This is a genomic window from Nocardioides sp. LHD-245 (assembly GCF_030929495.1).
Classification (GTDB): domain Bacteria; phylum Actinomycetota; class Actinomycetes; order Propionibacteriales; family Nocardioidaceae; genus Nocardioides.
Genome location: NZ_JAVFWN010000005.1, coordinates 283,995 through 339,836, shown reverse-complemented (window position 1 = coordinate 339,836; position 55,842 = coordinate 283,995). Strand labels below are relative to the sequence as shown.

Sequence of the window (55,842 nt, the reverse complement as noted above, 5' to 3'; positions counted from 1 at the left end):
AGGGTCCATGGCCAAGCTCTACGACACCAGCGATACTGACCCCGTCGCCGCCATCGAGAGCAGCGACGTGTAGGCACCGAGGATCACCTCAAAGCCCACCACCCCGCGGGGCTCTGTCCGCGTGGACGTCCCCGTCCGCCTCAGTTAGGTCTGCCAGGTCGTCGATCGCCGGGCGATGTCGTAGACAGCATCGACCTCGCGCGGCGACAAACGATGCGGCTGGGACAGCAGGTAGTGACTGATCCGACGGCGCATTACGACGACGACAGCGCCGTCCTCGGGTTGAGCCCGGACCTTGAAGCCCTTCCGGGCTCCCATCACCGCGATCACACCGGCCGCGGTCACCGGCAAGCCGGCATGTTCGGTAAGGAGTCGCGCGGCCCGTCGCGCCTCGTGCCGGCTGTTGCGGATGTAGGGCACTCGCTGCCCGTTGACCATGAAGGTGTCGCCTCCCACCCAGATCGATGCGTCCGGAAGGTGCTTCGCGTTGACGGTGAAGACCCCGGGCGGGCCGACCACGACGTGGTCGATGTCCGAGCCGCGCTCGCCCACGCGTACGGCGTGCAGGACCCGCCACGCCGGTCCGAGGGCCAGGAGCCGGGCGGCGACAGCCTCCTCACCGTCGGCACCGACCCGCCACGAGCGCTCCTCGGTGCGGGCGCCGACGAGCCGTGAGAGGACATGCTTGAACGTGCCTTGGGCCTCGCGCTCCGCCATCGCGCGCTCCCGTGCGGCGGCTCCTGCTCGGTTCGCGCTGATGTCGTGCCAGGTCGGTGGAGCAGGGGCGGCCGGCATCGTTGTGGCCGGCTGCGGTGCTGCAGCATCGGCAGGTTCGACAGATCGTCCGAGTGGTAACGACCCGTCTTCACGTCGTAGTAGCCAAGCGCCGTCCCGCCCGGCGTCTCGGCGTACAGCCGCTCGTGGCCGTACCTGGCCCACCGTCGCGCGATCCAGTCAGTCACCGTTGCCTCCCTGCCCCTCGCTGGAGCGTGCCACTACGGCCGTGGGAGCGGAGACGAATCAGCAAAGTCGCTGACCGTTGTCTGCTGCCGCTCGCCGCTGACCTCTCCGACGTCAGAGATCCACGCGGACGTCACCGCGCTCTGGAAATGCCGAACGGGCTACGTCGATGCGCGAAGGTAGCGGCGATGACGGCTTGTTGGCGGAGCTGTCGCGCTGACGCGACCCATGGTCACCAGTTTCCGCAGGATCGGTCGAAGCGCGTTCGGTGACTTCCCGAGGACGGCCGCCAGTTCGTTGACATCAAGCGGGCGGGAGTCGTCAAGCGCGTTCAGAACCTCCCGCTCGGACGGGCGCAGCGCAGGCTCAAGACTCCAGAGCTCGTACTCCTCATTGCCGATCTCTCGTAGTAGCCCCACATTGACGAGCTCCGTCAGAAGCTCTCGGGCATCGTCGGAGTCGATCCGGAGATCGGCTCGGACCCGGGAGACGGAAACCGTCCCCTCCCTCCTGGCCATCAGCAGCGCCGCATCCTCGAGCGCGCTGAGCTGCCGGTCAGTGAGATCGCGAAGCCAGCTCCTCAGCGCTGGGATCTCCGCCCCGTGCCGGCGGAGTTCCACGGTGACCTGGTCGGCGCTCGCCCGGAACCGCGGCCGGTCCAGAGCGTGGGCCTCCATCTCGTGGATCATCAACTTGACCCCGCCGCCCTGGCCTTCGACCGTCAGTCCTGCTCCGCTCGGAAACGGCACGCTCTGCAGGAGTTGCATCAGAGTCTGGTTGCGACACCTCGATGTGCCGTCATCCAAGTTCTCCAAGGTCTTGCCGCCCCATAGACCGCCCGGGTTGGTGACGACGACACGGTCGGGGAAGACGTCGACAGTCACGGGCTGGCCGCGGAACAGCTCGTGGTACTCGCGATGAACCACGGCGTTGGCGATCGCTTCACGCAGCACCTCCCGCGGGATCTCGAGGTGGTTCTCTCGTGCGGTGCCCTCGACAACGGAGTACGTCCGCAAGTTGCGAGCCACGGCCTGCACTGCTTGGTCGATCGCCTCGGGAAGTGGCCCCTCGCAAGAGACGCGGTCGAGGAACCGAACCTTGGCCCCCGGCATCGACTTCTCGTTGGTGGGGTGCACCGTCACGTCGATCAGGAGCCGGGGGAGGAACTGTTGAGGATAGATTCCGGCAACGACCAGCCCGGCAAGCCTGACGACGCCGTCCTTGGTCGTGGCGTTCAGGCGAGCGAGCTGAGCAGTCCGGTCCTCCGCGCCTCGAAGAGCCTTGGATTCCCGCTTCAGGTCGATGAGCCTTTCAACGAGCACTGGGTCGAGGTCGGTGATTTCCGCCTCCGGGATCGGCGTGCGGTCCGACTCCTGGGGAGTGAGTGCGCGTTGCATCTCGAAGAGCTCGGTCGTCGACAGCTTGATGTCCTTGTCGTCGACTCGCTTGTAGCTGCCCCCCTGGACCCCCTTGGCCCTGACGTAGCAAGGCTTGGTCCCCAGGTCGTTCTCGGCGATCGAGATGAGCAGCACGGGGGCGCCATCGACCAGGTGCCGCTCCAGGTCATAGGACGGTGGCATTGCCAGCCGACCATCGCTGCCGCCATCGCCGATGCCTTCGACGAACTGGTCGCGAACGCGGTCCAGATTGAATCCTCTGGCCGGGACGAACCCGTCGGCTTCGTCGAGCCCGAGCAGCAGGTAGCCGCCGTGCGTGTTGGCGAAGGCGCTGACCGTGTCCCAGACGTTGGCGCCCAGGCCTCCGCCGCATGCCTTGACCTCGACTTCGGCATCGTCGGTCGCCTGCCTGCGGAGACGCGCCACCACGGATTCGAGCTTCCCCGATTCCAACCGTCGTCTCCCTTCAGGGCGCACCTACAGCATCACTAGCTTGCTCACTGTACCTCAATCGCGCATCACTGTAGTTCAGTGAGTGTCAGTGACCCTCACTGTGCTTGACTGTCCGCCGTGGTTGAAAAGACCGACATCCAGCACCTCGTGAAGCAGCTGATGGCAGGCGCCACGCCCGAGGAGGGCAAGGCGCTCCTCGACGCGCTGATGAGCGGCCAGGTCACCAGCATCTTCGAGAAGCTCGAGCCCGCCGAACGGCCGGATCTCCTCCCGGTGCCGGAGCGACCGCGCGGGTTCCGGGTCCGGCTCGACCTGCACGGCGCCAAGCCGCCCATCTGGCGTCGCCTGGAGCTTCCCGGCGACCTGACGCTGCCACGTGTGCACATCGCGATCCAGGCCGCGATGGGGTGGTACGACTCGCATCTCCACCGTTTCCGCACCGGCAACGACCCCCGTTCGGCGAGCTTCGCGACCGAGTTCGACCTCGACGAGGGCGACGACGGAATGCCCGAGGCCGACGTACGCCTCGACCAGATCCTCGCCGAGAAGGGCGACCAGCTCTGGTACGAGTACGACTTCGGCGACGGGTGGGACCACAAGCTCGTCGTCGAGGCGGTCCTCGCCGACCCGCCCGCGACGGTGCGATGCACCGCCGGGCGGATGGCCTGTCCACCGGAGGACTGTGGCGGGATCTGGGGCTACGACGAGATCGCCGCCTGGGTGCGTAGCGGATACGACGACGCCCTCCTCCCGCAGTCGTTCGAGGACCCCGAGCACGGGCGGGACTGGCTGCCCCTCGACTGGCACCCCGACCACTTCGACCTCGACGAGATCAACGCTGCGCTCGAGGTGGCGGGTGCTGAACCGGTCGCTGTCACCGGGGAACTGGCCGAGTTGGCCGACCAGATGGAACGGCGTGGAGTCCAAGTGTTGAGAGAGGTCCTGGGACGCCCGATCTCCCACGCGCCCGTGGATCTCAGCGATGGCTCGGCGGCTCGCCTCACCGAGACCTATCGGACCTTCCTCGACATCGTTGACGACGGCGTTGCGCTCACCGCGGCCGGTTACCTCCGACCGGCGGTGGTGGAGGATATCGCCACCCGGACGGGCATCGCCGAGTGGTGGATCGGCAAGGCCAACCGCGAGGACATGACCCATCCCGTCGCCAAGATCCGCAGCACCGCGCGGGCCCTCGGCTTGGTCAGCGTGCGCAAGGGCCAGCTCACGCCGACCGCGGCCGCTCGACGCTGTGCGAGTGATCCGCAGGCGTTGCTCGCCTACATCGTGGGTCGCCTGCCGCTCGGCACTAAGGACTTCGAGCGCCAGGCTGGGTGGATGGTCCTGGCGGTGGCAGGCAGCGGGACCCCGGTCGACCACTGGCGCGACGAAACCTCGGAGCTGCTCCATGCCTTGGGGTGGAGCCATGGCCGTGACCGGTTCACCCCGCCACCGTCGATGAGCCCGACCTTCCAGGTCCTCGAGCAGTTGGCCGGCGCGTCCCGCGCCCGGTGGGGCGAGGTCAAGGGCACGGACTTCGCCGTCGCCGCGGCGGCACGGGCGGCGATTCAGCGGACCTGACTGTCGTCGAGGTCAGGGGAGCTGGGCTTCCGGGTTGTCCCTGCAGAACCGCTGGGCGTTGTCGTCGTCGACCAGCCCCTCGTCGGCCAGCCAACGCACGGCCCGCGCTCCCGCACGGCTGTCGCTGAAGGTGCGCCACGCCGACACCAGGTCGGGGTGACGTTGATGGAGCTCGTTCCCGAAGCGCCGGAAGGCGCCCTTGCCCTGAAGCGTCCGACTGAGGCGCTCGCCCGCCCTACGGTCGCTGATCCCTCGGCGAAGTCGACCATGTCCTGGTGCCAGACATACGACGGCAGCGGGTCGATGAGGACCAAGTGGTCCAGCTCGTCGATGTCGACAGAGTTCTCGCCGTCGATGCCGCAGTCGCTGGTCCAGAACAGAATCTCCCCACTATGCGGATCGATCAGCCACCGGTGGTCGTAGCCGGTCTGGTCGGCCAGGGCCGAGGCCAACCCCTCGATGTTGACGGCGTTCAGGTCAACCATCTTGGCAGCGTAGGCCGGTCGAAGCTCGCCGCCCAAGGGGTGCGGTTGGAAAGGCGACTGCCCCAAAGGCGGCGGAAAGGGCTAGGTCGGTGCTGACACCCGTAGGTGCAGCGAACCCCTTGGTCGCCGAGCACCAATCTGGTTCCTGGTCGTTTGCAGGGGCGAGGAGTGGGATGGTCCGCTGACATAGCGCTGCTCGAGTCCGTACCCCAGTCGCGAACCTCCACGACTAGCAGCCGCGGAACGCGGCTGGCGCAGTAGCCAGGCACATCAGAGGGAACATCTGCGAACCGGATGCCTAGACGTTAAGGTCAACAGGTACGCGAGAGGGGAAACATATGACTGCGTCAGAACTCGAGCAGGTAGAGACCGAAGCTTCAGCGCCAGCACCTCGACTCCCGCCGCTGGTGAGGAGTCTTGAGGTCGTAGAACTTTTTGGTCGGTACTCGTACAGGGTTCTCGTCCCCGAGGGTGCCCGAACCGACCGACTGGTTCTTTTCTACGGCGATAACGGCAAGGGCAAAACGACAATCCTTCGTTTGCTTTGGCACCTGCTGTCGCCGGCCGCCGACCGTCATCATCGATCTAGAATCGCAAAGATTCCGTTCAAGAATTTCCTGGTGCACCTGGAGGATGGCTCGAGCATCGAGGCTAGTCGGCCGGCCCCCGTCGCAGGCCCGTACTCCATCGTCGTTCGGGATCGATCGGGGCAGGCAATTTCGCACGGCGAATGGCCTACTTCAAAAGGAGCGCTGAGCGATTGGGATCTGGATACTCTTCGCGCTAATCTTTCTCATTTGCCGAAGGAATTGAAAGATGAGGCTGAAAGATCAGCGTCGCGTTTGGTTTACCTCGAAATGCTAGCAAATCTTGGCGCTCGGCCTTATTTCTTGGCTGACGATCGAAACATCTACAACGATGATCTTGACGAGACCGCCAAGGAACGCCGATTGCGGGAGCATGCCCACTGGACCCGCACGGAGCAGAGTGCCGAGGGTGTTGAGAACAGCAATGTCGCTGCCGAACTGCAGATGTCGATCTCACGTGCCAACGAGATCTTGCGGCAGATGACAATCGGCGGAACCCAAAGCGGGTCGGCCAACGCCAACGCTGTCTATCTTGATGTGATCACCAGATTGGCTGCTGTGCAGCCGGAAATGGGTCCCCAGCCGTACGTGTTGGACTCGTTGAAGGCTCGAATAATCGAACTCGGCGAACGCAGCCGGCCGTATGAGGAGTTGCGGCTTGTTCCCGAATTTCCTGACCGCCGCTTCTATGACACCCTCGAATTGCTTGCCGACGAAAACGCTGGCATTGCCGAAGAGGTGCTTGTCCCCTATCTCTCTACGATCGACGCACGCCTCGACGCACTTGAGGATGCTCAGTCTCTGATTTCGACGTTCTTGACGGAGACTAACGGCTTCTTGAATGACAAACAAATGGCGTTCTCGCCGCGGACCGGATTGCAGATTCTCACGGCTGATGATCGGCTAATGCCCTTGCAACTTTCCTCTGGAGAGCGGCAACTCGTGCTCTTGCTCTGCAACGCGCTTCTCGCGCGTCAGGGGTCAAGATTGTTCCTCATTGACGAGCCGGAGCTCAGTCTGAATGTGAAATGGCAACGACGCATCGTCGATTCCCTCCTTAAGGTGACGAACGATGCGCCTGTGCAGTTCTTTATTGCCACTCATTCGATCGAGTTGCTCTCTAGTTACAAGGCGAACGTCGTAAGACTGGAATCCCTTTGAGTAGTTCGGACGACGGGGATCGGTACTCGGTCGAAGCGTTGCTGGCTTTATACGAGTATGAACCCGAGTTGCGTGACGTCTACGTTGAAGGACCAACGGACGTTGGGTTTATTCGATGGTTTCTCGATGAGCGTGCCGTAGGGCCCGTGGGCGTATTTTCAGTTAGCGATCGCGTCCTAGTCGGTCGTGAACTCCTGGAGCAGTTGAGTTTGACGAGCGGCGAAAAGCAACGGGTGCAGGCGCTGGCAATTATGGCGCATCGCACATTAGCGCCCGGGCAGCGCGCGGTGACGTGTATCGTTGACGCCGATCTTGACCATCTTATCGGACCTCTAATTATCGAGCGTAGCTGTCTGATTACGACGGAAGTCCCTTCGCTGGAAAGTTACGTACTTGCAGAGCAGCCGATGCGTCGGCTTCTTAACCGAGGCCTCCATATCGGGGAATCCGCAAGCGCTGAGTCGGTGATCGACGCAATAGTTCCGACTCTGCGGGCGGCAGTGGCAGCTCGCGCTGCTCTGCACGCGTTCGGGATCGGTTGTATCGACGATGTGACGAAGGCCTGTGATGCTGTAAAGGGCGACGTCCCTTTGGTCATCAAGGAGGTTGTCACTCGTTCGATAGCGAAAATTAGAGTAGCCGAGCGGCCGGTACCTATTGATGTGATTGTCAATTGGGCTATTGACCTCGCCATGGTGGCGGAGAATGAACGTCAAGATGGCCGCGGCCATGACATTGCCCCGATAATGGTCAAGCATCTCGGTCTGAAAGGTGGCTTAGCGAATCGCGAGGCTATAGAGGCCGTCATGAGATCCAGTGTCGAAGTCTCGGACCTCCTCGGCTGCCGGACTTTCACCGAACTCGAGAAGCGTTTGACCGCGTAGTGGGCCCTTCGCGGTCTTATCTGGACGTATTCCCTCGCTTTTTGGTTGCTGCCTACATGCCGACCTTGGTCAATATGGGCGCCCCCGGTACGCAACTGGCGTGCGTCCTAGTGGGCGAAAGGAAGCGGCAGCTCTCTGGTGGTGTCAGCGGACGGGCTTGGCGCCGCGGCTCGATCGATCACGTCCAGGCGCAGACCTGCGGTGATCAGTCGTCGTCCGACGGTTCGAGCGATGCCGGCAGACACCGGCGCGCGAGGCGCTCCTGCGCGTCGCGGACGATCTCGCTGAGCTTCGCCTCCAACTCGGGCTTGGGCGGCAGAACGGGCCAGTACTCGGCGACAGCAATGCCGTCCTTGTGCATCTCCAGGAGCTCGACCTGCTCGCGGCTGACCTCCGTGCACAGGATCAGCCCGAGCGGAGCCTCTTCGCCAGCTTGACGTTCGTAACGATCGAGCCACTTGAGGTACAAGTCCATCTGACCCTTGTAGCTCGGCTTGAACCTCCCGATCTTCAGCTCGACGGCCATCAGGCGGCGGAGGGGGCGGCTGAAGAACAGGAGGTCCAGGGAGAAGTCGTCGCCGTCGATGGTCATCCGCTTCTGGCTGGCGATGAAGGCGAAACCCTGGCCGACCTCGAGCAGCAATGCCTGGACGTCGCGGAGAATCGCGGCCTCAAGGTCCTTCTCGAGGTAGCTGTCGTGGAGGCCGAGGGTGTCGAGGATCAGCGGGTCACGGAAGGTGTCGCGTGGGACTGCTGAGCCTTCGGGGATCTGCGAGTTGGCGATCTCGCGGCGCTCGTACGCCTTGCGCGCGATCGCGGCCCGCAGCTCTCGGACGCTTAGGTGCTTGGACGCGGCCTCATCGGCGTAGAAGGCCCGGGCCTCGTCTGAGCTGAGCGCGAGGAGCTCACGGAGGTGCGACCAGCTCAATTGCTGGGCGAGGGCAGCGACCTCGTCATGGTCTGGGAAGGCTCGCGCGAGCGCGACCCATGCGGACGACGTTGGTGCGATCGAAGCCTCGTCCGAACCGAGCCTTCAATTGGTGCGACAGTGTCGCAACAATCTGCTGGCCGTACTCCGCGCGGCTGTTGCGGAGGGTGTTGACGAGGATCGCACGCCCCACGAGCCAGTAGGTCATGGTGAGGGTGGCGTTGACCCGCATGGCCGCCGTACGCCGCCCTTCCTCGACGATCTGGACCAGATCGTCGAGCAGACCAGCCTCGTCGTCCGGTATGTCGTCTGTCGGAATGAGTTCGGTCATGACGCTCCTCCGGTCGGGCGATTGGTGCGACAGCGGGGCACCAATCTGCCTGGAGCCCCCGACACGGGGTTCACTCCGGTTGCCGTGAGTCGCGCCAGGCGTCGTACGACTGGCCGATCTTCTCGGCCAGCAGCCGGTCGCGGTCCAAGGTGGCGTGCTGGTAGATCGCATCGCGGCCTCGGGATGCGTGGCCGGCGCGGGCCTGGGGCTCCGCCGCGGTGGCGCCGTGTTGGCCAGCCATGGTCAGGGCCGTGAGGCGGAGGTGGTGGATCGTGAGGTCAGGCCGTCCGGCCTTCTCGTGAGTCGGGCGGCAGCGGTCCATGAGGTAGCGGGCGCTCATGTGGTCGGTGCGATCGCCCGGGAAGAGCAGGCGTCTCGGACCCGGCGCGGCGTGCTGGAGGAGATGTCCCTGCAGGGTTGATCGACCCCGCATCGGGTACGGCAGCCACGGACTCTTGCGGCCGAGCCCGGACGTCACCGGAGAATCTCCTGCGCGTCGGGGTGGACGTGAGGCCACAGAAGAGGCAGTGTCGGAGGGTGCTCCGGTTCTGCCGGGCACATCTCGGAAGACCCTCATCTCGGAAGGTTGTGAAGTGAAGAGAGCACTGACGATCGTGGCGTCGGTAGTAACGGCAGCAGCTGTGCTGGTGCCAGGGGGGAGCAGCAGCGCCGCGCCGCAGGCTCCGCAGGTCACGCAGGCCAAGCCCGCGTCGTACACACCGCCGGCGCCCGTGTGGGGCGCCTGCACCAACCAGCGTCTGATCGACGCGGGTGCGCAGTGCGCGATGCTCGAGGTCCCCCTCGACTACGACAAGCCCAAGGGCAAGAAGATCCAGATCGCCGTCAGCCGGGTGCTGCACACCAACCCGGACTACAAGGGCATGATCGCGGGCAACCCGGGCGGTCCCGGTGGGTCCGGTCTCGGCATGGCCCGCCTCGGCGCGGCGATCCCCAACGGTGTCGGCGCCAAGTACGACTGGTACGGCTTCGACCCGCGCGGTGTCGGCAGCAGTCAGCCGTCGCTGAGCTGCAACCCGAACTACCCGGGTGCGGGCTACGACCGGCCCAACTACGTGCCGACGAAGAAGAAGGACCTCAAGTGGTGGCAGCGGGTGACCAAGAAGTACGCCAAGGCGTGCTCGAAGTCCGACGCGAAGCGCCTCCTCAAGCACATCCACACCACCGACGTCGCCCAGGACCTCGAGAGCCTGCGCAAGGCCGTCGGTGCGCCGAAGCTCAACTACTACGGCTTCTCCTACGGCACCTACCTCGGGCAGGTCTACGCGACGATGTTCCCGAAGAAGGTCGGGCGGTTCGTGTGGGACGGCGTGCTCAACGCCGACCGGGCCTTCTACGAGTCCAACGTCGACCAGAACATCGCGTTCGACAAGAACATCCGCACGTACTTCAAGTGGCTCGCCCAGAACGACGCCGTCTACGGCCTCGGCACCAGCGGCAAGGCGATCCGCAAGGGCTACTACAAGCTGCTCAAGCGGCTCGACAAGCAGCCCGCCGCGGAGGGCAGGCTCGGACCCGACGAGCTCGGTGACGTGCTGCTCAGCGCCGGCTACTACGTCTACGACTGGAACACCATCGGCCTCGCGTACGCGAAGTTCGTCAAGACGGGCGACGGTGCGGACCTGATCGCGATGTACGCCGAGCCCGGCGACGACAACGGCTTCGCCGTCTACAACGCGGTGCAGTGCACCGACGCGAAGTGGCCGGACTGGAAGCAGACAGAGGCCGACGCCTGGCGCGTGCACAAGAAGCACCCGTTCCTGACGTGGGGCAACACCTGGTACAACGCGCCCTGCCTCAACTGGCCGGCCAAGTCCCAGCAGGCCTTCGACGTCAGCGGCAAGAAGGTGAAGTCGCCGATCCTGATGATCGCCGAGACCAAGGACGCCGCCACGGTGTTCTCCGGTGCGGTGGCCACGCGGAAGGCGTTCCCGAGCTCGTTCCTCATCGAGGGCAAGGGCGGTACGACGCACTCCGGCTCGCTGTCCGGCATCGCCTGCACCGACGACCTGGTGGCGAGCTACCTCGACACCGGGGTGCTCCCGAAGCGCAGCAAGAAGAAGCGCAGCGACCTCAAGTGCGACCCGGTCCCGCCGCCGGCGGCGAGCGCGTCGGCCCGGGGCACCGGTCCGCTGACGGTCGACGACCGGATGCCGGCCGACTTGCGCAGGCTGCTCGTCGAGGCGCAGTCCTCGGGTCGCTGATCCGCAGGGAGAGAAGTCACGAGTCACCGGGGTGATCCCCACCCACGAGCGGGCGTCGGCGTTCTCGCCGGCGCCCGCTCGCATCTGGCGACGGGCCCGCCGGAGGCATGGCAAGATTCGGCGCGTGAGCGGCATGGGGCGGATCGGCGGGATGGTGGCTGCCGTCATCATCGTCACCGGGCTCGCCGGCTGCAGCGGCGATCCGGACCCGGTCAAGCAGCAGGTGCCGGAGCCCGAGACCGCCGTCGCCGAGTACGACGCCTCCAAGGAGCCCTCCGCCGCGGTGCTGGCCCTCGTGCCCGCCACGGCCACGACGCTCGCGGTCACCGACTTCGACCAGCTCCGCCTGGTGCTCGGCTTCTCGACGCTCGACGGGGCCACGCCCGCTCCGGAGCGGGAGCGATTCTGGCGGCGGATCCGGCGCACCGCCGCCCTCTCCGAGGGGCTGTTGCGCCCGGTCGACCAGCGGCTGCGCAACCAGTTCGGCATCAGCCAGGACGACGTCGCCTGGGAGGCCAGCTGGTCCGGTGCGGACGGCGCCGGCGGCGGCTGGGTCCTCGCGTTCCACGACGACAAGGCGATGGCCGCGGTGCACCGGGCGGTCGAGGCCGGCGTCGGCCCGCTCGCGGGAGCGGTCGTCGACGACGCCCGCCGGCTGGTCACCTCGACGGCACCCCCCGCGCCGGCGGCGGCCTGGGGCGCCGACCCCGAGCTGGTCGCGCTGACGGGGAGCGAGGCCGTGTCGACGTACGTCGAGCGCGGCTGCACGCCCTTCGCCACGGTCTTCGGCGCCGGCATGGAGGAGCAGCTCGCCGCGGCGCCCGCCGCCGCGTTGCACGGGCTCGACGAGCTCGAGGCCTGGTCGGTGGCGCTGGGCACCGAGCTGGTGACGGTGCAGCTCGGCAAGGCGCGCAGCGACGCCTTCGACCGGGTCCGGCTGGCCGAGGTGATGCCGCCGACCGACCCGGAGTTCGGGCTGGTCATGAGCAGGGGCGTCGCGGATCCGTCGAGCGGGCGGCTGGGCTACACCCTGGCCGATCCGCCGGCCGCGGCCCGGCTGGTCCGCGAGCGGCGGCTGCCGTTCACGGTCTGCCCGAGCTGAGCGCGTCGTACTGCGCCCGGTCGTGGGCGCAGATGATCGTGACCTCGTCGCGCTGGTCGCGGGCCAGGTCCTGGAGCCGCTCGAGGTTGGCCACCCGCTGCCGGTTGTCGACGGCCATCAGCCGCTGGAACGCGGCCAGTGAGGCCGGGCAGGTCGGCGGATCGTCCAGCTGACCGCCGTGGAAGAAGGCGTCGCCCGCGTGGAGCAGCCACCGCCCGTCGTCGCGGCGTACGGCGACCCCGGCGTGGCCGCGGGTGTGGCCGTGCAGCGGGACGATCACGACGTCGTCGGCGAGCGCGGTGACCGAGGCGAACCCGAACCAGTCGTCGCCGCCCTCCTGGTGCAGCGACCACTGCGGGTCGTGCGCCCACTGGCCCGCGACGTAGCGGGCCTTCTCACGCAGCGACGGGCGCGTGGCCGCGGCGTGCTCCGTGGCGTGGACGTGCACCCGGGCGTTCGGGAAGTCGCCGATGCCGCCGGCGTGGTCGAGGTCGAGGTGGGTGAGCAGGATGTCGGTGACGTCGGCCGGGTCGTGGCCGCGCGCTTTCACCTGCGCCAGCGCGGTCTCGCCCGGGTCGAGGTCGGGGCGCACGGTGGTGAGGAACGGGCGGCCGAGGCGCTTGCGGTCGGCGAGGTCGCCGGTGCCGAAGCCGGTGTCGACGAGCGCGAGACCGTCGGCGCGCTCGAGGAGCAGCACGTGGGCGACCATGGTGGGAGCGAGCGGCGGCCGCATGGTCGCGCAGTTCAGGTGGTGGATCCGCACGGGCGTCAGCCTGTCACAGCGCGAGGTCGTGGAGCCGCTGAACAGTCGGGGAGGTCGGCACCGTGCTCGGGTCGGGTGCGGTGCCGAACAGCCGGTCCGCCGTCCCCGCGGTGGTGACGGTGAACCAGTAGTGCTCGCTCTTGTAGTGGTGCAGCCGGTGGTTGCGCCAGACCCTGCGGTACCACGTGGACCTCGGCCGGTAGTCGCTGTGCAGCAGGTAGTGGGTCCACTCGTAGCCGGACTTGATGGCGTAGACCGCCACCAGCAGCGTGAACATCGCGCCGGTGGTCGGGGTGACCAGCCAGGCCAGCAGGGTCCAGGTGGGCGCGAGCCACAGCTGCGCCTGCCACGGGATGAAGACGAGCGGGATCGCGCGGGGGTCGGCGTGGTGGGCGCGGTGCTTGCGCGCCAGGAGCGGGTCGAGGGTGACCGGCCCGACCCGGCGGGGCTTCCAGTGCAGGATGAACACGTGGACCACCCACTCCACGACCGGCAGGATCGCGACCAGTCCGAGCGGGACCGCCAGCTCCCACCAGCTGCCCGGGCCGGACAGCAGCCGTCCGGTGACCGCGGCGGCCAGACAGGCCGTCAGCAGGTAGGGGCTCGGGTGGCGCCAGAACGCGGCGAACACCTCGGCCAGTGACTGGTTGGTACGACGCCCGGCGGCCCGGTCGCCGACGTACTTGTCGAGGCGGGCCTCGTCGTCGGCGAGCCGGCGCTGCGCGTGCGCCTCGCGGGGACTCATCGGTCCTCCCCCATCGCGGCGAAGGCACCGAGCAGGGTGTCGGCGGTGGGCGTGAGCACCCGGGTCGCGGCGGCGCGGGCGGTCGGGGCGTCGCCGGCGCGGACCGCTGCGGTGAGCAGCCGGTAGGGCTCGACCTGGCCGATCTCACCGGCGAGCAGCGTCGCCAGGGCGGGCAGCGCCGGCTCGTAGGCGCCGCGCAGGCTGTTGAACATCAGCCGGAACACCATCGAGTCAGCGCCGTCGACGAGCAGGTCCCAGTAGTCGAGGGCGAGCACCTGCCAGTCGACCGCGTCGGTCGTGGTGGCCATCGTGTCGATCACGGCGTCCAGCCCGGCGGCGAGGGTCGGCCCGCCCCGCTCGGCGGCCAGGGCGGCGATCCCGGGGCCGACCTCGGCCCGGGCCTCGATCACGCTACGGCCGATCGCGGTGTCGAGGGTGCCGCCGCGGACGAGCAGCCGCGGCAGCAGGTCGAGACCGGCGGCACGGCGGAAGTCGCGGACCAGGGTGGCGCCGCCGTGGCGGACCTCCACCAGCCCGGTCTGCGCGATCCGTTGCAGTGCCTCGCGCACGGCCGGCCGGGAGATGCCGAGCACCTCCGCCAGCCGGCGCTCGCTGGGCAGCGGCTCGCCGGCCGCGAGCTCGCCGTCGACGACGTCGTCGAGGAGCTGGTCGAAGACCTGGTCGGAGACGGAGCGGCGGGTCACGGGACGCAGGGCCATGGGCGTCACCGTAGGCCGAGCCGGTCAGGTGGTCAAGTGGTCATACCAGTTCGTCTTGCTGGCGGGAGTCCTTCGCTGCCGCGCTGCCTGTGGGGTGTGCAGCCCGGCAGCGAAGGTGGTGCGGAGAGTCCCGCCCCCTGCAGGTCGCCCTCCCCCCAGCGGCGACCCGGACCGGCCGCCGTCGTGGTGGGGACCCGTGGCGACCGGTACAGAGGAGACACCCCCGGCCCGGCGTCCTTACGCGGTCGCGACACCGATTTTTCGGGCCGGTGGCGAGGGTGCCCGGACAGGCCCGGCGAAAGTGACGCGCGCGCGGGCAGCGACCCGGGCGCCCGGACGTCGAGCCGGATCCGGGCCCGCACCGGACCGTCGAGGTGTCGCCTCGTAGGCTGCTGGTGTGGTCCGGTGGTGGAGCGTGCGGCTGTGGGGTGCCCACCTGCTCGGCCTCCTCTGCGTCGGGATCGCCGTCGGCATGGGCGGGTGGCAGTACGACGCCTACCAGGCCCGCCGCGCCGCCGAACGGGTCGACCTCACCCAGGCCGACCCGGTGCCGATCGGCGACGTGATCCGTCCCGACGACCCGTTCCCGACCGCCGGACTCGGCCGCCCGGTCGACGTCCGCGGCACCTTCCTGCCCGAGGGCACCGTCCTGGTGTCCGGCCGCGCGAGTGCGGCCGGAGCCGAGGGCGGCTGGCTGGTCACGCCGATCACGGTCGGTGACCCGGCCGCTCCCGCCGTACCGGTCGTGCGGGGCTGGGTGCCCGACGGCACCGACCTCGCCACCCTGCCCGCGCCGCCGGTCGGCGAGGTCGACCTCCGCGGCTGGCTGCAGCCGCCGGAGGGCAGCGGCCAGGTCGACGACGACCCGAGCGACGACGTCCTGCCGGAGCTGCGCATCGCCGACCTCGTGCAGCGCGTCGACCAGGATCTCTACGGCGCCTACGTCATCGCCGAGGAGCCGCCCGCCGGCGACGCGGCCGCCGGCGTCGACGGCGCGACCCTCGACCAGCTCCCGGAGGCCAGCCGGTTCACCGGGCTGCGCAACCTCCTGTACGCCATCGAGTGGTGGGTCTTCGCGGCGTTCGCGGCCTTCCTGTGGTTCCGCTACGTGCGCGACGCCACGTCCGAGCGGGCCGTCGAGGAGGCCGCTGCCGAGGACGACGAGGACGTCGTCGTACCCTCGGAGCCGTGACCAAGCTCTTCACCGTCTACCGCGTGCTCGCGCTCGTCGTCGGCGTGCTCCTGCTCGTCGGCACCGTCGGCTCGGTGTTGAAGTACCTGCTCGAGGACGGCACCACGCTGCAGCGGTTCGGTGACGACCTCACCCCGATCTGGCTGATCCACGGCTGGATCTACATCATCTACGTCGTCGTCGCCTTCCTCCTGACGCAGAAGGCGCGCTGGACGATCCCCCAGCTGCTGCTGATGCTCGTCGCGGGCCTGATCCCCGGCCTGATCTTCTGGGTCGAGCGCCGGGTCGCCCAGCGGCTGCGCGAGGACAACCCGGAGCTCGCGAACAGCTGACGTCGTGCGGACGATCGGACGGGGCGAAGAGCTCGAGCGGCTGCGTACGGCGCTCGCCCGGTCCGAATGTCACGTCCTCCTGATCGCCGGTGAGGGTGGCGTCGGCAAGACCCACCTGCTCGACGTCCTCGCCGACGACGCCGATGCGGTGCGGGCCTACGGAACCGCCGCCATGGCGGGGGTTCCGCTCAGCGCCATGGCCCACCTGGTCGGGCCGTCGTCGGCCGCGTTGACGGCGATGGTCGCGGACGTCGTCCGGGCCGTTCCGGCCGGCGGGGTGCTCGCGGTCGATGACCTCGACCAGTGCGACGACGTCTCCCTCGGGGTCGCCCTGCGGGTGGCCCGCGACCACGGCCGCACCCTGGTGGCGACGGTGCGGACCCGCGACGGAGAACTGCCTCCGACGATCCGGGCGTTCGCCCACGATCTCGGGACGGAGCTCGTCACGCTCCCCGCCTTCACCCGTGAGGACACCGAGCGGTTCGTCCAGGAGCTGCTGGGTGACGTCGTCGACGCCGGGATCGTCCAGGAGGTCTGGAGTCGCACGGGAGGCAACGCGCTGTTCATCGCGCAGGTCATCGGGGAGGCGCGGCACGCCGGGACGCTGCACCACTCGTCGGCGGGCTGGGTTGCCCACGGCAGTCTGAGCGTGCCGGTGAGGCTGCGGCAGGCGCTGCTGGCGCGGCTCGAGGGCGAGGCTGACGAGGTCCGCGAGGCGGCGGGGTTCGTCGCCGCCGTGGGCCGGATGACACTCGAGGAGGTGGAGGGATCGGCGAGGTCGGCCGACATCGACCGGCTGCTCGACATCGGCGTCCTCGTCTGGGACGGACCCGTCCTGCGCTTCGTCCACCCGCTCTTCGCCGAGGTCGTCTGGGACGGCACCTCGCCTCTGGTGCGGCGCCGACTGCTGCGCGAGCAGCTCGCCCTGGCCAGGTCGATGCCGACGCCCGACGTCGTCCGGATCGCCGTCCTGGGGCTGGACGCGGGTGAGCCGACCGAGGCCACCTGGCTGCTCGCCGCCGCCCGGTTGGCGAACGCCGGAGGCTCGGCGGAGACGGCCCGCCGGCTGGCTCGCGCCGCCGTCGACCTCGGCACCGGAGATGTGGCGGGCCTGGCGGCGCTCGTGCTGGCGGCGGCCCTGAGCGAGCTGGGCCGCTCCGCCGAGGCGGTGGTGACACTCGAGCAGACCCTGGCCCGCATCGAGCCCGGTCCGCTGGCGATCGCCTTGGCCGTCACGGCGCACAAGCTGATCGTGTGGGGCACCTTCGATCTCGCCGCGGCCGCCGCTGCACTGCGCGCGGAGGCGCGACGGTATCCGCCCGGCGCTCCGATGGTGCGCGAGGCCTTCGCCATCGCCGAGGCGGACAGCCGGGTCTACGCCGTCGAGGTCCATCGGGCGCAGGTCCTCCTCGACGGCATCGACCTCGCCGCCCTGCCCCCGGCGCTGCGCACGCTCCACTCGACCACCCGCGCGCACGTACTGACCCATCTCGGCCGCACGGGCGAGGCCCTGGACCTGGCGGCGCACACGCTGCAGGCCGAGCTGGACCATCCCGAGGAGGTCGTGCCCGGCACCCGCGACCGACTGCTGACGATCGCCAGCCACGCCGCGCGGGAGCACGGCCGCTACGACCTGGCCGTCGAGTACGCCGAGCGTTCGCACGACGGAGCGTTGCGCGACGGCATCGTGGTCGGCCGAGCCTGGGGAGCGGTGGTCGCGTCCGCCGCCTGGGCGCAGATCGGTGATCTGGACGCCGCGGTCATGTGGGCGCGGCGGGCGCTCGTCGCCGCGACCGCCTGCGCCATGGTCGATGCCGAACGCCTGGCGATCGCCGTCCTCATGGTCGCGACCGGCAGCCGGGGCCGGGCGGTGCCCGCCGAGCTGCTGGCCCGGCTCGCCGAGCTCCCGACCGGGGTCGGGTTCCTGCGGCACATGATGCCCATCGCCCACGCCTGGGCCGAGTACGGCGCCGGGCGCCTCGAGCGCGCCAGGACGGTGCTGCGCACGGGTTCCGACGATGCCCGCGCCGCGGACGCCCGGATCACCGAGGCCTGGATCCTGCACGAGAGGGTCCGGCTGGGCGACCGGGCGGGGGTGGCCATGCGGATGGCCGCCCTCGAGCTCGACTCGCCTCTCGCGGAGGCGCGCCTCCGCCTCGTCACCGCACTGGACCGGCACGACGGAGTCGGCGTCCTCGCCGCGGCGGACGCCTTCCTCGAGCTCGGTGCCGTCCTCGCGGCAGCCGAGGCGGCGGCGGAGGGTGCCCGGCTGCTGACGGGTCGTGCCGCGGCCGCCGCGCGGCGCCGGGCCCACGAGCTGGCCGCCAGGATCGGGCAGCCCCCGACGCCGATGCTGGTCGGTCTCCCCGAGGATCCGCTGAGTCCGCGCGAGCGGACGGTGGCCGAGCTCGCCGCGGACGGAGCCTCGAACGCCGAGATCGCCGACCGGCTCCACCTGTCGGTCCGGACCGTCGAGAACCACCTGAGCCGCGTGTACGCCAAGCTCGGGGTCTCCTCGCGAGCCGGCCTGACGGCGGTGCTCGGCGTACCCGACCGCGGTTGACCCGAGCGCGACCGACCGCAATTGAGTGGTCACCACTCATGTCGGGGGTGTCGTCGCGTTCCTAGCCTCCGTGAGACCGGACGGTCCCGTCCGGATCACGCGCGCCCCGCTCGGGCGGGGTCTCGGAAGGAAGCAGAGATCATGACCGTCCTTCGCAGGCTCCTCGCACCCGGCGTCGTGCTGGCCGCGGTACTGGCCCTCGCCCTGGCCGGCGGCTCCTACGCCGCCGGCAAGATCACCGGCAAGCAGATCGCCAAGAACGCGATCACGTCCAAGCACGTCAAGGACGGCAGCCTGGCCGCCGCCGACCTGTCGCCCGCGGCGCTGGCCGCGCTCAAGAGCGGTTCCGGCGAGAAGGGTGCCAACGGTGCGCCCGGCGTGCCGGGTCCGCAGGGCAGCACCGGACCCCAGGGCGCGACCGGCCCGCAGGGTGTGCCAGGCCCGCAGGGCACGACCGGTCCCCAGGGTCCGCAGGGTTCGCAGGGTGCGACCGGGGCCACCGGGGCCCAGGGACCGGCCGGAGTCCTCGGCCTGCAGAAGGTCGAGAAAGGCTTCCCCAGCGGCATCCTCGGCGGTGGCGGGGAGGCGACGCTCTTCGTCGCGTGTCCCGCGGGCAAGGTGTTGATCGACTGGGCGTTGAAGACGGGGACCAACATCGACGACCTGGTGGCGGTGGCCAAGTACGAGGAGAACGGATTCGGGATGCCCGACGAGGTCGGCGTCCGGGTCCGCAACGACGGGCCAGGGCCCAGCCAGCCGACCGTCGTCGTGCTCTGCGTGACTCAGAACTGAGGCGCGGTCCGCGCTCAGCCCCGCGGCTCCTCCGGGAGCGGATCGGTCAGCGGGTCCGGCGACGGCGGCGGGGGGACCTGCTCCGGCGCCGGATCCGGCGGTCGACGACGACCCGAGCGACGACGTCCTCCCGGAGCTGCGCATCGCCGACCTCGTGCAGCGCGTCGACCGGGATCTCTACGGCGCCTACGTCATCGCGGAGGAGCCGCTGGTCGCCGACGCTGCGGCCGGCCTGGACGGCAGCGGGACGGGACGTCCGACTCATCCCGGACGTGAGTCAGGACCTCCCGGGGGGAGTCGCGCACGTCGACCGAAGCCGCAGATGGCCGCGATCGCGACCACCCACACGGCCGCATTGAGCAGCGAGGCCACGACGAACCCGCGCTCGGTCGGGGTCGGACCGCCGCTGGCCAAGGTCAGTACGGTGACCACGAGCGCGCTGCCGACGGCGAAGCCGAAGTAGCGCAGCACCTGGTTGAAGGCGAGCGCGCTACTGGTCTCGGCGACGGGCACGACCCGGACCAGCAGGACCGGCAGCGTCGCGAAGGTGCCGCCACTGCCGAGCCCGGCCACGACCATCGCGACGACGGCATGCCATATCCGATCGTGCCGGAACGCGAGGAACACCGTGGAGATCAGGTAGATCGCGCAGCCGAACGGAAGCACCCTGGCCGGATCGACGTACCGGCCGACCAGCAGGGACACGCGGCTGCCGAGCACGCTCATCACGGAGTACGGCACCAGTAGCAGTCCCGCGACCAGCACCGACGAGCCCAGGCCCCAGCCCTCCGCGGTCCGCGTCTGCACCAGCACCATGAGCAGGGTCAGGCCCATGTACATCCCTGCGCCCGCGAGGAGGCCGGCGATGTTGGGGCCGGCAGCGGCGGTCGTGAACGCGAGGCGGAGGTCCACCAGTGGGTTGGCGCGAGCCAGGGAGACGCGAACCCAGAGGGCGACGGCCGCCGAGCCGGTGGCGAGCAGCGTGATTGTTCGAGGATCGTCCCAGCCCCAGCTCGTCGTCCGGCTCACTCCCAGCAGGAGCGCGACGGTGCCGGCGCCGAGCAGGAGTGCGTCCGTGACATTCACCGGTGCCGGCGCTGCGAACGGCGCGGGCGGCACATACCGCGCTGACAGCATCAGCGTCAGGAGGCTGATGATCGTCCCGAACCAGAATGCCGCCGCGAGGCCGCCGACCTGCGCGACCAGCGCGGCCAACGGATAGCCCACCCCGGCTCCGGCGACCATGCCGACGGACAAGACAGCCATCACGGAGCTCACCCGCTCGGGCGGGAACACGTCGCGGGCGACCGCCATGGCCAGCGGAGCCATCGCCATGCCGATGCCCTGTGCGGCTCGGCCGGCGATCAGGACAGGAAGCCCGAGTGCCGAGATCTCGATCGCGAGCGCGCTGAGGACGGTGCCGGCGATGACCACACCGAGACCCGTCACGATCATCGTGCGCCGACGATGCGCGACGGCGTACCGCCCGATCAGCGGAGTGCTCACCGCGGCGGCGATCATGGTCGCGGTCAGCGTCCACTGGGCCGAGGTGAGCGGGACGTCGAGCTCGCGGGCGATCCTGGGGACCAGCGAGGCGCCGAGGCTGCTGACGATCCCGCCGACCGTGGTCAGTAGGAGCAGCGTGGGGAGGAGCTTCGGCGGTGGCAACCGTCAGCGGTTCGCATAGCCCAGACGAGCCGAGATCGCCTGGGTACGCTCGAGCAGTATCTGCGCCAACTCCTCCACCCGGGGGTGGATCCGGTCGCCCGGGCCGCACACGCTGATGACGGCCACCGGTTTGGATTCGAAGTCGAGCAGGGGAGCGGCCACTGCTCCCGAGCCCTGCTGTCGTTCGCCGAAGGAGAAGGCGTAGCCACGCTCGCGGACGTCGCGAAGCTCCTGGAGCAGCTCGTCGCGGTCGACCTTCGTCTGCTCGGTCAGCTGGACGAGGTCGACGCTGTCGAGGTAGTCCTCCTGCTCCTCGCGCGGCAGGAAGGCCAGGAACGCCTTGCCCGAACTGCCCGCGTGCAGGGGGAAGCGGTCGCCGACCTGCACCGACATGATCACCAGCCGCTTGGGGGTGACCTGGTCGAGGTAGACGCGGTGGTATCCATGGCGGATCGACAGCGTGGACGTCTCGTCGGTGGTGGCGCTGAGCTCTCGCAGCGTGTCGCGGGTGAGGTCCCGGACGTCGACTCGCTGGCTGTACGTGCTGCCCATCACGAGCCAGGAGGGCCCGAGGTTGTAGCGCCGGGACGTCGGATCCAGCTCGAGGAAGTCGCGTCCGCACAGCGTCGTGACGATCCGGTGCACCACCGCCTTGGGCAGGTCCAGCTCCCGGGAGATCTCGGTGATCCCCAGGCTCGTCGTGTTCGGGCGGGCGAAGAGCATCAGTACGTCGAGTGCGCGCTCGAGCCCCTCGAGGGTTCGGCTCCCGCGCGCGGGAGCGGTGGCTCCCTTCGGAGGCGGGTCGGCGGTGGGCGGCACGGCAGGTCCTTGCTCGGGGGCGGGCGGGTGTCGGGGCACGGCGGTCGTCGTGCGGCCGCCAGCCTACGAAGGACGTGACCTCGCTCGGTGACGGATCGACAACTTTGACAGTGGCGACCACCGAATCCTAGTGTTGCGGAGAGCGAAATGTCGATCCTCTGACCGAAACAGGCTCGCGTGCAGGTCAGTCCTCGTCCGCTCATCATCCACCGGACGCGCTCCCGGGAGGCAGCTGCGTGACACGTACCGAATCTCCGGCGATGCGGCCCTTCGACCTACGGACCACGCGCCTGCGCAATCGGGTCGTGTTCCCGGGACACACGACGAACTTTGGGGTCGACTCCCTGCCGACGCAGCGCCACCGCGACTATCTCTCCCGCCGCGCCCGAGGAGGCGCCGCGATGGTCATCACGGAAGCCGTCCGGGTCCACCCGACCAGCGCCGGCCGGGACAGCACGCTCGGTTCCTACCATCCCGACGTGGTGCCGACCTTCGCCGCGCTCGCCGATGCGGTCCACGGCGAGGGCGCCACCCTTCTCGCCCAGTTGATGCACGCCGGGCGACAGGCCGCCGGTGACAGCGAGCGCACGGCAGCCTGGTCGGCCTCGGCCGTGCCGTGGACGTACGGCGGTCCGGTTCCTCACGTGATGACGGTCCAGGACATCGCCGTGGTCACCGAGTCCTTTCGGACTGCCGCTCGTCGGATGGCCGAGGCCGGGCTCGACGGAGTCGAGATCCACCTCGGACACGGGCACCTGCTCCAGCAGTTCCTCTCGCCGGCCACCAACCGGCGCGATGACGGCTACGGCGGCGCCCTCGAGCGCCGGATGCGGCTGACCCGCGAGGTGTTGGCCGCCGTCAGCTCGCAGCTGCCGGACTCGATGCTGCTCGGCGTCCGGATCAGTGCCCACGAGTTCCTGCCCGGAGGGTTGGAGCCCGACGACGTCGTGGAGATCGTCGACCGGCTGCGCGCGGACTTCCGCATCGACCTGCTCCACGTCAGCCATTCGGCGTACGTGGGGCAGCCGTCGTTGAGCACCCAGATCGCCGACATGAGCCATGGTCCCGCGCCCTACCGGGAGTTCCCGCGCCGGTTCAAGCAGGCGTTTCCTGAGATCCCCGTGGTCGCCGTGTGCCGTATCGACGACCTCACGATCGCCGACGACCTCCTCGAGGCCGGTGACGCCGACCTGGTGGCACTCGCCCGAGCTCAGATCGCCGACCCCGATCTGGTTCGCAAGACCGCCGGAGGCCGGGCCGACGAGGTGCGCCGCTGCCTGGCGTGCAACCAGGCCTGTATCGGCCGCATCGAGCACAACCTTCCGCTGTCGTGCGTCGCGAATCCGGCTGCCGGCCAGGAGCGGATCGATCTCGAGCTGCGCGAGCGAGCCCGGGGCGAGCGACGATCCGTCCTCATCGTCGGTGCTGGTCCCGCCGGTCTCCAGGCGGCGGTCACCGCCGCCCGGGCCGGCGCCCGCACGGTACTCATCGAGGCACGCGACGACGTCGGAGGTCAGCTCGGCAGTGCTCGGACCCTCGCGGGTCGCGAGCGGCTGGGCGTGCTCGTGGACGACCTGTACGACGAAGCGAGGCGTCGAGGCGTCGACATCCGGCTCGGGGTGGAGCTCGCCGGAGCCGGCCCGGCGGCCGCGGACGGCCCTGACCCGCGCGACTTCGATCACGTCGTGCTTGCGACCGGTGCGACCTCGCGCCGCCGGCCGTTGACCGGCGTCACGAAGCACGGTGTCGACGTCCTGGACGGCGAGACCGCCGCCGCGGCGCTCGGCGCCGGGGAGTGGTCCGGCCGCCGGCGCCGCGTCGCGGTCGTCGACGACGAGGGATCCTGGATCGCCGCCGGCCTGGTCGAGGCCCTCGGCCGCGACGGGCATCGCGTCCACCTCGTCGCGCCGGCGCCGCAGCTCTTCGGTCGGGTGACGCTCTACAGCCGGGTCGGCCTCCTCGGCCGGTTGGAGGCGCTGCCCGTCTCCAGCCACCTCGCCCGCCGGCCCGTGTCGGTCACCGCCGGCGGCCTCGTCCTGGTTGACGCCGTGGGCGGGAGCGGGTCGGTGGAGGTGCTGAGCGACGTCGACCTGGTCATCGACCTGCCCGCGAGGGAGGCACGCACCGGCGTGCGGGTGGCGCTCGAGGAGTCCGGGCTCGGGCCGCGCGTGCTGGTCGTCGGCGACGCCCTCGCGCCCCGCTCCCTGGTCGAAGCCACCTACGAGGCCCACCGTGCCGTCCTGCACGCCTTGGCCGCCGCGACGCCGTCGCCCCCTGCCCCTTCCCCTGTCCGATGACGCCCCGACCGACCGCGAGGAGCCCGCGATGCCCGACATCTCACCCGACGACCCGATCCGGCTCGATGGGCTGGTGGCCCTCGTCACCGGCGCCAGTGGCGGCATCGGTGACCGCGCCGCCCGGCTGCTCGCCGAGCGCGGCGCGCGCGTCGCCCTCGCCGACCGCGATGCCGACGTGCTGGCGGAGGCCGGGTTCGACGCCGCCAGCTCGGTGCACCGGCTCGACCTGGTCGCGGACGGTGCCCCGGACCGCGTGGTGAGTGAGGTACTCGCCCGGCACGGTCGTCTCGACGTACTGATCAACAGCGCGGGGGTCAACGCCCGCTCCGCACCTGCGGTGACCTCGCGCGAGGAATGGGCCCGCGTGCTGGAGGTCAACCTCTCCGGGACGTTCCGGATGATCCAGGCGGCGTACGACGCCTTGCGGGCCTCACCCGCCGCGGCCGTCGTCAGCCTCACCTCCACGGCGGCTGCGGTCGCCGTACCTCAGAACGCGGCCTATTCGACCTCGAAGGCCGGCCTGGTGCACCTCACCCGGGTGCTCGCCTCGGAGTGGGCGGCCGACGGGATCCGGCTCAACACGGTGGCCCCGACGATCGTGGCCACCGCCATGACCGCGGCCGTCCGCGAGGACCCTGTCTACATGGCCGAGAAGCTCGCCTCGATCCCGCTCGGACGCATGGCCAGCGTCGACGACGTCGCCCAGGCGATCGCGTTCCTGGCCTCGCCCGCCGCCGGGATGGTGACCGGTCAGACGCTGTTCGTCGACGGCGGTGTCACGACCCGTTGAGGGGAGCTGCCGATCGGCGGGATCGGCCCGTGGTTCGGGGCCGTCCCGTTACGTCTGTGTAAGAACTCGCGCCGAGGGTCTTGACGGCGGCCAGGAAAACGGGGTTCAGTGTGAACCCGTAAGAGGAACGCTGTTTCGTTCGGCGGAACAAACTCTCGGGCTACACAGAGGAGAAGACATTGAGACGTGGACTGAGGAGTCGCGTCGGTCGTGTGGCGGCCGGGCTGTCGCTGGCGCTCGTCGTTGCCGGATGCTCCGCATCGAACCCGGGCGACAACGAGTCCAACGGCGGTGACGACACCCTGATCGTGGCCGCGGTGAACGTGCCGGGCGGGTTCGACGGCGACGTGATCACCCCCGGGACGCAGCACACGGTCACGCAGATGTACGAGCCGCTCGTGGGCTACGGGGTCAAGGACGCCGGCGACGGCGCCCGCGAGGTCGACGCCACGGTCATCGAGCCGCGCCTGGCGGAGTCCTGGGAGTTCGCCGAGGACGAGCTGAGCGTCGTCTTCAAGCTGCGCGAGGGCGTCGAGAGCAACTGGGGCAACGAGCTCACCGCGGAGGACGTCAAGTGGAGCTGGGACAAGTCCAAGGACCAGGGCCGCACCGGCGCCTTCATCGGTGAGGTCTCCAACGTCGAGAGCCTCGAGGTCGTCAGCAAGTACGAGGTGAAGTTCAACCTCACCGATCCGAGCCCGATCCTGCTGCGCGCACTCACCCTCTACACCCCGTCGATCTACGACTCGACGAAGATGAAGGAGAACGCCACGAACGAGGACCCGTGGGCCCTCGAGTGGATCAAGACCAACAGCGCGGGCTTCGGCCCGTACTACGTGGACGAGGTCAAGTCGGGCAGCGAGGCCGTCTTCAAGGCCAACCCGAACTACTACGGCGACGAGCCGCACTTCACGACCGTCGTCTACCGCTCCGTCCCGGACGCCTCGACGCGCGTGCAGCTGCTGCAGGCCGGCTCCGTGGATTGGATCGAGGAGCTCACCTTCCAGCAGCTCAACGAGCTGGAGGAGAGCGACGGCGTCAAGGTGCAGTCGGTGGCGGGGAACTTCCAGGCGCGCGCCCTGATGAACCCCAACTACGAGCCGTTCAAGGACAAGCGGGTGCGCCAGGCGATCAACCTCGCCACACCGCACGAGCAGATCCTGAACAACGTCTTCGCCGGGCGTGCCCAGCAGAGCCGTGGCCCGCTGGTCTCCACGGTCCCCTGCTACGACGACAGCCTGTGGGCCTACGAGACCGACGTCGACAAGGCGAAGGCGCTGCTCGCGGAGGCCGGGCACCCTGATGGCATCGACATCACGCTCGAGTACTCCGGCCTCAACTGGTGGGAGGAGCCGCTCGGGATCCAGCTCAAGGACGGGCTCGCGAAGGCCGGCATCCGGGTCGACCTCAAGCGCATCCCCGACGCCGACATGACGGCGCGCGCCGCGATCACCGAGCGCGATCTGCCGTTCTTCACCTTCTACGAGCAGTCGATCGTCCTGGACCCGGGCTACAGCATGCTGCTGACCTCGACGCCTGATGGCTCGGCCGACCGTAACGCCTACGACAATCCCGAGCTGACCAAGCTGATCCAGCAGGCCAACGTCATCACCGACGAGGAGCAGCGCTGCGACCTGATCAAGCAGGCCCAGAGGATCCACCTCGAGGACGCCTCGTGGATCTACTCGGCCGAGATCGGTGGCCACGAGGCCATGGGCGAGGACATCGAGGGCTGGGTCTGGCACCCGGACAACCACGAGCGCTGGGCCGACCTCAGCCGCTGACCACGCCGCTGCGGCGGACCCTGGTGGAGGGGCCGCGGACCGACGACACGTCGGTCCGCGGCACCCCACCGGATGCACGACAACTTCTCGAAAGCTCCTGAAAGGTGGCAGAGGACGTGGGCAAGGGACTTGGCCGCTACCTGCTCTATCGGATCCTGTTGCTGATCCCGCTGCTGTTCGGCGTCTCGATCCTGACCTTCCTGCTCGTCCGGCTCGGCGACTCGAGCCCGGCGGTCATGGTGGCGGGACCGACGGCGACGTTGGAGCAGATCGAGGACATCGAGGCCGAGATGGGACTGGACCGCTCCCTCCCGGAGCAGTACTGGACGTGGCTGACCAACGCGGCGCAGGGCGACTTGGGCACGTCGTGGATGTCGAACCGGCCCGTCACCGAGGAGCTGTGGGAGAAGCTGCCCATCACTCTGGAGCTGATCGGCTTCGGAATCGTGGGGGCCATCATCTTCGGTGTCATCATCGGTATCGCCTCGGCCGTGCGTCAACGCGGCCTGGTCGACCAGGTGCTGCGCATCGTCACCCTGGCCGGCGTGTCGATCCCCATCTTCTGGGGCGCTCTGCTGATGATCGCCTTCTTCTTCACCGTACTCGGCTGGGCGCCTGCCCCGCTGGGCCGGGTCGAACGCGGGCTCGAGCTGCCGCCGCACATCACCGGCATGCTGGTCTTCGACAGCCTCGTCAGCGGCTACTACGCCACGGCCATGTCGGCGCTGGCGCACATCGCGCTGCCCGCGCTGACCATCACCTTGATCACCGGAGCGACCATCGCCAAGCAGGCACGGGCCGCCATGGTCGAGACGCTCGGCAGCCCGGCCGTGCGCTACGCCCGAGCCTGCGGCATGTCCGAGCGGGGTGTCGTCTGGCTCGCGTTCCGCAACGCGCTGCCCGATCTGATCGGGTTCTTCGGGATCACCTTCAGCCTGGCCCTGGGCGGAGCCGCGATCTCGGAGCTCATCTTCTCCTGGGGTGGTCTCGGACAGCTCGGGCTCGAGGCCATCACCAACGCCGACTTCGCCGTCGTGCAGGGCTTCATCCTGGTCATGGGCCTCCTGACCGCTGCCATCTACCTGATCGCGGACCTGCTGGTCGCCGCGATCGACCCGAGGGTGAAGCTGCAATGAGCACTCCGCCGAACGACAAGGCCGCAGCCTCGGCCCGCCCGATGCCGGACGCCGGGACACCTCCCGCGCACGTCGACCACGACCGGCCCGGCCGCCCGAAGGCGGCAGCGCGCGGACTGTGGCGGTTCATGACGTCCAGCATGGCGGCCTTCACCGGCACCACGATCGTGCTCGCGTTCGTCGTGGTGGGCGCGCTCGCCGACGTACTCGTGCGCACCGACCCGCTCCAGGTCTTCGGCAGCGACCTTCTCCACCCGCCCAGTGCGGAGCACTGGTTCGGCACCGACGGCAACGGCATGGACGTCTTCGCACGCACCATCCACGCGATCCAGATCGACCTGGTCATCTCAGTGACGGCCGTGGCGATCTCGATCGTCGTGGGCGTCGCGCTCGGCCTGGTCGCCGGCTACCGCGGCGGCTGGTTCGAGATGGTGCTGCTGCGGGTGATGGACGTCCTCCAGGCGTTCCCCGCACTGATCCTCGCCCTGGCCGTCGTCGCCGCGTCCCAGGAGTCGATCGCAGCGGTCATCTTCGTGATCGCGCTGCTCGACATCCCGGTGTTCATCCGGATGACGCGCGGCCAGGTGCTCAGCCTGCGCGACGCGATGTATGTCGAGGCGGCTCGAGCGACCGGCAACAAGCCCTGGCGCATCATGTGGCGTCACATCATGCCCAACACGCTGCCGCCGCTGATCATCCAGACGGCCGTCCGGCTGGCCTGGTCAGTGATGATCGTGTCCTCGCTGGCCTTCGTCGGCGTCGGCATCCAGGTGCCGACGCCCGAGTGGGGCGCGATGATCCGCCACGGCTCGGCGTACGTCACCTCCGGGCAGTGGTGGCCCTCGGTCTTCCCCGGCCTCGCCCTGATGCTGCTCGTGCTCGGCTTCAACCTCCTGGCGGATGCCATCCAGGATCACCTCGACCCGAGGAAGGACTGAGAGTCGTGGCCCTTCTCTCCATCAAGGATCTCCGGGTCCACATCGACACCCCGAACGGGACGGCTCACGCCCTCAACGGCGTGAGCATCGAGGTCGGAGAGCACGAGATCGTCGGACTCATCGGCGAGACGGGCGCGGGCAAGTCGCTGACCGCCTGGTCGGTGCTGGGACTCCTCGGTCCGCGCGCCCGCGTCGTCGACGGCACTGCGTCGTTCGAGGGCGTGGACCTGCTGACCATGCCCGAGCGCCGGCGCCGACGCATCCGCGGCAAGGACCTCGCCGTCATCGTGCAGAACCCGCGCGGTGCCCTCGACCCGCTGCGCTCGGTGGGCCGCCAGATCGCCATGACCAACCGCCGGCACCGCGGGACCGGCAGGGCGACGGCCAAGCAGAACGCGATCCAGGCTCTTCGCGACGTCGGGATCTCCGACCCCGCGCGCCGGGCCAAGGCCTTCGCCCACCAACTCAGCGGCGGCATGGCACAGCGCGTGCTGATCGCGCTCGCCATGATCAACGAGCCCAAGCTGATCATCGCCGACGAGCCCACCACCGGCCTCGACCTGACGGTGCAGGCGCAGATCCTCGACCTGCTGCGTGCCCGGGTCGACGCCACCGGCTCGGCCGTCCTCCTGATCACGCACGACCTCGGCGTCGTGGCGAACTACTGCGACCGGGTCGCGGTGATGTTCGCCGGGCGGATCGTGGAGGAGGGCACGGTGGCCCAGATCTTCGGCAATCCGCGCCACCCCTACACCCGGTCACTGGTGGCCGCCAGCCGCGAGACGCTCGACGAGGAGGTCTCCGACGAGGCCGACCGCTCCGAGCCGCCGAACCTGGTCGACCTCCCCGCCGGCTGCCACTTCCGGCCGCGCTGCCCGTTCGCCGTGGACGCGTGCGCGACGCCGGTGCCGCTGGTGGACGTGGGTGGCGGGCACCGCGCCCTGTGCCACTTCCCCGAGGAGCTTCGCAAGCAGCAACGTAACGACCTCGACCGCGCGGAGGTCGGCGGAGGAGTGGGTTCATGAGCGAGCACATCGAGGCGCGGGGCGTCGTCAAGTCCTTCTCCGTACGGGGATCGCGCTCCCTCGTCAAGGCGGTCAACGGCGTCGACATCGTCATCCCCCGTGGGAGGACGCTCGGCCTGGTCGGGGAGAGCGGCTCGGGCAAGAGCACCGTCGGTCGCTGCCTGCTGCGTCTGTTGGAGCCCACCGCCGGCGCGATCCGCCACGGTGGGGAGGACATCCTCGCGATGAGGCCCGAAGCGCTGCGCCGTCACCGGGCGCGGGCCGCGATGGTCTTCCAGGACCCCTACGAGTCGCTCAATCCGCGGATGCGCATCCGGTCGCTCGTCGAGGAGCCGCTGATGCTCCACACCGACCTCGGCGCGTCCGGCCGACGGCGCCGGGCGGGAGAGCTGATGCGAATGGTCCGCCTCGAGGAGTTCCACCTCGACCGCTACCCTCACGAGCTCAGCGGCGGCCAGCTGCAGCGCATCGGCATCGCTCGCGCACTGGCGACCGAGCCGGAGTTCCTGGTCCTCGACGAGCCCACGTCCTCGCTCGACCTCAGCGTCCGCGCCGGCGTGCTCCGGCTGCTCAAGCGACTGCAGCGTGAGCATCAGATCACGTTCCTCTTCATCTCCCACGACCTCACGACCGTGGCCGCGATGTCCGACGAAGTGGCCGTGATGTATCTCGGCACGGTGATCGAGCGGGGCCCGGCCGCCGAGGTCCTCGGCAACCCCCAGCACCCGTACTCCCAGGCGCTCCTTTCCGCCGCCTTGTCGGTCGACCCGGGCGAGCGCCGTACCCGACACGTCCTGGAGGGCGAGACGCCGAGCCCGGTCGACATCCCGTCGGGTTGTCCGCTGGCTCCGCGGTGCCCGCTGCAGCGCGACGACTGCCGGGGCGCCCTACCCCCGCTGCACGAGATCTCCCCCGGGCACGGCGCGGCCTGCGTCCGCGTCCCCGAGGGCACCAACCAACTCCCGGCCACCGCGCCGTTGCCCATCGTCACTGCCAGTTGAGGAGCACCACCTGATGGCCCACCCCTACGCCCATCTGTTCGAGCCGATCCAGATCGGGCCGAAGGTCGCCAAGAACCGCTTGTGGATGACCGCCCACAGCACCCAGCTCGTGAAGGACCACAATTTCACCGACCGGCACGTCGCGTACTACGCCGAGCGCGCCAAGGGGGGCGTCGGCGTCATCACGATGGAGGCGATGGCGACCCACCCGACCACCCAGCCGTACGCGGGCAAGATCCATGCCTTCGACCCGGCGGTGATCCCCAACTACAAGTTGCTCAGCGCCGCAGTCCATGAGCACGGCGCCCTGCTGCTCGCGCAGCCGTGGCACCGCGGCCGCGAGACCAACGGCGTCGTGAATCGGCTGCCCGTATGGGCTCCCTCGGCCATCCCGGACACCGTCTACCGCGAGATGCCGCACGCGATGGACGAGGAGAACATCAACGAGATCCTCGAGGGCTACACCCTGGCAGCCCGCTACGCCGCCGAGGGCGGCCTCGACGGGGTCGAGGTGCACGGCCTGGCCCACGGCTACCTGCTCGGGCAGTTCCTCTCGCCGGCGACGAACCACCGGACCGATCGGTATGGCGGCTCGGACGAGAACCGACTGCGGATCGTGCTCGACATCATCGAGCGGACTCGTCGCGAGGTCGGGGCCGACCTGATCGTCGGCGTGCGGATCAATGGCGACGACGGTGAGGTCGAGGGCGGCCTGCGGACCGAGCACTGGGCGAAGATCGCGCGCTCGATCGCCGACACCGGTCTGATCGACTACATCTCGGTCACCCAGGGCACCTACCAGAACCGGATGCTGATCTACCCCACGACTCCGCGCGAGCAGGGCTACCAGATCGAGGCCACGCGACAGATCAAGCAGATGGTCCCCGAGCTGCCCGTCGTGGTGGCCGGCCGGATGACGTCGCCGGAGAAGGCGGAGTACGCCATCGCCAGCGGTGCCAGCGACATGGTCGGCATGGCCCGGACGCTGATCGCCGACCCCGAGTGGCCCAACAAGGCCCGTGAGCAGCGCGAGACCGACATCCGCCCGTGTGTGGGCGCCAACCACTGCATGGCCTCGATCGTGAGTGCTCCACTGGCCTGCATCCACAACCCGGCCGTCGGCCGGGAGGCGGAGCTGGGCACCGGCACCCTGGCGATCACCGACCGGCCGAAGTCCGTTGCCGTCGTCGGTGGTGGCCCGGGCGGCATGCGCGCCGCGCTGACGTTGGCCCAGCGGGGCCACGAGGTGACGTTGTTCGAGAAGGGCACCGAGCTGGGTGGCCAGGTCAACTGGATCGCCCGCTCGGAGAGCTACAGCGAGTGGGGCAGCATCGCCGGCTGGCTCATCAGCCAGCTCGGCACCACCAACGTCAAGGTCGAACTGGGTGTCGAGGCCACGGTCGAGTCCCTGACGAAGGGCGGCTTCGACTCCGTCGTCGTCGCGACCGGGTCCACTCCGCTGCGGACCGGCTGGAGCGTGAACCACCCGGCGCGGTGGGCGAACCCCGAGGGCCTTCCGGGCGTCGACCAGTTCAACGTGGTCACCGCGCAGGAGGCGCTGCAGAACCACGCCGAGCTGGGCCCGAACGTGATGGTCTTCGATGACATCGGCGGCCGTCAGGCTGTCGTGGTCGCCGAGCACCTGCAGGCCAACCGGCACCAGGTCGAGCTGGTCACCACGCTCAGCTCGATCGCACCCGAGCTCTCGGCGACCCGCGACGTGGGCTGGGTGCACCAGCGGCTCCGGACGGCGGGCGTGGTCTTCACTCCCAACCGCGAGGTCGACTCCATCGACGAGGACCGGGTCGGCCTGCGCGACGTCCACACCGGTGAGATCGAGGTCCGCGAGCCGGTCGATTCCGTCGTGCTGGTGACCGGAAGCAGGGCCGAGGACGCCCTGTTCCACGGCCTGAAGGAGGCCGGTGCGGAGGTGCGCGCGATCGGGGACTGCGTGTCCCCGCGACGAGTGTTCAACGCCATCTGGGAAGCCGAGCTGGCTGCCCGCGAGATCTGAGGAGAGAAGACGCATGTCCAAGGTGACCTACGAGTGGAAGTACGACACGTCCGGCAAGGAAGCGCTCGACGAGGTGCGCGCCCGGCGCGGCTTCACGCTTCCCGTGCACGAGGTCATGGCCTCCGTCGACCCGGAGATCCTGCGCGCCTACAACGCGCTGGCCGGCAACCTGATCTTCGGCCCCGAGCCGCGCCATCTCGACCTGAAGACCCGCTTCCTGGTGCTCGTCGGCATCACGACTGCGGTCAAGGGCGACCGTGAGGGCGTGGAGTGGGCGTCGCGGAACGCGATGAAGTACGGCGCCAGCGAGCAGGAGGTCCTCGAGGCGATCCTGCTCTCGGGGCTCCCCGGCGGCATGCCCACCGTGGAGGCGGCCACCATCGCCTTCGCCGAGATGCTGCAGGGCAAGGGCTGGGTCGAGCAGGGCAGCGACGAGGAGCCCGCGACGGCTGCTGAGGCAGACGCCTGATGCCCTTCTCGTTCGACGCCGAGGTCCTGTCGACCGACGGGACCGCGACGCCACGGCGGTTCCCGGTGGACCGCATGTACAACATGGGGTCCGCGACGCGTGATGCCCAGGTCGCGGTCCACCACCAGAAGGAGGTCGCGGACGCGGGCGTCAAGATCGCCTTCGACATCCCGGCCCCGCGGATCTACCCGATCACCCCGCAGGCACTGACGACCGGGAGCAGCATCGAGGTCCACGGCACCCGCACCTCGGGTGAGGTGGAGATCGTCCTGGTCGTGACCGGCGACGAGGTCCTGGTGGGCGTCGGATCCGACCACACCGACCGAGACCTCGAGCGGGTCAGCATCGTCTACAGCAAGCAGACCTGCCCGAACATCCTGGCGCCCCGGCTGTGGCGGCTCTCGGAGATCGCCGACCACTGGGACCAGTGCATCCTCGAGTCGTGGGTCGACGGCCGGCTCTACCAGCAGACCCCGACGGGGACCTTCCTGTCGCCGGAGGACCTGCTGAGGGTCCTGCGGGAGCGCGCCAACCCGCCCGAGGCCGACTTCGTGCTGTACGCCGGCACGATCGTCGCGCTCGACGGGAGGCTCGACTACGGCCAGGAGTGGTCGTTCCGTCTGTACGACCCCGTGCTGGACCGGGAGATCACCCATACCTACCGGCTCGAGCAGCTGATGGCGGAGATGGTCGACGGCTACCGCGTGCCGCTCACGGTCGAGGCCGGGTGAGCTGAGGCATGTACGGGAGCAGGGCACGCATCGGTCTGATCGTCCCCTCGACGAACTCTGTCGTCGAGCCCGAGCTCACCAGCCACGCACCGGAGGGTGTGGCGTTCTACGCCACCCGCGTCCCGGTCGCGGAGGTCGCCACCGAGGCCGAGAAGGTCGCGAGCATCGTGGCGATGCGTGACCGGCTCCCGGCGGCCGCGGCCGAGCTGGGTTCGCTGGGCCCGGCCGCGGTGGGCTACGCCTGCACGTCCGGCAGCTTCCTCGAAGGACGCGACGTGGATGCCGACACCTGCGCCGCGCTGTGCGTGGCGAGCGGCGTGCCGTCGTACACGACGTCGACGGCGATGGTCTCCGCGCTGCGCGCCCTCGGGGTGCGCCGCCTGGCGGTGGTCACGCCCTACATCGCGCCGGTGGCCGGGGGCGCGGTCGACTACCTCGAGCAGAACGGCATCGAGGTGGTCGGCCGGGCCGACCTCGGACTGCTGAGCAACCTGGACAAGGGTCGCCTGCCGGTGTCCGCGGCCGAGGAGCTGGTTCGCCAGGTCGACCTCTCGGCGGCCGAGGCGGTCATGATCAGCTGCACGAACTGGCGCACGCTCGACCGCCTGGCCGCGCTCGAGCGGGACATCGGCTTGCCCGTCGTCTCCAGCAATCTCGCCACGCTCTGGGCAGGCCTGCGCCTGGCCGGTGTCGCCGAGGGCGGACCAGACGTACGGCTGATGGGTATGCCCGGCGACGATCTCCGCACCCGGCTCGGGTCATGAGCGGTGCGGACGGTCCCCTCGTCGGGCGCCACGTGGTGCGGGCGGGGGGCAGTACGGTGCACGTGCGGGCCGTGGCGGCGAGCTGCGAGAAGGCTCAGCAACCACCGTTGGTCCTGGTGCACCAGTCGCCGTTGTCCTCGCGACGGTTCGAGCCGCTGCTCGCCGAGCTGGCGTCGTGGACCTCGGCGCTGGCGCCCGACACCCCCGGCTACGGGGACTCTCCCCGCCTGGCCGTCGAGACCTCGGTCGAGGACCTGGCGGCCACACTGTGGGGGGCCGTCGACGAGCTCGCACCGGGCGCCGTACGTCTCCTCGGCCGCGCGACCGGCGCGGTCCTCGCCGCGCAGATGGCGGCGTCGCGACCGCAGCGGGTCCAGCACCTGGTGCTGCACGGCGTTCCCCTGTACACCCCGCAGGAGGCCGCGTCGCGGCTGCGCGACTTCGCGCCGCCCTATGTCCCCGACGACGAGGGGTCCCACCTGGGCTGGATCTGGCGGCGACTGCGGGCGGAGTATCCCTGGGCGCCGCCCGCCCTGGTGACGTCCTTCGTCGCCGACTATCTGGCCGCGGGCCCGGACTTCGCCACGGCGTACCGCGCGATGTGGCGCTTCGACCTCGACACGGCACTGCGCCGCATCGAGGAGGGCGGCATCCGCACCACGCTCATCGCCGGTGGTCGAGATCGCATCGGCTTCATGCACGAGCGTGCCCGCGCCCGGATCACCTGGGCCGACGAGCACGTGCTGTCCGAGGCGACCGACTTCGTCGCCGAGCAGGACCCCGCCGGCTTCGCCCGGTTGCTGAGCGAGGTCTTCGCCACACGCGGGGCGAGTCGTTGACGGCGCCGAGCGCGCCGACGTACCCTCATCATCCCACTAGCGGAACGCTGTTCGCCTCAGCGGAACAACTGCGAGCGGCGAGCGAACTCGCCGGAGAAGGAGAGACCCGATGCAGCACGGACCCCTGACCGGGATGCGCGTGATCGACGCGTCGACGATCCTGGCCGGCCCACTGTGCTGCCAGATCCTCGGCGACTTCGGCGCAGAGGTGATCAAGGTCGAGCACCCGACGGCCGGCGACAGCATGCGCGGCCACGGTGAGTCGAAGGATGGGATCGCGCTGTGGTGGAAGGAGATCTCGCGCAACAAGCGCACGATTGGACTCAGCCTGTCCGATCCCGACGGCGCTGCGGCGTTCCGGGCGCTGGCGAAGACGGCCGACGTCATCGTCGAGAACTTCCGCCCGGGCACGCTCGAGCGCTGGGGGCTCGCACCGGAGGTGCTGCGTGAGGAGAACCCCGGTCTCGTGATCCTGCGGATCACCGGCTTCGGCCAGACCGGGCCCTACGCCTCGCGCGCCGGCTTCGGCACGCTCGCCGAGGCGATGAGCGGCTTCGCCCACCTCACCGGGCAGCCCGACGGTCCGCCGACCCTTCCCGCGTTCGGTCTGGCCGACAGCATCTGCGGCATCGCCGGCTCCTCCGCGGTCTCGATGGCACTGCTGGCCCGCGAGCGCAACGGCGGCCGCGGTCAGGACATCGATGCCAACCTGCTGCTTCCGATCATGACTGCGGTAGGCCCGGGGGCGACGTACTTCCAGCAGAACGGCACGATCGGCCAGCGGTACGGCAACCGGTCGACCAACAATGCGCCGCGCAACACCTACCGGACCGCCGACGGCTCCTGGGTCGCGATCTCCACCAGCGCCCAGCGGATCGCCGAGCGCGTCCTGGAGCTCGTGGGACATCCTGAGCTCATCTCCGAGCCGTGGTTCGCCTCGGGCCACACCCGTGCCCAGCACGCCGATCTGCTCGACGGGTACGTCGGCGAGTGGATCGAGAAGCGGACCCGGGACGAGGTGGTCGCGGAGTTCACCGCCGCCGGCGCCGCTGTCGCGCCCGTGTACGACGCTCGCGACCTCGCCGAGGACGAGCACGTGCGTTGCACCGGCATGCTCCACACGGTGCCCGACGAGGACCTGGGCGACGTGCTCATGCACGACGTGATGTGGCGGATGTCGGAGACACCGGGAGCGATCCGGTTCACCGGCCGCCCGATCGGCGCCGACACCGACGCGGTCCTCATCGGCGAGCTGGGGCTGGGCCCCGACCACGTCGCCGACCTGCGCCGACGCAGCGTCGTCAGCTGACCGCCACCCCGCCGCCGCACACCCGCGACCCACTCCACGAGAAGACGAAGGACAACACCACGTGACGACCGCGAGTCCATCCCGTGCCCCCGCGCCGCTGCTGGCGGCCCTGAGCGACGGGGTCGAGGTCTTCGACCTCGGCCGGCAGTACTCGGTCGGCATGCCGCAGTCGCCGAACCACCCGGCGTACTGGCACGCCCTGCCCCGCCGCCACGGTGACGTGGTGCGCAGCGACGGCGGCTCGGCCGCCAACGACATGATCAGCATGGGCACCCACGTCGGCACCCACATCGACGCCCTCGCCCACGTGTCCCACGAGGGCAGGCTGTACGGCGACCTCCGGGTGGACGACGCCCTCATGGGCGGCCGCTACGCCGAGCTCGGCGCGCACACGATCGCCCCGATGGTCTGCCGGGGCGTGCTGCTCGACGTCCCCGCCGCCCTCGGCATCCCGCACGGATGCGAGGCCGGCTACGAGATCACCCGGGCCGACCTCGAGGCCACCGTGGAGAAGCAGGGCACCCGCCCCGCGGAGGGGGACGTCGTCCTCATCCGCAGCGGCTGGGGTCGGCTGTTCACCGAGGGCGCCCCGTACGTCGGCGGCGAGTCGGGTGTCCCCGGGGTCGGGGAGGACGGGGCGCGCTGGATCGCCGAGCACGACGTCCGCGCGGCCGGCGCCGACACCATCGCCTTCGAACGGCTTGCGCCGGGTGCCGGCCATGCTGTGCTGCCCGCGCATCGGGTCCTCCTGGTCGAGAACGGCGTCTACATCGTCGAGGCGATGGACCTCGAGGCGCTGGCCGCGGCCGGTCACCACGAGTTCCTCTTCGTCCTCTCCCCGCTGGCGCTGTACGGCGCCACCGGCTCGCCCGTGCGCCCGCTGGCGGTGGTCTCCCGTGGGTGACCTGAGCACGGGCTCCGCCGAGCGGACCCTCGCACAGCGGGTGGGCCGCTTCGCCGCGACCGCCGCCCGCGACGGCGTACCAGAGGACGTCGCCCGCAGCGTCGTGCAGCGTGTCGTCGACGTGCTCGGCCTGTGCGTCGCCGCGCGGTCGCTGCCCACCAGCGAGGCCGCGATCAGCCACGCCGTCGACGCCGGCGGCGCCGAGCGCGCCACGGCGGTCGGGGTCGGCCGCCGGCTCCCCGCCCCGGCGGCCGCCTTCGTCAACGGCGTCCTGGCCCACTCCCTCGACTACGACGACACCCACCTGCCGTCGGTCCTCCATCCCAGCGCCAACGTGGTCCCGGCAGCGCTGGCTGCTGCCGAGGACGCAGGAGCCTCAGGCGAGGAGGTCGTCCGGGCCGTGGCCGTCGGGCTGGAGGTCGCCGTACGCCTCGGCATGGCCGGATACGACGAGAAGCTCGGCAACTCCGTCTTCTTCGAGCACGGCCAGCACGCGACGTCGATCTGCGGTGCGATGGGCGCCGCCGTCGCGTCGTCGCTGGTGCTCGGTCTGGACGAGGAGGGCGTCGTGCACGCCCTCGGACTGGCGGCGTCCCGCGCCTCCGGCATCCTCGAGGCCAACCGCACCGGTGGCACCGTCAAGCGGCTGCACTGTGGCTGGGCGGCGGAGTCGGGCGTGAGCGCTGCGCAGCTGGTGCGCCGCGGATTCACCGGGCCGCCGTCGGTGCTCGAGGGTCGCTTCGGCTTCTTCGAGTCCTGGCTGCACGGCTCGCGGATCGACTACGACGCCGTCAGCGCCGATCTCGGCACGAGCTGGGCGGTGCCGGACATCTTCTTCAAGCCGTACCCGGCCAACCACTTCACCCACGCCGCGGTGGATGCCGGCATCGAGCTGCGCGAGCGCGGCGTGCGGCCCGCGGACGTCGTCCGGTTGCAGCTGGGCGTCCCGGGTGCGGCCCTGCGCACGATCGGCCAGCCGATCGAGGTCAAGCGAGCCCCGGACACGGGCTACCAGGCCCAGTTCAGCGGACCGTACGCCCTCGTGGCAGGCCTGCTCGGCGGGGGTGGGCTCGGGGTCGCGCTCGGCGACTACACCGATGAGCTCGCGACAGACCCGCTGCGGCGGACGCTGATGGCGAAGGTCGACGTGGTGACCGATCCCGACTGTGACGACATCTTCCCCCACCAGTTCCCGGCCAAGGTGGTCGCCGAGCTCACGGGAGGACGCACCGAGGAGGTGGCGATCCTCGCCAACCGCGGCGGCCCGCAACGTCCGCTCAGCGACGAGGAGCTGGCGGTGAAGTTCCGTGAGAACGCCTCCGGCGAGCTCGCCGCCCCGGTGGTCGCCGAGATCGAGGCGCGCCTGCGCGAGCTGCGCTCGCTGTCCTCGGTGAACGACCTCATGAGCCTGTTCGTCCCCACCCCGGCACCCCGCGCCTGAGCGCGGCGACGCCGAACATCCACGATAGGAAGGCGATCACCCGATGGATCTGCTGATCAAGAACGTCCGCGCCGTCACTCCCGACCGAGCCGAGCCCGTCGTCGCCGACATCGCCGTCGCCGGTGGCCGGATCGTCGAGATCGGCCCGGACCTCACGCCGGCCGACGACACCCGTGTGGTCGACGGCGGTGGCCGCCTGGCCTTCCCCGGCGTGGTCGACGCCCACCAGCACTGGGGCATCTACAACCCCCTGGCCACGGACGCCGCGATCGAGAGCCGTGCCTGCGCCCAGGGCGGTGTCACGACCGGCATCACCTACATGCGGACCGGGCAGTACTACCTCAACAAGGGCGGCGAGTACGCCGACTTCTTCCCCGAGGTCCTCTCGACCACGGAGGGCGAGGCGTACGTCGACTACGCCTTCCACCTGGCGCCGATGATGAGCCGGCACATCGAGGAGATCCCCGACCTCGTCGGCGAGCACGGCGTGACGTCGTTCAAGGTCTTCATGTTCTACGGCAGCCACGGACTGCACGGCCGCTCGGCGGACCAGAACTCCTTCCTCATGATTCCCGAGGGCGAGCGCTACGACTATGCGCACTTCGAGTTCGTCATGCGCGGCGTTCAGAAGGCGCGCGAGCAGTTCCCCGACATCGCCGACGAGATCTCGCTGTCCCTGCACTGCGAGACCGCCGAGATCATGGCGGCGTACACCAAGCTGGTCGAGGACGCCGGCGAGCTGACGGGGCTGGAGGCCTATCACGCCAGCCGCCCGCCGCACTCGGAGGGGCTCGCCATCAGCATCGCGTCGTACCTCGCGCACGAGACCGGCCTGCCGACGATCAACCTGCTGCACCTGACCTCCCGGAAGGCCGTCGACGCCGCACTGCGGATGGCTCAGGCGTTCCCGCACATCAACTTCCGCCGCGAGGTCACCGTCGGACATCTGCTCGCCGACATCCACACCGCCAGCGGGCTGGGCGCGAAGGTCAACCCGCCGATCCGTCCGCGCGAGGACGTCGAGGCGCTCTGGGAGTACCTCATCGACGGCAAGATCGACTGGGTCGTCTCGGACCACGCCTGCTGCAAGGACGAGATGAAGTTCGGCGACGACCGCGACGACGTGTTCGTCGCCAAGTCGGGCTTCGGCGGCGCGGAGTATCTGCTGGCCGGCATGGTCACCGAGGGCACCAAGCGGGGTGTCCCGCTCGGCCGCATCGCCGAGCTGATCTCGAAGAACCCCGCCGAGCGCTTCGGTCTGCGCACCAAGGGTGCCCTCGCTGTCGGGTACGACGCGGACATCGCGCTGGTCGACGACAACCGCCCGTGGACGGTGCGAGCCGAGAGCTCCGAGTCGGCGCAGGAGTACACACCGTTCGAGGGCTTCGACATGACCGCGAAGGTCACCGACACCTTCCTGCGCGGCCACCAGATCTTCGGCGACGACGCCATCCTCGGCGAGCCGACCGGCCAGTATCTCGCGCGTCCCGTCGTCCGGGGCTGACCCTGATGCTCACCCCGCTGGCGCCGGCCCGCAGCTACCTCTACGTGCCTGGCGACCGTCCGGATCGCTTCGCCAAGGCAGCGGCCAGCGGTGCTGATGCCGTTGTCCTCGACCTCGAGGACGGAGTCGGCCAGGCGGGGAAGGACGCGGCCCACGAGGCGGTGGCGGCGCACCCCAGGACCTCGGGTCCGCAGTGGTGGGTCCGTCTCGACCCGGCCCGCCTCGAGGACGGTGCTCGATCGGCGGCCCAGGAGGGCACGGCCGGGGTCTTCGTGCCGTCCGCCGAGCCGGAGCTGCTGGCGCGCGTCGATCAGCTCCTCACGAGGGTCGAGGCCGAGCGCGGGGTGCGGGCGCTTTCCGTCATCGGGTTGGTGGAGACCGCCCGAGGCGTCGCCGAGGTCCGTTCCCTGGCCGCCGCGCCCCGTGTGCACCGGCTCGGGATCGGCGAGGCCGACCTCGCTGCCGAGCTGGGCATGCGCCCCGACCCGGAGCGGCACGAGCTGTGGGCGATCCGCAGCGACGTCGTCGTCGCGAGCGCGTTGGCGCGCATCGCCGCGCCGGTCGGTCCGGTCCAGATCGACCTCTCCGGCCTCGAAGCCCTCGCGTCCTCGACCGCCCTGCTGGTACGCCAGGGCTTCGCCGCGCGCACCCTCGTCCATCCCAACCAGGTGTCGATCGTGCACCGAGCTTTGGCGCCGACCGAGTCCGAGCTCATCGATGCCCGCGCCGTGGTGGCGGCGTTCGAGAACGCGCAGGGTGCCGGCACAGGGGTGGCGGTCGATGCCGGTGGGAGGCTGGTCGACCTCGCCGTCGTACGGTCGGCGCGGGCGGTCCTCGCCCGTGCCGCACTCGACCGGAAACGTTGATCGGCCACGGCCAAGGTGGACGGGGGGACCCGACCCCACGTGATCGCGCGGAGTGGAGGCGCCCGGGCGGGCTAGTTCTGCGGCTCCTCCGGGAGCGGGTCGGTCAGCGGGTCGGTCAGCGGGTCGGGCGTGGGGTCGGGCGTCGGGGGCGGCGGGACCTGGCCCGACGGCGGCTCCGGCAGGTCGGCGGGCTCGTCGATCGGCTCGGGCGCGTTGTCGACGAGCAGCTCGTCGGGCGCCGGTGCGGGGGGCGCCGGCGGCTCGGGCGTCTCCGGCGGCAGGGGCGGCGTCGGCGGGTTGGGCGGCGTCGGCGCGGACTGCCACAGCGAGGCCTCGTCGGCGCCGCCGGCCTGCAGCCGCTTGGCCACCGCCGACACGAGCGCCCCCAGCGCCCCGAGAACCACCAGCTTCTTCAGCTTTCCCATCCCGAGCCTCCTCCGCCGTACGGCGATCTGTCGGCCCGGGCGGGCCGACGGGTCCATCCCACCACGTCGTCCGCGGCAGGTACACCCGCCGTACGTGTGGTGCCTCAGTAGGATCGAGTCCGTTCCGCACCACATCCCCACAGCTGGAGACGAGGCACTTCCATGGCAGAGCCGCAGGCCGTCCTGAAGACCAACAAGGGCGACATCACGCTCAACCTGTTCCCGAACCACGCGCCGGAGACGGTCGCCAACTTCACCGGCCTCGCCACGGGCGAGAAGGCCTACGACGCCGGCAACGGCGCGACCGGCAAGTTCTACGACGGTCTCACCTTCCACCGGGTCATCCCCGGCTTCATGATCCAGGGCGGCTGCCCGCTCGGCACCGGCACCGGTGGCCCGGGTTACACCTTCAAGGACGAGCCGCACCCCGAGCTGGTGTTCGACAAGCCGTACCTGCTCGCGATGGCGAACGCCGGCCCGGGCACCAACGGCTCGCAGTTCTTCATCACTGTCGGTCCGACCACGTGGCTGAACTTCAAGCACACGATCTTCGGCGAGGTCGCCGACCAAGCGGGTCGCGACGTGGTCGACGCCATCGCGGCGGTCCAGACCGGCCGCAACGACGCGCCGGCCGAGCCGGTCGTGATCGAGTCCGTCGAGATCGTCGGCTGACCTCTCCCGTCCATGAGCACCCCTCCGGTCGGAGTGCCGACCTGCTACCGGCACTCCGACCGTGAGACCTGGATCCGCTGCCAGCGCTGCGAGCGGCCGATCTGTCCCGACTGCATGCGGGAGGCCTCCGTCGGCTTCCAGTGCCCCGACTGCGTGGCCGAGGGCCGCGCGTCGATGCGGCAGGCGAAGACGGCGTACGGCGGTGGACCGTCGTCCAACCCGGCCCTCACCTCGATCGTCCTCATCGTCATCAACGCGGCCGTGTGGGTCGCGATCACCGCATCGGGTGGTGGCGCGAGCCGGCTCGCCGAGTGGCTGGCCCTGCGAACGCGCGGATTCTGCCTGGACAGCGATTCGATCCTGGTGACCACCGAGGCAGCCTGCAAGGCAGGTGCTTCGTCGAGGTGGATCCCCGGTGTCCACGACGGCGCCTACTGGGAGATGGTCACCGCCCTGTTCACCCATGTGCAACCGCTGCACCTGGGCTTCAACATGCTCGCCCTGTGGTTCCTCGGACCACAGTTGGAGCACGTCCTCGGCCGCGCCCGGTTCCTCGCGCTCTACTTCCTGTCCGGCGTCGCCGGTTCGGTGGCGGTCTACTGGTTGTCCGGTGGGTTCGGCGGCACCGTGGGAGCGTCCGGCGCGGTCTTCGGCCTGATGGGCGCGCTCGTCGTCATCGCTACCAAGATCGGCGCGAACCCGCAGCAGTTGCTGATGTGGATCGGCATCAATGTCGTCCTCACCTTCACCCTGCCCAACGTCTCCTGGCAGGGCCACTTCGGCGGTCTGGTCGGTGGCGCCGCCGTCGCCGCCGTGCTCGTGTTCGCCCCCAAGGAGCGACGGACGGCGGTCCAGGTTGGCGGGCTCTCCGCCATCGGTGCCGTGCTGGTCGTCGCCACGGTCCTGCGCACCCTCACGCTCACCTGAGCGGCTTGTAACTAAGGGTTACAGCACGAATTCCGGTGCCATAGCGCCCAGGTAGGTGTCCTAACACCAAGGTAGTCGCGCCGGGCGGCTGCTCGGCGCCTCGCGCGTCGCCCGAGCATCTACCCGGGCGTTAGGACACCTACCCGGGCGCTGTTGCACCCCAAAAGCGCACGTAACCCTTAGTTACAAGCGGCGACGGCGGCTTATCCCCAGGGTTGTCCACCGCTGTGGACGAATCACAGCTGTGTAGTTCTCCCCAGCTGTGGAGATTCCTGGGGAAAACGACGCCGCGCCGGGAACCCCTCGGGGTTCCCGGCGCGGCGACAGGACGTACGACGTCGGTCGCGGCCTACTCCCAGCGGGTGGCGAACGCGAAGCCGACGGCCATGAACGCGATGCCGACGAAGAGGTTCTTCTGGCCCAGGTCGCTCATGATCGGGATGTTCTTGGGGTCGTCGCCGGTCAGGAAGATGTAGAAGATGCAGATCCAGATCAGGCCGATGATGAAGCAGGCCAGCATCCCGACCACGACGCCGCGGCCGCGGCCCAGCGGGGTCTTCGGGTGGGCCGAGATCATCAGGCCGAGGAAGAAGGCGATGAACCCGATCAGGTAGTTCTTGGCCTCGAGGTCCGCGAGGAAGGACGGGCCGCCGGGCTGGCGGACCTTGCCGTCGGAGCCGATGCTGCCGAAGCCGTCGGTCGGCCGGATGCCGAAGTAGTAGTACAGGATCCAGGCGATGCCGCCGAGGACGAGCACCAGCGCGAGGGCGAACCGGATGCTCAAGACGGGGCCACGATCCGGGTCGCCGAAGACCTCGCGCTCCTTGCGCTTCGACAGGCGGGACGACTTCGCCACGGGTGGCTCCTCGATCGGGTTCAGGTGCCGAGCGTGCCCGGCTGGGCGCGTTCGACGCGGTGGTGGACACTGTCAGTATGACGGGTGCCCATGCCGGAGGTACGACAGGTCGCAAACCCGAGGCGACCCGGCGCTCGGTCGCCTGGCGGGTCGGCACCCCCGTCGTCGTCCTCCTGAGCGGTGCGCTGCTCGCCGTCTCGGCCACCAACAGCGAGGGCTCCGACCTCCGTCCGGGCCGCTACACCGACCTGTCCGGACTGGTCGAGGGCGAGGCCGCGGACTACCGGAAGCTGGAGAACCGCTATCAGGACCTCTCCGACCAGGTCGACCGGCTGACCGGCGCGGTCAGCGACAAGGGCGTCCGCGACGCGCGGCGTGAGATCGCCAAGCTGCGCGACCCGGCCGGCATGACACCGCGCACCGGATCCGGCCTCCAGATCACCCTCTCCGACGCCCCCGAGGAGCTGCTCGACGAGGCGGTCGAGCGCAACAAGGGCCTCGACCCCGAGCAGCGGCTCAACCTGAATCGGTTCGTGGTCCACCAGCAGGACATCCAGGCCGTGGTCAACGCGCTGTGGACGGGCGGCGCGACCGCGGTGACGATCGCCGGCCAGCGGGTCGTCTCGACGACCGGCATCCGATGCAAGGGCCCCGTCGTCCAGCTCCAGGGCGAGCCGTTCCCGCAGCCGTACGTCATCGAGGCGGTCGGCGACACGAGCGAGATGTACGCCTCGGTCGCCGCCGACCCGATCGTCGCCGGCTACCGCAAGGACGCCGACAACCCGCTCATCGAGATGGGCTGGTCCCTCGACTTCGAGTCCCGCATCGAGGCGCCGGCGTACGACGGCGTGGTCGATCTGCAGTACGCCCGGCCGCTGCGCTGAGGCGCGGACGCCGCGAGGTGTCGGCAAGCCAGGTCCCCGGTCACCGCAGTGAGCTGTGGGGGTTGAGTCGTCACAGCTGACCCGTTGAACCGTCACTTCCGTCCAGCGCCGCTGGCAACCCGGATCCAGATGTGACGACTCGACGGGTCAGATCCGACGACTCGACGGGTCAGATCCGACGACTCAACGAACCGGGCTGCTCGACGAGCTCGGACGGACCCTCCCCAGCGGGTTGAGCGGGTCGGTGCCGTTGGCGACCTCCTGGCCGTCGCTCACCCCGTCGCCGTCGCTGTCCGGGTTGGCCGGGTCGGTGCCGCGGGCGGTCTCGTCGTCGTCGGGCAGCCCGTCGCCGTCGGTGTCGGTGGGCGGCGGCGCAGGCTCGTAGGTCGAGACGAAGATGACGACGTTGGAGCCCGCCGCGAGGGTGCCCTCGGCCGGGATCTGCTCGGTGACCCGGCCCTTCTTCTGGCTGGCGTCGTCGGCCGGGGCGTTGCGGACCACGGGCACGAAGCCGGCCTCCTTGATCGCCCGCTCCGCGTCGGCCTGCTTCATGCCGACCACGCTCGGTACCGTCTCGGGGCCGTCGGAGACGCACAGTTCGACGGTGGCGTCCCGGTCGACCATGGTGTTGCCGGGCGGGTTCTGCTCGACGACGGTGCCCTTCTCGTCGTCGGTGTCGCACTCCCTCTCGGTGATGCTGCGCCGGGTGATCCCGGCCCCGACCAGGGTGTCGATCGCCTCCTTGCGCTTGAGCTCGACGACCGACGGCAGCGAGAACTGGCCCGGCCCGAGCGAGACCACCAGGTTGACCTTCGACTCCGGAGCGACGTAGTCGTCGCCCTCCGGGTCCTGCTCGAGAACCAGCCCGGCTTCGATGTCGTCGTCGTTGCGCACGGTGACCGTGCCGACCTCGAGCCCGGCGTCGCCGATGGCGTTGCGGGCGTCGTCCTCGCTCATCCGGACCACGTTGGGGACCCGGACCGGGGCCGGGGTGTCGTCGAAGAGCCGCGGCCACACGATGTAGGCGGTCGCGATGATCGCCGCGATGAGCAGCCCGAGGACCACCCACAGCCCGACCCGGCTGCGGCGGTCGTCGTCGCGGCTCGGCGGCAGCGGCGGGCGGACGGCCGTGGAGTGCTCGCCCTGGTCGGCGGGAGCCGGCGGTCGCGGCGTGACGACGGACGTCTCGCTCGTGACGGGGGGCAGCACGGCCTGGACCGGGCGTCCGGCGAGGTAGCGCTCGATGTCGGCGCGCATCTGGGCCGCCGACTGGTAGCGGTCCTCCACCCGCTTGGCGAGCGCCTTCATCACGATGGCGTCGACCTCGGGCGTCAGGTCGTCCTCGTGCCGCGACGGAGGTACGGCGGGCTCGCGGACGTGCTGATAGGCGACGGCCACCGGCGAGTCGCCCACGAACGGTGGTCGCCCGGTCAGCAGCTCGTAGAGCAGGCAGCCGGCGGAGTAGACGTCGGAGCGCGAGTCGACGGTCTCGCCGCGGGCCTGCTCCGGGGAGAGGTACTGGGCGGTCCCGACGACGGCGGCGGTCTGGGTCATCGAGGACTGGGCGTCGCTCATCGCGCGGGCGATGCCGAAGTCCATCACCTTGATGTCGCCGGACGGGGTGAGCATGACGTTGCCGGGCTTGATGTCGCGGTGGATGATCCCGGCGCGGTGGCTGTAGTCGAGCGCCGACAGGACGCCGCTGGTGATCTCCAGCGCCCGCTCGGGCAGGATCTTGCGGCCCTCGCGCAGGATGTCGCGCAGGGTCCGCCCCGCGACGTACTCCATCACGATGTAGGGGACGACCTCGGTACTGCCGTCGAGGTGGGTGGTGCGCTCCTCGCCGGTGTCGTAGACCGCGACGATCGCCGGATGGTTGAGCGAGGCGGACGACTGGGCCTCACGGCGGAAGCGGGCCTGGAAGGTCGGGTCGCTGGCCAGGTCGCTGCGCAGCCGCTTGACCGCGACGACCCGGCCGAGCCGGGTGTCGGTGCCCTTGCGGACCTCGGCCATGCCGCCGCGGCCGAGGAGCTCGGCGAGCTCGTAGCGCCCGCCGACGACGGGCCGGGTCGCCCCGGGATCGTGCGGAGGAGTGGTCACTGGGCACCCCCGGTGAGGTCGGTGGGAGGGGTGGGCAGGGTGACCGGGTCGGTCGGCGTCGTGGGCGTGGTCGGCGGCGTGGTCGGGTCCACCGGCTCGGGGCCCCAGTAGAAGACGACGATCGCGTCGCCGACGGTCAGCGTGCCGTTGCGGGAGAACCGGGACACGGTGCCCTCGTCGCAGCTGCCGTCGTTGGTCCGGGAGTCCTGCTCCCAGGTGACCTTGAGGCCGTCGGCCTTGAGGTCGGTGACGGCCTGCTGGTAGTTGCTGAAGCAGGTGTACTGCTCCTGGTCGACCTCGACCGTCTTCGGCGCCTCCGTGGTGGGCTCCGTCGGCGGCTCGGTGGTCGGCTCGGTGTCCTCCGTGGTCGTCTCGGTCGTCGGCGTCGACCGGGTGGTCTCCGTGTCGATCGGGTCGTCGTCACCGTCGTCGCCGAGCAGCAGGAACGCCGCGACCACGGCGATCGCGACGACCACGAGCACGGCGATCGCGATCGGCCAGGGCGAGGTGCGCTCGTCGTCCTCGCCGTTGGCGTCGCGCCGGGGCGGCTGGTCGTCGCCGGCGTACGCCGAGGGGCTGTCCAGGCGCCGCATCGGCTCGGGCGTCGGGGTGCCGGCCGTGGGAGGGACCGGTACGGGCGGTACCACCCCGGTCAGCACCCGGGTGTGGCCGTCGCCGGCATCGTCCGGAGCGGCCGCCGCGGCGACCTCGGGCGAGCGCAGCGCCTCGGCGAAGGCCGCGCCGTCGGCGTACCGCTCGGCGGGGTCCTTCGCGAGCGCGCGCCGCACCACCGCGGCCAGCGGCCCGGGGACGCTCGGCGGCAGCTGCGGCACCGGCTGCTGCAGGTGGGCCAGCGCGGTGGCGACCGGCGTCTCGGCCTCGAACGGGCGGCGGCCGGCCAGGCACTCGAAGGCGACGACGCCCAGGGAGTAGACGTCGGAGGCGGGGGTGGACGGGTTGCCGCGGGCCTGCTCGGGGCTGAGGTACTGCGGGGTGCCCATCACGGAGCCGGTGCGGGTGAGCGCGACGGCGTCGAGCGCCCGGGCGATGCCGAAGTCGGTGATCTTGACCGTGCGGTCCGAGGTGACCAGCAGGTTGGCGGGCTTCACGTCGCGGTGCACGATGCCGGCCCGGTGGGCGACGGCGAGCGCGTCGGCGGCCTGGGCCATCAGGTCCTGCACGACGCCGGTGTCGAGGGTGCGCCCGCTGGCACGGGCGTTGGCGAGCAGCGCGGACAGCGGCTGGCCGTCGACCAGCTCCATCACCAGATAGGGCGGCAGGTCGCCGCCGGCGGCGTCGTCGGGGCCGGCGCCGTAGTCGTAGACCCCCGCGATGCCCGGGTGGTGGAGCGCGGCGGCGCTGCGCGCCTCGCCCTCGAAGCGGCTGCGGAACATCGGGTCGTCGGCGTACTCGGGCTTGAGGACCTTCACCGCGACGGGCCGGTTCAGCCGGGTGTCCGTGCCGCGCCACACCACTCCCATGCCGCCGGTGGCGATCTTGGAGTCGAGGCGATAGCGACCGGCCCGGTCGGCGTACCTGCTCTGCTCGGTCACGAGTGATCACCTCCGGAGGTGTGGTGGGGGTGGCCCGTGCTCCGGGTGCGTGCATGGCAAGGCGGCGGAGCGAAGTCGTACTGGCTCGTCCAACGAGCGACGCCAACGCCGCCAGGTGCGTGCCCGGAGTGCGGGACACACAGCGCACCTTCGGAGGTGATCACTTCTCCAACACCGCTTCCATCACTGCCTTCGCGATCGGACCACCGAGCTGGCCGCCCGCGATCTCGTTGCACGCCCGGTCGGGCGCCTCTTCGATCATCACCGCCACCGCCACCTCGGCGTCCTCCGCCGGCGCGAACGAGACGAACCAGGCGTACGGCGGCTTGCCGCCCGCGCTGCACAGGGAGTCGCCGCGCTGGGCGGTGCCGGTCTTGCCGGCCACCCGCACGTCGGGGATCGCGGCGGGCGACGCGGTCCCGTCGGCGACGGTCGCCTCGAGGAGCTGGGTGAGCTCACCGGCGGTCGCGGCCGACACGGCGCTCTCGTTGAGGGTCTCGGGCTCGGTGGTGCGCAGCACGTTGAACCCGGCGGTCTGCACCTTCTCGACCAGATAGGGCCGCATCAGCTTGCCCTGGTTGGCGATCGCGGCGGTGACCATGGCCATCTGCAACGGCGTCGACTGGACGGTGTTCTGCCCGATGCCGGTCTGCGCTGTCTCGGCGAGGCTCAGCTCGCGGGTGCCGCCGCCCTCGTCGTCCGGCACGTCGACGCCGGTCGGGTAGACCGACGGGACCTGGCCCTGCAGGTCGAGCAGCGAGGTGCTGTTGAAGCCGAACGCCTCGGCCTGCTCGCGCATCTTCTCCGGGCCGACCTCGACCGCGAGCTGCGCGAAGGTGGTGTTGCAGGACCACTCCATCGCGGTCGCGAAGCTGATCTTCTCGGGGCTGCACCGGCTGCGGCCGTCGTTGCCGATCTGGTGGGTGGTGCCCGGCGGCTGGTACGACGCCCCGGCGGGGACGTCGTCGCTCGCGTGATACTTGCCGTCCTCGATCGCGGCGGCGGCGGTCACCAGCTTGAAGGTCGAGCCGGGGAACAGCCGGGTCCGCAGCGCCCGGTTGAGCAGCGGCTCGCGCTCGTCGGCGTCGAGCGCCTGGTAGGCCTCCGACGCCTTCGCGGAGTCGTGGGTGGCGAGCTCGTTGGGATCGTACGACGGGTAGGAGGCCATCGCCAGGACCCGGCCGGTCTTGGGCTGGATCGCCACGACCGAGCCCTCGCCGCGCGGGCCGAGGGTGTCGCGCAGCCCCTCGAACGCGGCCTTCTGGGCGTCGGCGTCCAAGGTGAGCACGACATTGCCGCCCTGAGCGGTCTCGCCCTTGAGCAGGTCGACGAGCCGGGTGACGAACAGTTGCGGGTCCTCACCGGTGAGCACGGCGTTCTGGCTGCGCTCGATGCCGGTCTGGCTGCCGAGCTGGAGGTAGCCGGTGACCGGCGCGAACATCCGGGAGCCGGCCTCCGGGTAGACGCGGAGGTACTTGTAGCGGTCGTCGGACTTCTTGCTCTCCGCGACCGGCTTCTCGCCGACCAGGATCTGGCCGCGCTCGCGGCTGTAGGACGCCTCGGCGACGCGGGCGTTGCGGGGGTCGGTGTTGTAGTCGTCGGACTTCCAGAACTGCACGTAGGTCACGTTCGCCATCAGGGCGAGGAACAGGAACATGCAGAAGATCGAGACGGCGCGGATCGGCTTGTTCATCGCTCAGCTCACCGCCACTCCGGCATGACCTTGACGACCTGGGTGGCCTGGTCGTCGGGGTCCTCCGCCTCGTCGGCCGCCAGGTCGGGCAGCGGCCGGCGGGCCTGGTCGGAGATGCGCAGCAGGATCGCGATGATCACCCAGTTCGCGACGAGGGAGGAGCCGCCGTACGACAGGAACGGCGTGGTGAGTCCGGTCAGCGGGATCAGCCGGGTGACGCCGCCGATGACGACGAACACCTGGAGCGCGAAGACCGCGGCGAGACCGGTGGCGACCAGCTTGCCGAAGCCGTCGCGGGAGATGAGCGCCGCGCGCAGTGCCCGCTCGACGACCAGGCCGTAGAGCAGCAGCACCGCCATCACCGCGGTCAGGCCCAGCTCCTCGCCGACGGCGGCGAGGATGAAGTCGGACTCGACGTACGGCACCCGCTGCGGCATGCCCTCGCCGAGGCCGCGACCCACGAGCCCGCCCCAGGCGAAGCCGTAGAGGGCCTGCACCAGCTGGTAGCCGCTGCCGTCGGCGTCGGCGAACGGGTCGAGCCAGATGTCGACGCGGCTCTGCACGTGACTGAAGATCCGGAACGCGACCGCCGCGCCGCCGAAGAACAGCAGGGCGCCGACCACCAGCCAGCCCGGGCGCTCGGTCGCGACGTAGAGCATGACGAGGAAGAGGCCGAAGAACAGCAGGCTGGAGCCGAGGTCGCGCTGCAGCACGAGGATGCCGAGGCTGACGACCCACATCATCAGGATCGGCCCGAGGTCGCGACCGCGCGGCAGGTCGACGAACACCACGCGCCGGCCGGCCAGAGCGAGCGCGTCGCGGTGGACGACGAGGTAGCCGGCGAAGGTGATGACGAGCAGCACCTTCGCGATCTCGCCGGGCTGGAAGCTGAACGGGCCGAGCGAGATCCAGATCCGGGCGCCGTTGATCTGGGTGCCGAGGCCCGGGATCATCGGCAGGATCAGCAGCGCGATGGCGGTCAGGCCCGAGGTGTAGGTGAACCGGGCGAGCAGCCGGTGGTCGGGGAGCACGATCAGGGTCGCGACGAAGAGGACGACGCCGAGCGTCATCCAGGTCAGCTGCTGGCTGGCCAGTCCGGTGTCCTTGGCGAGGTCGATGCGGTGGATGATCGCCAGGCCCAGCCCGTTGAGGGCCGCCACGACGGGCAGCAGCACCGGGTCGGCGTACGGCGCGACGATGCGCACCGCGATGTGCGCGGCGACGACGAGGAGGGTCAGCCAGCCGCCGTACCCGATCAGGTTCGTGGGCACCTCGCCGTCGACGCCGAGGCCGACGGCGGCGTAGGCGCCGATGCCGACGATCAGGGCGAGGACGAGCAGGAAGAGCTCCGCGCCCCGCCGGCGGCGGTGCACGAATCCCATCAGCGCGGAGTTGGTGGCCATGGTCGGTCGTCCGCCCCTCAGGCGCCGCTCGGCGTGGCGGAGGTCGGGGGGGCGAACGGCGACGCGGAGTCGGAGGTGGGTGCCGTGGTGGGCACGGTGGTCGGCGCGGCGGGGTCGGTCGGGGTGGGGGGTGTGGTGGCATCGTCGGACTGGCGCCCGTTGGCGCCGATCCGGGTGATCGCGTCGCGAGCGCGCTCGACGGTGCTGTAGATCATCGCGCCGTCGCGGACCTCCTCCTGGGTGGACTCCTGGAGGTCGGCGACCGCGAGGTCGGAGACCTCGTAGACGTGGGACAGGCCGGGTACGTCGACGCCGCGGTAGATCACCACGAAGCCGTCCTGCTCGCCGACGTAGTACTTCTGCTGGCTCCACCAGTATCCCGTGCCGACCGCGATCCAGCCGATGCCGAGCACGATCGCCGCCGCCAGCAGGCGACGGGCCCACGCGTAGCGCGGCGGCGGCTGCGGCGCGTAGCGCAGCGCCTCGGGATCGACGATCGGGTCCTCGGGGATGGCGTGGCCGATCCCTGCCGGGATCTCGGCGGTCACCGGCTCCAGCTCCCCGGTGTCGCCGGAGCGGTGCCCGCGGAACAGGGCGCGCGTGCGGCGCCGGCTCAGGTCGGCCGCCGCGCCGACCACCATCGGCTCGGCCGGTGCGCGTCCGGCCGGCTCGGCGACGACGTCGGCGACGACGCAGGTGACGTTGTCGGAGCTGCCGGCGTCGAGGCTGGCGCGGACCAGCTCGATCGAGGTGTACTCCGGGGTGCCGTCGACCAGCAGGGCGGTGATCCGGTCGTCCTCGAGGACGCCGCACGCGCCGTCGCTGCACAGGAACAGCCGGTCGCCGGGGATCAGCTCGAGCGCGAACAGGTCGGGCTCCACGTCGTGCAGGCCGTCGAGGGCCTTGAGGATCAGGTTGCGGTGCGGGTGGACCCGCGCCTCGGCCTCGGTGATCCGGCCCTCGTCGATCAGGCTCTGCACGAAGGTGTGGTCGTTGGTCAGCTGCGACAGCTCACCGTCGCGGAGCAGGTAGGCCCGCGAGTCGCCGACATGGCCCACGGCGAGTCGCCGCCCGTCGAACAGGGCGACCGTCGCGGTCGTGCTGGTGCCGTTGAGGGCGGGGTCCTGGTCGACCTGCGCCCCGATCGACACGTGCGCCTCGTGCAGTCCGTCGTTGACCCGGTCGATCACGTCGACCGGACCCGGCGGCTCGTCGAGCCGGCGGAGCTCGCCGATCGCCGTACCCGAGGCGATGTCGCCGCGGGCCGCGCCGCCCACGCCGTCGCAGACCGCGAGCAGCCACGGGCCGGAGTAGCCGGAGTCCTGGTTGTCCTTGCGCACCCGGCCCACGTCGGAGACGGCGTACCCGTCCAGCCGGAGGGCGGGCTGTGCCGCCCGCAGGCGCACGTCGACGGTGTCGGTCGGCGTGTCGGGCGGCGTGTCGGGCGGGGTGTCGGGCGGGGTGTCGGGCGGGGTGTCGGGCGGGGTGTCGGGCGGGGTGTCGGTCGGCGTGTCGGGCGGGCTGTCGGGTGGGGTGTCGGGCTGCGGATCGGGCTGCTGCTCGGGCGGCGGCGGTGGCGTGGTCGGGGCGTCGGTCATCTACTTCCTCAGCTCCACGATCGTCTTCCCGATGCGGATCTGCGAACCGAGGCCGACGGGGACCGGCTGGGTGAGCCGCTGGCTGCCGAGGTAGGTGCCGTTGGTGGAGCCGAGGTCCTCGACGTACCACTGGCCACCGGACTCGACGATCCGTGCGTGGCGGGTGGAGACGTAGTCGTCGTCGAGGCGGATGGCCGCGTCGTTGCCGCGGCCGATGAGCACGGGGGCCTGGGCGAGATCGGCCACGATGCCGGTGTTGACGCCCTGGACCACCTCGACCCGGGTCGGCTGGCCGCGGCGGGGGCTCGCCGGCTTCGGAGCGCGGGGCTGCTTGCCGGGGGCGGCCGGTGCCGGCACCCGGGCGCCGAACATGTCGGAGCGGATCACCGAGATCGCGGAGAGCACGAAGATCCACAGGATCGCCAGATAGGCGATCCGGACGAGGAACAGGGTCAGCTCAGACATCCGCCACCTGACTTGTCTCCTGGAGCAGTCGGAGCACGAGGGACGTGTGGCCGATCTGGACCCGGGAGCCGTCGCGCAGGGTCGCCCGCGCGACCTTCTGCCCGTCGACGCGGATGCCGTTGGTCGAACCCATGTCGTGCACCTCGACGTGGACGGGGCCCGTGCCCGTCGTACCGGGCTGGGTGGTGATGAGGAACTCGGCGTGCCGCCGGCTCACGCCGGGGTCGTTGATCCGCAGGTCGGCCTCGCTGCCGCGGCCCACGACCAGCCCGGGCGCCTGCAGCGGGTGCTCGGTGCCGTTGACCTCGAGCACCGCCCGCGTGCGCTGGCTGCCGCCGCGCCGGCTCTGCCCGGTCACCTCCGCCTCGGCGTGACTGCGCACCCGGAACCGCCCGGTGCCCAGGTCGTCGGCCGACTCGAACACGATCCGGATCGGGCCGGGGAAGACGTAGGACTGCAGCTCCGCGTGCTCGCTCAGCTGCGTCGACAGCTCGCTCGCCAGCGCCGAGTCGTACGGCGCCAGCCGCTCCAGGTCGCCGTCGGACAGCTCCACCACGAAGCTGTTGGGCACCAGCCGCCGCTGCCGCGAGAGCACCTGTGCCTGGTTGTCGAGCTCGCGCTGCAGCGCCGCCGCGACCTCCACCGGCTGGACGGCGCTGCGGAAGGTGCGCGCGAAGACGCCGGAGATCGCCTGCTCCAGACGCTGCTCGAACCGCTGCAGTCCGCCCACGTCGCTGCCCTCCTTCCGCACGCCTCACACGCCGGACACCTGGCCGGCGATCCCCACGATCGTATCGGTGGGGCCCTGCCCCACCCGGGACCTTCGCTCCCCGCTCGCCTGCTCCCCGGCGAGGCGACCCTCCGGCGTACCCCCCGTTTTGGGTGAGCGTCGCGGGCTGGGATAACCTTGGCAGGCTTCACGCGCGAGTGGCGGAATAGGCAGACGCGCACGGTTCAGGTCCGTGTGTCCGAAAGGACGTGGGGGTTCAACTCCCCCCTCGCGCACGTGTGCAAGTGAAACGAGGCCCCGGGTCATTCGACCCGGGGCCTCGTCCGTTCTCAATCCGCCCGCGCGCTGGGTGGCGAGCCGTTCGCCGGCGACCCTCACGCCGTCCTCGTCGTGACCCGTGACGACGGTGTGGGTGCTGCCGGCGGGTTCTTACCGATCGGTGACGGATCGCCCACGGCGTAGTCGGCGGTGGCCGCCACTGTCAGGGTGAGGTGCATGGCGGGGAGATCCTCAGGCGAGCGGCCCGTGGCCGAGGTGGCGGTGATCGGTGGCACCGGCTTCTACTCGTTCGTCGCGGACGGTGGGGAGCACGAGGTGCCGACACCGTACGGCGATCCGACGGCTCCGATCACCGTGGGGACGGTCGGTGGTCGTCGGGTCGCCTTCCTGCCGCGTCACGGACGGGGGCACCGATTCCCGCCGCACGCGATCAACTACCGGGCCAACCTCTGGGCGCTGCGTCACCTCGGGGTCCGTCAGGTCCTCGCGCCGTGCGCCGTCGGCGGCCTGGACTCCCGGCTGGCGCCGGGCGACCTGGTGGTGCCCGACCAGCTCGTCGACCGGACCCAGGGGCGTGTGCAGACCTACGTCGAGTCGGGCGCGGTCCACGCGCCCTTCGCCGACCCGTATTGCCGGCGGGTGCGCGCGGCACTCGTCGCCGCGGATCCCGGCGTGCGTGACGGGGGGACGATGGTGGTCGTCGAGGGGCCGCGGTTCTCGACGAGGGCGGAGTCGCGCCAATACGCCGCGGCCGGCGGCACGCT

Annotated in this window: 51 protein-coding genes and 1 tRNA gene (1 of these 52 cut by a window edge); 31 read left to right on the top strand and 21 right to left on the bottom strand. The window is 70.3% G+C overall.

Annotation, left to right across the window (positions count from 1 at the left end):
* Window positions 1-144: 144 nt before the first annotated feature.
* Complete coding sequence (locus RB608_RS10620; RefSeq protein WP_308087846.1) at window positions 145-717, bottom strand: nuclease-related domain-containing protein; 573 nt, start codon at window positions 715-717, stop codon at window positions 145-147.
* 404 nt (window positions 718-1,121) lie between these two features.
* On the bottom strand, window positions 1,122-2,786 hold the full coding sequence (locus tag RB608_RS10615) for an ATP-binding protein (RefSeq protein WP_308087845.1): 1,665 nt from the start codon (window positions 2,784-2,786) through the stop codon (window positions 1,122-1,124).
* A 141-nt stretch (window positions 2,787-2,927) separates the two neighbouring features.
* Between RB608_RS10615 and RB608_RS10610 the strand changes: the two genes are divergently transcribed.
* Entirely contained in the window at window positions 2,928-4,388 is a 1,461-nt protein-coding gene (locus RB608_RS10610) for a plasmid pRiA4b ORF-3 family protein (RefSeq protein WP_308087844.1), read from the top strand.
* On the opposite strand, the gene RB608_RS10605 is transcribed toward RB608_RS10610, so the two are convergent.
* A complete protein-coding gene (locus RB608_RS10605) occupies window positions 4,376-4,873 on the bottom strand; it encodes a hypothetical protein (RefSeq protein WP_308087843.1) in 498 nt (165 codons plus the stop codon). The genes RB608_RS10610 and RB608_RS10605 overlap by 13 nt on opposite strands.
* Window positions 4,874-5,211: 338 nt before the next feature.
* Between RB608_RS10605 and RB608_RS10600 the strand changes: the two genes are divergently transcribed.
* Both RB608_RS10600 and RB608_RS10595 read left to right on the top strand, forming a co-directional pair.
* Window positions 5,212-6,621 (top strand): AAA family ATPase, encoded by a 1,410-nt coding sequence (locus RB608_RS10600; protein WP_308087842.1) that lies wholly within the window; start codon window positions 5,212-5,214, stop codon window positions 6,619-6,621.
* A 68-nt stretch (window positions 6,622-6,689) separates the two neighbouring features.
* Window positions 6,690-7,505 (top strand): hypothetical protein, encoded by an 816-nt coding sequence (locus tag RB608_RS10595; protein ID WP_308087841.1) that lies wholly within the window; start codon window positions 6,690-6,692, stop codon window positions 7,503-7,505.
* A 205-nt stretch (window positions 7,506-7,710) separates the two neighbouring features.
* On the opposite strand, the gene RB608_RS10590 is transcribed toward RB608_RS10595, so the two are convergent.
* From RB608_RS10590 to RB608_RS10580, 3 genes are all read right to left on the bottom strand, one after another.
* Window positions 7,711-8,433, bottom strand: a complete 723-nt coding sequence (locus RB608_RS10590; protein WP_308087839.1) for a PDDEXK nuclease domain-containing protein — start codon at window positions 8,431-8,433, stop codon at window positions 7,711-7,713.
* Between the two features lie 25 nt (window positions 8,434-8,458).
* Window positions 8,459-8,764 (bottom strand): DUF1016 N-terminal domain-containing protein, encoded by a 306-nt coding sequence (locus RB608_RS10585; protein ID WP_308087838.1) that lies wholly within the window; start codon window positions 8,762-8,764, stop codon window positions 8,459-8,461.
* Between the two features lie 70 nt (window positions 8,765-8,834).
* On the bottom strand, window positions 8,835-9,242 hold the full coding sequence (locus RB608_RS10580; RefSeq protein ID WP_308087836.1) for a hypothetical protein: 408 nt from the start codon (window positions 9,240-9,242) through the stop codon (window positions 8,835-8,837).
* A 115-nt stretch (window positions 9,243-9,357) separates the two neighbouring features.
* Here RB608_RS10580 and RB608_RS10575 point away from each other — a divergent pair, with 115 nt between their 5' ends.
* Window positions 9,358-10,986 (top strand): alpha/beta hydrolase, encoded by a 1,629-nt coding sequence (locus RB608_RS10575; RefSeq protein WP_308087835.1) that lies wholly within the window; start codon window positions 9,358-9,360, stop codon window positions 10,984-10,986.
* A gap of 124 nt (window positions 10,987-11,110) precedes the next feature.
* Entirely contained in the window at window positions 11,111-12,088 is a 978-nt protein-coding gene (locus RB608_RS10570) for a hypothetical protein (protein ID WP_308087834.1), read from the top strand.
* Here the strand turns inward: RB608_RS10570 and RB608_RS10565 are convergent.
* Genes RB608_RS10565 through RB608_RS10555 form a run of 3 tightly spaced genes read right to left on the bottom strand, consistent with a single transcriptional unit; the run spans window position 12,069 to window position 14,315 of the window.
* On the bottom strand, window positions 12,069-12,851 hold the full coding sequence (locus RB608_RS10565; protein WP_308087833.1) for an MBL fold metallo-hydrolase: 783 nt from the start codon (window positions 12,849-12,851) through the stop codon (window positions 12,069-12,071). The genes RB608_RS10570 and RB608_RS10565 overlap by 20 nt on opposite strands.
* Before the next feature lie 13 nt (window positions 12,852-12,864).
* Entirely contained in the window at window positions 12,865-13,596 is a 732-nt protein-coding gene (locus tag RB608_RS10560; RefSeq protein ID WP_308087832.1) for a sterol desaturase family protein, read from the bottom strand.
* Window positions 13,593-14,315 carry a GntR family transcriptional regulator gene (locus RB608_RS10555; RefSeq protein ID WP_308087831.1) on the bottom strand — a complete coding sequence of 241 codons (723 nt, stop codon included), beginning with the start codon at window positions 14,313-14,315 and terminating at the stop codon, window positions 13,593-13,595. Before RB608_RS10555 ends, RB608_RS10560 begins: the two co-directional genes overlap by 4 nt.
* Before the next feature lie 397 nt (window positions 14,316-14,712).
* Between RB608_RS10555 and RB608_RS10550 the strand changes: the two genes are divergently transcribed.
* The 4 genes from RB608_RS10550 to RB608_RS10535 all read left to right on the top strand — a co-directional run bounded on the left by RB608_RS10550 (window position 14,713) and on the right by RB608_RS10535 (window position 19,194).
* Entirely contained in the window at window positions 14,713-15,507 is a 795-nt protein-coding gene (locus RB608_RS10550; protein WP_308087830.1) for an SURF1 family protein, read from the top strand.
* Window positions 15,504-15,839, top strand: a complete 336-nt coding sequence (locus tag RB608_RS10545) for a DUF3817 domain-containing protein (protein ID WP_308087829.1) — start codon at window positions 15,504-15,506, stop codon at window positions 15,837-15,839. The genes RB608_RS10550 and RB608_RS10545 overlap by 4 nt, the downstream gene beginning before the upstream one ends.
* A 4-nt stretch (window positions 15,840-15,843) precedes the next feature.
* Window positions 15,844-18,402 (top strand): LuxR C-terminal-related transcriptional regulator, encoded by a 2,559-nt coding sequence (locus tag RB608_RS10540; protein WP_308087828.1) that lies wholly within the window; start codon window positions 15,844-15,846, stop codon window positions 18,400-18,402.
* 141 nt (window positions 18,403-18,543) lie between these two features.
* Window positions 18,544-19,194: a hypothetical protein gene (locus RB608_RS10535; protein WP_308087827.1), complete on the top strand. Its 651-nt coding sequence runs from the start codon at window positions 18,544-18,546 to the stop codon at window positions 19,192-19,194.
* Window positions 19,195-19,240: 46 nt separating this feature from the next.
* On the opposite strand, the gene RB608_RS10530 is transcribed toward RB608_RS10535, so the two are convergent.
* The 3 genes from RB608_RS10530 to RB608_RS10520 are packed head-to-tail and all read right to left on the bottom strand — an operon-like array spanning window position 19,241 to window position 21,681.
* Complete coding sequence (locus RB608_RS10530; RefSeq protein WP_308087825.1) at window positions 19,241-19,459, bottom strand: hypothetical protein; 219 nt, start codon at window positions 19,457-19,459, stop codon at window positions 19,241-19,243.
* Entirely contained in the window at window positions 19,456-20,862 is a 1,407-nt protein-coding gene (locus RB608_RS10525) for an MFS transporter (RefSeq protein WP_308087823.1), read from the bottom strand. The genes RB608_RS10530 and RB608_RS10525 overlap by 4 nt, the downstream gene beginning before the upstream one ends.
* 3 nt (window positions 20,863-20,865) lie before the next feature.
* Window positions 20,866-21,681: an IclR family transcriptional regulator gene (locus RB608_RS10520; RefSeq protein ID WP_308087822.1), complete on the bottom strand. Its 816-nt coding sequence runs from the start codon at window positions 21,679-21,681 to the stop codon at window positions 20,866-20,868.
* 260 nt (window positions 21,682-21,941) lie between these two features.
* Between RB608_RS10520 and RB608_RS10515 the strand changes: the two genes are divergently transcribed.
* The 17 genes from RB608_RS10515 to RB608_RS10435 all read left to right on the top strand — a co-directional run bounded on the left by RB608_RS10515 (window position 21,942) and on the right by RB608_RS10435 (window position 41,493).
* Complete coding sequence (locus tag RB608_RS10515; protein WP_308087821.1) at window positions 21,942-23,978, top strand: FAD-dependent oxidoreductase; 2,037 nt, start codon at window positions 21,942-21,944, stop codon at window positions 23,976-23,978.
* Window positions 23,979-24,006: 28 nt separating this feature from the next.
* The gene (locus RB608_RS10510) at window positions 24,007-24,768 is read left to right on the top strand and encodes an SDR family oxidoreductase (RefSeq protein WP_308087819.1); all 762 of its coding nucleotides are present in this window, start codon (window positions 24,007-24,009) and stop codon (window positions 24,766-24,768) included.
* A 212-nt stretch (window positions 24,769-24,980) separates the two neighbouring features.
* Window positions 24,981-26,552, top strand: coding sequence for an ABC transporter substrate-binding protein (locus tag RB608_RS10505; protein ID WP_308087818.1), 1,572 nt, complete (start codon window positions 24,981-24,983; stop codon window positions 26,550-26,552).
* A 116-nt stretch (window positions 26,553-26,668) separates the two neighbouring features.
* Window positions 26,669-27,688, top strand: coding sequence for an ABC transporter permease (locus RB608_RS10500; RefSeq protein ID WP_308087817.1), 1,020 nt, complete (start codon window positions 26,669-26,671; stop codon window positions 27,686-27,688).
* Window positions 27,685-28,626 (top strand): ABC transporter permease, encoded by a 942-nt coding sequence (locus RB608_RS10495; protein ID WP_308087816.1) that lies wholly within the window; start codon window positions 27,685-27,687, stop codon window positions 28,624-28,626. The genes RB608_RS10500 and RB608_RS10495 overlap by 4 nt, the downstream gene beginning before the upstream one ends.
* A gap of 5 nt (window positions 28,627-28,631) precedes the next feature.
* A complete protein-coding gene (locus RB608_RS10490; RefSeq protein ID WP_308087815.1) occupies window positions 28,632-29,651 on the top strand; it encodes an ABC transporter ATP-binding protein in 1,020 nt (339 codons plus the stop codon).
* Window positions 29,648-30,652 carry an ABC transporter ATP-binding protein gene (locus RB608_RS10485; RefSeq protein WP_308087814.1) on the top strand — a complete coding sequence of 335 codons (1,005 nt, stop codon included), beginning with the start codon at window positions 29,648-29,650 and terminating at the stop codon, window positions 30,650-30,652. The genes RB608_RS10490 and RB608_RS10485 overlap by 4 nt, the downstream gene beginning before the upstream one ends.
* A 13-nt stretch (window positions 30,653-30,665) precedes the next feature.
* Window positions 30,666-32,666: an FAD-dependent oxidoreductase gene (locus RB608_RS10480; protein ID WP_308087813.1), complete on the top strand. Its 2,001-nt coding sequence runs from the start codon at window positions 30,666-30,668 to the stop codon at window positions 32,664-32,666.
* A 13-nt stretch (window positions 32,667-32,679) separates the two neighbouring features.
* Window positions 32,680-33,135 carry a carboxymuconolactone decarboxylase family protein gene (locus tag RB608_RS10475; RefSeq protein WP_308087812.1) on the top strand — a complete coding sequence of 152 codons (456 nt, stop codon included), beginning with the start codon at window positions 32,680-32,682 and terminating at the stop codon, window positions 33,133-33,135.
* Window positions 33,135-33,866 carry a DUF2848 family protein gene (locus RB608_RS10470; RefSeq protein ID WP_308087811.1) on the top strand — a complete coding sequence of 244 codons (732 nt, stop codon included), beginning with the start codon at window positions 33,135-33,137 and terminating at the stop codon, window positions 33,864-33,866. Before RB608_RS10475 ends, RB608_RS10470 begins: the two co-directional genes overlap by 1 nt.
* 8 nt (window positions 33,867-33,874) lie before the next feature.
* Window positions 33,875-34,630: a hypothetical protein gene (locus tag RB608_RS10465; RefSeq protein ID WP_308087810.1), complete on the top strand. Its 756-nt coding sequence runs from the start codon at window positions 33,875-33,877 to the stop codon at window positions 34,628-34,630.
* A complete protein-coding gene (locus RB608_RS10460) occupies window positions 34,627-35,469 on the top strand; it encodes an alpha/beta fold hydrolase (protein ID WP_308087809.1) in 843 nt (280 codons plus the stop codon). The genes RB608_RS10465 and RB608_RS10460 overlap by 4 nt, the downstream gene beginning before the upstream one ends.
* A 109-nt stretch (window positions 35,470-35,578) precedes the next feature.
* Entirely contained in the window at window positions 35,579-36,778 is a 1,200-nt protein-coding gene (locus RB608_RS10455; RefSeq protein WP_308087808.1) for a CoA transferase, read from the top strand.
* A gap of 61 nt (window positions 36,779-36,839) precedes the next feature.
* On the top strand, window positions 36,840-37,682 hold the full coding sequence (locus tag RB608_RS10450) for a cyclase family protein (protein ID WP_308087807.1): 843 nt from the start codon (window positions 36,840-36,842) through the stop codon (window positions 37,680-37,682).
* Window positions 37,675-39,123, top strand: a complete 1,449-nt coding sequence (locus RB608_RS10445; protein ID WP_308087806.1) for an MmgE/PrpD family protein — start codon at window positions 37,675-37,677, stop codon at window positions 39,121-39,123. Before RB608_RS10450 ends, RB608_RS10445 begins: the two co-directional genes overlap by 8 nt.
* A gap of 43 nt (window positions 39,124-39,166) precedes the next feature.
* Window positions 39,167-40,627, top strand: coding sequence for a dihydroorotase family protein (locus RB608_RS10440; RefSeq protein WP_308087805.1), 1,461 nt, complete (start codon window positions 39,167-39,169; stop codon window positions 40,625-40,627).
* Window positions 40,628-40,632: 5 nt separating this feature from the next.
* Entirely contained in the window at window positions 40,633-41,493 is an 861-nt protein-coding gene (locus RB608_RS10435) for an aldolase/citrate lyase family protein (RefSeq protein WP_308087804.1), read from the top strand.
* 71 nt (window positions 41,494-41,564) lie between these two features.
* Here RB608_RS10435 and RB608_RS10430 read toward each other — a convergent pair whose 3' ends face one another.
* Window positions 41,565-41,918 carry a hypothetical protein gene (locus RB608_RS10430; protein ID WP_308087803.1) on the bottom strand — a complete coding sequence of 118 codons (354 nt, stop codon included), beginning with the start codon at window positions 41,916-41,918 and terminating at the stop codon, window positions 41,565-41,567.
* Window positions 41,919-42,080: 162 nt separating this feature from the next.
* On the opposite strand from RB608_RS10430, the gene RB608_RS10425 reads away from it, so the two are divergent.
* Together RB608_RS10425 and RB608_RS10420 are read left to right on the top strand one after the other, a co-directional pair.
* Window positions 42,081-42,590: a peptidylprolyl isomerase gene (locus RB608_RS10425; RefSeq protein ID WP_308087802.1), complete on the top strand. Its 510-nt coding sequence runs from the start codon at window positions 42,081-42,083 to the stop codon at window positions 42,588-42,590.
* A 12-nt stretch (window positions 42,591-42,602) separates the two neighbouring features.
* Complete coding sequence (locus RB608_RS10420; RefSeq protein WP_308087801.1) at window positions 42,603-43,517, top strand: rhomboid family intramembrane serine protease; 915 nt, start codon at window positions 42,603-42,605, stop codon at window positions 43,515-43,517.
* Window positions 43,518-43,866: 349 nt separating this feature from the next.
* Here RB608_RS10420 and RB608_RS10415 read toward each other — a convergent pair whose 3' ends face one another.
* Window positions 43,867-44,373, bottom strand: coding sequence for a cell division protein CrgA (locus RB608_RS10415; protein ID WP_308087800.1), 507 nt, complete (start codon window positions 44,371-44,373; stop codon window positions 43,867-43,869).
* 77 nt (window positions 44,374-44,450) lie between these two features.
* Between RB608_RS10415 and RB608_RS10410 the strand changes: the two genes are divergently transcribed.
* The gene (locus RB608_RS10410) at window positions 44,451-45,257 is read left to right on the top strand and encodes a DUF881 domain-containing protein (RefSeq protein ID WP_308087799.1); all 807 of its coding nucleotides are present in this window, start codon (window positions 44,451-44,453) and stop codon (window positions 45,255-45,257) included.
* Window positions 45,258-45,440: 183 nt separating this feature from the next.
* On the opposite strand, the gene pknB is transcribed toward RB608_RS10410, so the two are convergent.
* The 7 genes from pknB to RB608_RS10375 form a co-directional block, all read right to left on the bottom strand.
* Window positions 45,441-47,357, bottom strand: a complete 1,917-nt coding sequence (pknB, locus tag RB608_RS10405) for a Stk1 family PASTA domain-containing Ser/Thr kinase (protein WP_392390984.1) — start codon at window positions 47,355-47,357, stop codon at window positions 45,441-45,443.
* Window positions 47,354-48,910, bottom strand: a complete 1,557-nt coding sequence (locus RB608_RS10400) for a serine/threonine-protein kinase (protein WP_308087798.1) — start codon at window positions 48,908-48,910, stop codon at window positions 47,354-47,356. Before RB608_RS10400 ends, pknB begins: the two co-directional genes overlap by 4 nt.
* A 160-nt stretch (window positions 48,911-49,070) precedes the next feature.
* Window positions 49,071-50,603, bottom strand: coding sequence for a penicillin-binding protein 2 (locus RB608_RS10395; RefSeq protein ID WP_308087797.1), 1,533 nt, complete (start codon window positions 50,601-50,603; stop codon window positions 49,071-49,073).
* Window positions 50,604-50,611: 8 nt separating this feature from the next.
* Window positions 50,612-52,006 carry an FtsW/RodA/SpoVE family cell cycle protein gene (locus RB608_RS10390; RefSeq protein WP_308087796.1) on the bottom strand — a complete coding sequence of 465 codons (1,395 nt, stop codon included), beginning with the start codon at window positions 52,004-52,006 and terminating at the stop codon, window positions 50,612-50,614.
* A gap of 17 nt (window positions 52,007-52,023) precedes the next feature.
* Window positions 52,024-53,604, bottom strand: coding sequence for a protein phosphatase 2C domain-containing protein (locus RB608_RS10385; RefSeq protein WP_308087795.1), 1,581 nt, complete (start codon window positions 53,602-53,604; stop codon window positions 52,024-52,026).
* The gene (locus tag RB608_RS10380) at window positions 53,605-54,069 is read right to left on the bottom strand and encodes an FHA domain-containing protein (RefSeq protein ID WP_308087793.1); all 465 of its coding nucleotides are present in this window, start codon (window positions 54,067-54,069) and stop codon (window positions 53,605-53,607) included.
* Window positions 54,062-54,799, bottom strand: a complete 738-nt coding sequence (locus tag RB608_RS10375; protein WP_308087791.1) for a DUF3662 and FHA domain-containing protein — start codon at window positions 54,797-54,799, stop codon at window positions 54,062-54,064. The genes RB608_RS10380 and RB608_RS10375 overlap by 8 nt, the downstream gene beginning before the upstream one ends.
* A gap of 191 nt (window positions 54,800-54,990) precedes the next feature.
* Between RB608_RS10375 and RB608_RS10370 the strand changes: the two genes are divergently transcribed.
* Window positions 54,991-55,074: transfer RNA gene (locus RB608_RS10370), tRNA-Leu, on the top strand.
* A 250-nt stretch (window positions 55,075-55,324) separates the two neighbouring features.
* Window positions 55,325-55,842, top strand: the 5' portion of a protein-coding gene (locus RB608_RS10365; RefSeq protein WP_308087789.1) for an S-methyl-5'-thioadenosine phosphorylase. The gene runs 268 nt beyond the window's last position; the window shows 518 of its 786 coding nt (coding positions 1-518); its start codon is at window positions 55,325-55,327; its stop codon lies beyond the right edge, outside the window.

What these genes read in the sequence shown, in the direction of transcription:
- RB608_RS10420 (WP_308087801.1), top strand. Translation starts at nt 42,603, where the DNA reads ATGAGCACCCCTCCGGTCGGAGTGCCGACCTGCTACCGGCACTCCGAC.
- RB608_RS10435 (WP_308087804.1), top strand. Translation starts at nt 40,633, where the DNA reads ATGCTCACCCCGCTGGCGCCGGCCCGCAGCTACCTCTACGTGCCTGGC.
- RB608_RS10530 (WP_308087825.1), bottom strand. Translation starts at nt 19,459, where the DNA reads ATGAGTCGGACGTCCCGTCCCGCTGCCGTCCAGGCCGGCCGCAGCGTC.
- RB608_RS10620 (WP_308087846.1), bottom strand. Translation starts at nt 717, where the DNA reads ATGGCGGAGCGCGAGGCCCAAGGCACGTTCAAGCATGTCCTCTCACGG.
- RB608_RS10460 (WP_308087809.1), top strand. Translation starts at nt 34,627, where the DNA reads ATGAGCGGTGCGGACGGTCCCCTCGTCGGGCGCCACGTGGTGCGGGCG.
- RB608_RS10440 (WP_308087805.1), top strand. Translation starts at nt 39,167, where the DNA reads ATGGATCTGCTGATCAAGAACGTCCGCGCCGTCACTCCCGACCGAGCC.
- RB608_RS10395 (WP_308087797.1), bottom strand. Translation starts at nt 50,603, where the DNA reads ATGAACAAGCCGATCCGCGCCGTCTCGATCTTCTGCATGTTCCTGTTC.
- RB608_RS10385 (WP_308087795.1), bottom strand. Translation starts at nt 53,604, where the DNA reads ATGACCGACGCCCCGACCACGCCACCGCCGCCGCCCGAGCAGCAGCCC.
- RB608_RS10480 (WP_308087813.1), top strand. Translation starts at nt 30,666, where the DNA reads ATGGCCCACCCCTACGCCCATCTGTTCGAGCCGATCCAGATCGGGCCG.
- RB608_RS10535 (WP_308087827.1), top strand. Translation starts at nt 18,544, where the DNA reads ATGACCGTCCTTCGCAGGCTCCTCGCACCCGGCGTCGTGCTGGCCGCG.
- RB608_RS10555 (WP_308087831.1), bottom strand. Translation starts at nt 14,315, where the DNA reads ATGGCCCTGCGTCCCGTGACCCGCCGCTCCGTCTCCGACCAGGTCTTC.
- RB608_RS10430 (WP_308087803.1), bottom strand. Translation starts at nt 41,918, where the DNA reads ATGGGAAAGCTGAAGAAGCTGGTGGTTCTCGGGGCGCTGGGGGCGCTC.
- RB608_RS10485 (WP_308087814.1), top strand. Translation starts at nt 29,648, where the DNA reads ATGAGCGAGCACATCGAGGCGCGGGGCGTCGTCAAGTCCTTCTCCGTA.
- RB608_RS10390 (WP_308087796.1), bottom strand. Translation starts at nt 52,006, where the DNA reads ATGGCCACCAACTCCGCGCTGATGGGATTCGTGCACCGCCGCCGGCGG.
- RB608_RS10410 (WP_308087799.1), top strand. Translation starts at nt 44,451, where the DNA reads ATGACGGGTGCCCATGCCGGAGGTACGACAGGTCGCAAACCCGAGGCG.
- RB608_RS10465 (WP_308087810.1), top strand. Translation starts at nt 33,875, where the DNA reads ATGTACGGGAGCAGGGCACGCATCGGTCTGATCGTCCCCTCGACGAAC.
- RB608_RS10560 (WP_308087832.1), bottom strand. Translation starts at nt 13,596, where the DNA reads ATGAGTCCCCGCGAGGCGCACGCGCAGCGCCGGCTCGCCGACGACGAG.
- RB608_RS10600 (WP_308087842.1), top strand. Translation starts at nt 5,212, where the DNA reads ATGACTGCGTCAGAACTCGAGCAGGTAGAGACCGAAGCTTCAGCGCCA.
- RB608_RS10495 (WP_308087816.1), top strand. Translation starts at nt 27,685, where the DNA reads ATGAGCACTCCGCCGAACGACAAGGCCGCAGCCTCGGCCCGCCCGATG.
- RB608_RS10605 (WP_308087843.1), bottom strand. Translation starts at nt 4,873, where the DNA reads ATGGTTGACCTGAACGCCGTCAACATCGAGGGGTTGGCCTCGGCCCTG.
- RB608_RS10380 (WP_308087793.1), bottom strand. Translation starts at nt 54,069, where the DNA reads ATGTCTGAGCTGACCCTGTTCCTCGTCCGGATCGCCTATCTGGCGATC.
- RB608_RS10425 (WP_308087802.1), top strand. Translation starts at nt 42,081, where the DNA reads ATGGCAGAGCCGCAGGCCGTCCTGAAGACCAACAAGGGCGACATCACG.
- RB608_RS10510 (WP_308087819.1), top strand. Translation starts at nt 24,007, where the DNA reads ATGCCCGACATCTCACCCGACGACCCGATCCGGCTCGATGGGCTGGTG.
- RB608_RS10475 (WP_308087812.1), top strand. Translation starts at nt 32,680, where the DNA reads ATGTCCAAGGTGACCTACGAGTGGAAGTACGACACGTCCGGCAAGGAA.
- RB608_RS10585 (WP_308087838.1), bottom strand. Translation starts at nt 8,764, where the DNA reads ATGACCGAACTCATTCCGACAGACGACATACCGGACGACGAGGCTGGT.
- RB608_RS10515 (WP_308087821.1), top strand. Translation starts at nt 21,942, where the DNA reads ATGCGGCCCTTCGACCTACGGACCACGCGCCTGCGCAATCGGGTCGTG.
- RB608_RS10470 (WP_308087811.1), top strand. Translation starts at nt 33,135, where the DNA reads ATGCCCTTCTCGTTCGACGCCGAGGTCCTGTCGACCGACGGGACCGCG.
- RB608_RS10455 (WP_308087808.1), top strand. Translation starts at nt 35,579, where the DNA reads ATGCAGCACGGACCCCTGACCGGGATGCGCGTGATCGACGCGTCGACG.